Origin of the sequence: Pseudomonas sp. Sample_22 (genome assembly GCF_004307635.1) — a bacterium.
Classification (GTDB): domain Bacteria; phylum Pseudomonadota; class Gammaproteobacteria; order Pseudomonadales; family Pseudomonadaceae; genus Aquipseudomonas.
This window is the reverse complement of sequence record NZ_RCNY01000022.1, coordinates 230687-288357: the sequence shown is the minus strand read 5'-3', so window position 1 is coordinate 288357 and position 57671 is coordinate 230687. Positions and strand designations below refer to the sequence as shown.

General features: G+C 59.1%; 40 protein-coding genes and 2 tRNA genes. 11 read left to right on the top strand and 31 right to left on the bottom strand.

Features of this window, described 5'->3' with window-relative positions:
* Positions 1 to 31: 31 nt before the first annotated feature.
* The gene (locus D8U73_RS06265; RefSeq protein WP_130903982.1) at positions 32 to 1315 is read right to left on the bottom strand and encodes an FAD-binding oxidoreductase; all 1284 of its coding nucleotides are present in this window, start codon (positions 1313 to 1315) and stop codon (positions 32 to 34) included.
* 158 nt (positions 1316 to 1473) lie between these two features.
* Entirely contained in the window at positions 1474 to 2964 is a 1491-nt protein-coding gene (locus D8U73_RS06260; protein WP_130903981.1) for an aldehyde dehydrogenase family protein, read from the bottom strand.
* Positions 2965 to 3140: 176 nt separating this feature from the next.
* Between D8U73_RS06260 and D8U73_RS06255 the strand changes: the two genes are divergently transcribed.
* From D8U73_RS06255 to nadE, 3 genes are all read left to right on the top strand, one after another.
* Positions 3141 to 4052 carry a LysR family transcriptional regulator gene (locus tag D8U73_RS06255; protein WP_056852394.1) on the top strand — a complete coding sequence of 304 codons (912 nt, stop codon included), beginning with the start codon at positions 3141 to 3143 and terminating at the stop codon, positions 4050 to 4052.
* Between the two features lie 233 nt (positions 4053 to 4285).
* The gene (gene pncB, locus D8U73_RS06250) at positions 4286 to 5509 is read left to right on the top strand and encodes a nicotinate phosphoribosyltransferase (protein ID WP_130903980.1); all 1224 of its coding nucleotides are present in this window, start codon (positions 4286 to 4288) and stop codon (positions 5507 to 5509) included.
* Positions 5510 to 5513: 4 nt separating this feature from the next.
* Positions 5514 to 6341 (top strand): ammonia-dependent NAD(+) synthetase, encoded by an 828-nt coding sequence (gene nadE, locus D8U73_RS06245; RefSeq protein ID WP_056852392.1) that lies wholly within the window; start codon positions 5514 to 5516, stop codon positions 6339 to 6341.
* Positions 6342 to 6449: 108 nt separating this feature from the next.
* Here nadE and azu read toward each other — a convergent pair whose 3' ends face one another.
* Positions 6450 to 6896 carry an azurin gene (gene azu / locus D8U73_RS06240; RefSeq protein ID WP_056852390.1) on the bottom strand — a complete coding sequence of 149 codons (447 nt, stop codon included), beginning with the start codon at positions 6894 to 6896 and terminating at the stop codon, positions 6450 to 6452.
* A gap of 344 nt (positions 6897 to 7240) precedes the next feature.
* Here azu and D8U73_RS06235 point away from each other — a divergent pair, with 344 nt between their 5' ends.
* The gene (locus D8U73_RS06235) at positions 7241 to 7828 is read left to right on the top strand and encodes a TIGR00730 family Rossman fold protein (RefSeq protein ID WP_130903979.1); all 588 of its coding nucleotides are present in this window, start codon (positions 7241 to 7243) and stop codon (positions 7826 to 7828) included.
* A gap of 68 nt (positions 7829 to 7896) precedes the next feature.
* Positions 7897 to 8076 carry a hypothetical protein gene (locus tag D8U73_RS06230; RefSeq protein WP_034149642.1) on the top strand — a complete coding sequence of 60 codons (180 nt, stop codon included), beginning with the start codon at positions 7897 to 7899 and terminating at the stop codon, positions 8074 to 8076.
* Between the two features lie 177 nt (positions 8077 to 8253).
* On the opposite strand, the gene D8U73_RS06225 is transcribed toward D8U73_RS06230, so the two are convergent.
* From D8U73_RS06225 to rnr, 11 genes are all read right to left on the bottom strand, one after another.
* Positions 8254 to 9144 carry a transglutaminase family protein gene (locus D8U73_RS06225; protein ID WP_130903978.1) on the bottom strand — a complete coding sequence of 297 codons (891 nt, stop codon included), beginning with the start codon at positions 9142 to 9144 and terminating at the stop codon, positions 8254 to 8256.
* Positions 9144 to 11630, bottom strand: coding sequence for a circularly permuted type 2 ATP-grasp protein (locus D8U73_RS06220; protein ID WP_130903977.1), 2487 nt, complete (start codon positions 11628 to 11630; stop codon positions 9144 to 9146). Before D8U73_RS06220 ends, D8U73_RS06225 begins: the two co-directional genes overlap by 1 nt.
* An 88-nt stretch (positions 11631 to 11718) precedes the next feature.
* Positions 11719 to 14994 (bottom strand): transglutaminase family protein, encoded by a 3276-nt coding sequence (locus tag D8U73_RS06215; protein ID WP_130903976.1) that lies wholly within the window; start codon positions 14992 to 14994, stop codon positions 11719 to 11721.
* Positions 14995 to 15334: 340 nt separating this feature from the next.
* Positions 15335 to 17638: a YgiQ family radical SAM protein gene (locus tag D8U73_RS06205; protein WP_056852385.1), complete on the bottom strand. Its 2304-nt coding sequence runs from the start codon at positions 17636 to 17638 to the stop codon at positions 15335 to 15337.
* A gap of 267 nt (positions 17639 to 17905) precedes the next feature.
* Positions 17906 to 19303, bottom strand: coding sequence for a replicative DNA helicase (dnaB, locus tag D8U73_RS06200; protein ID WP_008058980.1), 1398 nt, complete (start codon positions 19301 to 19303; stop codon positions 17906 to 17908).
* 135 nt (positions 19304 to 19438) lie between these two features.
* Positions 19439 to 19885 (bottom strand): 50S ribosomal protein L9, encoded by a 447-nt coding sequence (gene rplI / locus D8U73_RS06195; RefSeq protein WP_034149636.1) that lies wholly within the window; start codon positions 19883 to 19885, stop codon positions 19439 to 19441.
* A gap of 19 nt (positions 19886 to 19904) precedes the next feature.
* A complete protein-coding gene (locus D8U73_RS06190) occupies positions 19905 to 20798 on the bottom strand; it encodes a hypothetical protein (RefSeq protein ID WP_130903975.1) in 894 nt (297 codons plus the stop codon).
* 36 nt (positions 20799 to 20834) lie between these two features.
* Positions 20835 to 21065, bottom strand: a complete 231-nt coding sequence (gene rpsR, locus D8U73_RS06185) for a 30S ribosomal protein S18 (RefSeq protein ID WP_002551829.1) — start codon at positions 21063 to 21065, stop codon at positions 20835 to 20837.
* Positions 21066 to 21093: 28 nt separating this feature from the next.
* Positions 21094 to 21516, bottom strand: a complete 423-nt coding sequence (rpsF, locus tag D8U73_RS06180; protein ID WP_003217491.1) for a 30S ribosomal protein S6 — start codon at positions 21514 to 21516, stop codon at positions 21094 to 21096.
* Between the two features lie 306 nt (positions 21517 to 21822).
* Positions 21823 to 22590, bottom strand: a complete 768-nt coding sequence (gene rlmB / locus D8U73_RS06175; RefSeq protein WP_056852383.1) for a 23S rRNA (guanosine(2251)-2'-O)-methyltransferase RlmB — start codon at positions 22588 to 22590, stop codon at positions 21823 to 21825.
* The gene (rnr, locus tag D8U73_RS06170; protein WP_056852382.1) at positions 22587 to 25214 is read right to left on the bottom strand and encodes a ribonuclease R; all 2628 of its coding nucleotides are present in this window, start codon (positions 25212 to 25214) and stop codon (positions 22587 to 22589) included. Before rnr ends, rlmB begins: the two co-directional genes overlap by 4 nt.
* A 224-nt stretch (positions 25215 to 25438) precedes the next feature.
* Here rnr and D8U73_RS06165 point away from each other — a divergent pair.
* The 4 genes from D8U73_RS06165 (at position 25439) to D8U73_RS06150 (ending at position 28688) form a co-directional block, all read left to right on the top strand.
* A tRNA-Leu gene (locus D8U73_RS06165) sits at positions 25439 to 25525 on the top strand.
* Positions 25526 to 25691: 166 nt separating this feature from the next.
* A tRNA-Leu gene (locus tag D8U73_RS06160) sits at positions 25692 to 25778 on the top strand.
* Between the two features lie 334 nt (positions 25779 to 26112).
* A complete protein-coding gene (locus tag D8U73_RS06155; protein WP_130903974.1) occupies positions 26113 to 27123 on the top strand; it encodes an extracellular solute-binding protein in 1011 nt (336 codons plus the stop codon).
* The gene (locus tag D8U73_RS06150) at positions 27123 to 28688 is read left to right on the top strand and encodes an iron ABC transporter permease (RefSeq protein ID WP_130903973.1); all 1566 of its coding nucleotides are present in this window, start codon (positions 27123 to 27125) and stop codon (positions 28686 to 28688) included. Before D8U73_RS06155 ends, D8U73_RS06150 begins: the two co-directional genes overlap by 1 nt.
* Positions 28689 to 28784: 96 nt before the next feature.
* Here D8U73_RS06150 and D8U73_RS06145 read toward each other — a convergent pair whose 3' ends face one another.
* The 12 genes from D8U73_RS06145 to D8U73_RS06090 form a co-directional block, all read right to left on the bottom strand.
* Positions 28785 to 30719: a methyl-accepting chemotaxis protein gene (locus D8U73_RS06145; RefSeq protein WP_056852379.1), complete on the bottom strand. Its 1935-nt coding sequence runs from the start codon at positions 30717 to 30719 to the stop codon at positions 28785 to 28787.
* A gap of 150 nt (positions 30720 to 30869) precedes the next feature.
* Positions 30870 to 32159 carry an adenylosuccinate synthase gene (locus tag D8U73_RS06140; protein WP_056852378.1) on the bottom strand — a complete coding sequence of 430 codons (1290 nt, stop codon included), beginning with the start codon at positions 32157 to 32159 and terminating at the stop codon, positions 30870 to 30872.
* A gap of 54 nt (positions 32160 to 32213) precedes the next feature.
* Positions 32214 to 33401: an ATP phosphoribosyltransferase regulatory subunit gene (locus D8U73_RS06135; protein ID WP_130903972.1), complete on the bottom strand. Its 1188-nt coding sequence runs from the start codon at positions 33399 to 33401 to the stop codon at positions 32214 to 32216.
* A 313-nt stretch (positions 33402 to 33714) separates the two neighbouring features.
* Complete coding sequence (gene hflC / locus D8U73_RS06130; protein WP_008064109.1) at positions 33715 to 34584, bottom strand: protease modulator HflC; 870 nt, start codon at positions 34582 to 34584, stop codon at positions 33715 to 33717.
* Complete coding sequence (gene hflK / locus D8U73_RS06125; protein WP_056852376.1) at positions 34584 to 35756, bottom strand: FtsH protease activity modulator HflK; 1173 nt, start codon at positions 35754 to 35756, stop codon at positions 34584 to 34586. Before hflK ends, hflC begins: the two co-directional genes overlap by 1 nt.
* 96 nt (positions 35757 to 35852) lie before the next feature.
* Entirely contained in the window at positions 35853 to 37154 is a 1302-nt protein-coding gene (gene hflX, locus D8U73_RS06120) for a ribosome rescue GTPase HflX (RefSeq protein ID WP_056852375.1), read from the bottom strand.
* 12 nt (positions 37155 to 37166) lie between these two features.
* A complete protein-coding gene (hfq, locus tag D8U73_RS06115) occupies positions 37167 to 37427 on the bottom strand; it encodes an RNA chaperone Hfq (protein ID WP_007902656.1) in 261 nt (86 codons plus the stop codon).
* A gap of 93 nt (positions 37428 to 37520) precedes the next feature.
* Positions 37521 to 38492, bottom strand: coding sequence for a tRNA (adenosine(37)-N6)-dimethylallyltransferase MiaA (miaA, locus tag D8U73_RS06110; RefSeq protein ID WP_130903971.1), 972 nt, complete (start codon positions 38490 to 38492; stop codon positions 37521 to 37523).
* The gene (gene mutL / locus D8U73_RS06105) at positions 38492 to 40390 is read right to left on the bottom strand and encodes a DNA mismatch repair endonuclease MutL (protein WP_177435515.1); all 1899 of its coding nucleotides are present in this window, start codon (positions 40388 to 40390) and stop codon (positions 38492 to 38494) included. The genes miaA and mutL overlap by 1 nt, the downstream gene beginning before the upstream one ends.
* Before the next feature lie 8 nt (positions 40391 to 40398).
* Positions 40399 to 41829 (bottom strand): N-acetylmuramoyl-L-alanine amidase, encoded by a 1431-nt coding sequence (locus tag D8U73_RS06100; protein ID WP_130903969.1) that lies wholly within the window; start codon positions 41827 to 41829, stop codon positions 40399 to 40401.
* On the bottom strand, positions 41830 to 42300 hold the full coding sequence (gene tsaE, locus D8U73_RS06095) for a tRNA (adenosine(37)-N6)-threonylcarbamoyltransferase complex ATPase subunit type 1 TsaE (RefSeq protein WP_056852371.1): 471 nt from the start codon (positions 42298 to 42300) through the stop codon (positions 41830 to 41832).
* Entirely contained in the window at positions 42288 to 43787 is a 1500-nt protein-coding gene (locus D8U73_RS06090; RefSeq protein ID WP_130903968.1) for an NAD(P)H-hydrate dehydratase, read from the bottom strand. The genes tsaE and D8U73_RS06090 overlap by 13 nt, the downstream gene beginning before the upstream one ends.
* A gap of 63 nt (positions 43788 to 43850) precedes the next feature.
* Between D8U73_RS06090 and queG the strand changes: the two genes are divergently transcribed.
* Complete coding sequence (gene queG / locus D8U73_RS06085) at positions 43851 to 44921, top strand: tRNA epoxyqueuosine(34) reductase QueG (protein WP_130903967.1); 1071 nt, start codon at positions 43851 to 43853, stop codon at positions 44919 to 44921.
* A gap of 57 nt (positions 44922 to 44978) precedes the next feature.
* Here the strand turns inward: queG and D8U73_RS06080 are convergent, their stop codons facing one another.
* From D8U73_RS06080 to orn, 5 genes are all read right to left on the bottom strand, one after another.
* A complete protein-coding gene (locus tag D8U73_RS06080; protein WP_130903966.1) occupies positions 44979 to 49733 on the bottom strand; it encodes an RHS repeat-associated core domain-containing protein in 4755 nt (1584 codons plus the stop codon).
* Between the two features lie 4 nt (positions 49734 to 49737).
* Positions 49738 to 50706 (bottom strand): hypothetical protein, encoded by a 969-nt coding sequence (locus tag D8U73_RS06075; RefSeq protein ID WP_130903965.1) that lies wholly within the window; start codon positions 50704 to 50706, stop codon positions 49738 to 49740.
* 191 nt (positions 50707 to 50897) lie between these two features.
* Entirely contained in the window at positions 50898 to 54701 is a 3804-nt protein-coding gene (locus D8U73_RS06070; RefSeq protein ID WP_241668496.1) for a DUF6543 domain-containing protein, read from the bottom strand.
* Between the two features lie 221 nt (positions 54702 to 54922).
* A complete protein-coding gene (locus tag D8U73_RS06065) occupies positions 54923 to 55534 on the bottom strand; it encodes a trimeric intracellular cation channel family protein (protein ID WP_056852365.1) in 612 nt (203 codons plus the stop codon).
* A 219-nt stretch (positions 55535 to 55753) separates the two neighbouring features.
* Positions 55754 to 56296: an oligoribonuclease gene (gene orn / locus D8U73_RS06060; protein ID WP_056852364.1), complete on the bottom strand. Its 543-nt coding sequence runs from the start codon at positions 56294 to 56296 to the stop codon at positions 55754 to 55756.
* A 107-nt stretch (positions 56297 to 56403) separates the two neighbouring features.
* Here orn and rsgA point away from each other — a divergent pair, with 107 nt between their 5' ends.
* Positions 56404 to 57435, top strand: coding sequence for a small ribosomal subunit biogenesis GTPase RsgA (gene rsgA / locus D8U73_RS06055; protein ID WP_056852363.1), 1032 nt, complete (start codon positions 56404 to 56406; stop codon positions 57433 to 57435).
* Positions 57436 to 57671 lie beyond the last annotated feature (236 nt).

The following is a 57671-nucleotide window of genomic DNA, read 5'->3' as shown; positions in this document are numbered from 1 at the left end:
AAGCGCCGCTTTGCCCTGCAAAAATCCACATTCAGATCACGATCCGCAGGCACTGGCCCGCGTGATACAGCGAAAACCCCGCCTCGTAAAGGCAACTGCGCAACCCCACCCCGGCCAATGGCTGCATGGGCGCGAAGGGAATCGGCAGCGCTTGAGGATTTCCGTTACACAGGTAATCGGCAAATGCTTTGCCCACCACCGTTCCGGTGGTCACGCCACGACCGTTGTAACCGGTGACCGCCACTAAACCGGGCGCCGGTTCGAACAGGCGCATCAGATGATCGGGAGTAAAAGCGATGCAACCGGTCCAGGTGCATTCCCATTCGACCGGTTTGAGGTAAGGAAAATAATGCTGCTGCACCCGGTCGGCCCAGGCTTTGAGGAACCAGGTCGGCTTCTGATTGCCATTGCCCAGACTGCCCAGCAGCAGGCGACCGTCCTTGTCACGACGAATGCTGCTGAGCACTTGCCGGGTGTCCCAGGAACCCTGGCCACCGGGCAAGATTTGCTGAGCGGCGTCTTCGGTCAGCGGCACCGAAGCCACCTGATAGTAGTAACCGGGGAAAAAGTTACGCCGCAACTCAGTCCAGTCGCCTTCGGTATAGGCATTGGAGGCGATCACCACTTGCTCGGCCAGCACCGAACCCTGTGCAGTCTGCACCGACCAGCGCTGCCCCTGACGTTCGAGTCGGCTGACGGGTGAATGATCGAACAATTGACCACCCAGACCGATGGCCGCCTTGGCCAGCCCCGTGGTATAGGCCATCGGGTTAAGCGTACCGGCACGCCGATCGAGCAGCGCGGCGGCAATTTTTTTGGTGCCGGTGGCTTGTTCGCACGCTTGACCGGTGAGCAATTCCACCGGTGCACCTCGGCGTTTCCATTGTTCTTCACGACTGCGCAAGTCGGCTTCGCCGCGGGCGTTGTGCGCCATGTGCAGCGTGCCTTCGCGGCGCAACTGGCAATCGATGTTGTATTTATCCACAAGGCTGAACACCAGGGATGGCGCCGCACCGAGCATGCGGTTGAGCTGGCTGCCGACCTCAGTGCCAAACCCGGCTTCAATCTCGTCCGGGGGAATCCACATGCCCGCGTTGACCAGCCCGACGTTGCGCCCCGAGCCGCCATGTCCGGCGCGATGGGCTTCCAGCACGCAAACGGTTTTGCCCTGTTCCAGCAGATGCACCGCCGCCGACAAACCGGTAAACCCGGCGCCGATGACGCAGACATCGACCTTCACTTCCCCCTTGAGCGCCGCGTTGTCGGGCCTTTGCGGCGTCAGTTTTTCCCACAGACACTCTTCGCGTAACGGCATTGCCAGACTCCAACAGAAACCTAACTAACACACCATTTACCTGTGGGAGCGGGCTTGCCCGCGATAGCGTCAGCACCTTCAACATCCAGGTGACTGACCGATTGCCATCGCGGGCAAGCCCGCTCCCACAGTGATCTTCATGGGTTCAAAAGTTGTATTTAATCGAACGTGATGCCCTGGGCCAACGGCAACTCCAGCGAGTAGTTCACGGTGTTGGTTTGACGACGCATGTAGCCGCGCCATGCATCGGAGCCCGACTCACGGCCGCCGCCGGTTTCTTTCTCGCCACCGAACGCGCCGCCGATTTCCGCACCGCTCGGGCCGATGTTGACGTTGGCAATGCCGCAGTCACTGCCTACCGCCGACATGAACTGCTCGGCTTCACGCACATCGGTGGTGAAAATGCACGAGGACAGGCCTTGCGGCACGGCGTTGTTCAGACGCAGGGCTTCGTTGAAGTCGCTGTAACCGACCACGTACAGAATCGGCGCGAAGGTTTCGTGGCAGACCACGTCACTCTGTTCCGGCATTTCGACGATGGCTGGCGATACGTAGTAGGCATTCGGGAACTTGTCTTCCAGTTGACGCTTGCCGCCGAACACCTTGCCGCCTTCGCTCAAGGCCTGCTCAAGCGCGTCCTGCATGTTCTCGAAGCTTTGCTTGTCGATCAGCGGGCCGATCAGGTTGCCTTCCAGCGGATGGCCGATGCGCACTTTGGAGTAAGCGGCTTTCAGGCGAGTGACGATTTCTTCTTTGACTGACTCATGGGCAATCAGGCGACGCAAGGTGGTGCAACGCTGGCCGGCGGTGCCGACGGCGCTGAACAGAATCGCACGAACGGCCATGTCCAGGTCGGCGCTTGGGCCCAGGATCATCGCGTTGTTGCCGCCCAGCTCGAGAATACTGCGGGCGAAGCGTGCGGCGATTTTCGGCGCCACTTCGCGACCCATGCGGGTGCTGCCGGTGGCGCTAACCAGCGCGACACGCGGATCATCAACCAAGGCTTCGCCGGCATCGCGACCGCCGATGATGACCTGGCTCAGGTGCGGCGGTGCGTCGCTGAAGTTCTTCAGCACGCGATCGAACAGCGCCTGGCAGGCCAGGGCGGTCAGCGGGGTTTTCTCCGACGGTTTCCAGATCACCGGGTTACCGCAGACCAGCGCCAGCGTGGCGTTCCAGGCCCAGACCGCGACCGGGAAGTTGAACGCACTGATCACGCCAACCACGCCCAGCGGATGCCAGGTTTCGCGCATGTGGTGGCCAGGACGCTCGGAAGCGATGGTCAAGCCGTACAACTGACGGGACAGACCGACGGCGAAATCGCAGATGTCGATCATCTCCTGAACCTCACCCAGACCTTCCTGGGTGATCTTGCCCGCTTCCCACGACACCAGCTCGCCGAGATCGGCCTTGTACTCACGCAGGATGTCGCCCAGTTGACGCACCAGCTCGCCACGGCGCGGCGCCGGCACCTTGCGCCACAGCTCGAACGCATGATCTGCGCGACTGATGTGCTGCTCGACTTCAGCGGCGCCTTCCCAGTTCACGGCGGCGATGCGACTGCCGTCGATGGGCGAATGCACAGGCACTTTGCCGTTCTGGTACAGGGCCGGGTTTACACCAAGACGATCAAGCAATGCGGCAACCATGGGTCACTCCTCAAGCAAAAAACGGAACGGGTGCAGTCGCAGCAACACGACTGATCAGACCTGTAGTTTTAGCGCCACGCAGGTTACTCAACAAACGACCATTAAGAGAGATATCATTCCGTTTATTCATGCTGTGCATTGCTGGCAATAAAGAAACAAGAACAAAAGGACCGCCCATGCTGAACAAACGCTATTTGCCATCGATCGCTGCCCTGCAGTGTTTCGAAGCCGTGACCCGGCATTTGAGCTTTACCCGGGCTGCCGAAGAATTGAACCTGACCCAGAGCGCCGTCAGCAAGCAGGTGGCACAACTGGAAGAGCTATTGCAGCACCTGTTGTTTCGCCGGGTGCGTCGGCGTCTGCAAATGACCCCGGCGGGCGATCTGTATCTGGTGGAAGTACGGAAAATCCTCACGCAGGTCGAGATGTCGACGCATTACTTGCGTTCCTACGGCGGCGAAACCGAAGTCCTGCGCGTCTCGACACCGTCGACCTTCGGCGCGCGCTGGCTGGTCCCACGCCTCAAAGGCTGGCGGCTGCGTCATCCGTCGATCCATCTGGACCTGTGCAACGAACAGGAAGCCGACGACTTGCTGCAGGGTCGCAGCGATCTGGCGTTCTACTTCGGCCAGGGGTCACGCCCCGGTACCGAATGCCTGAAGCTGTTCAGCGAAGAGTTGGTGCCTGTGTGTGCTCCCGGCAGCCTGCCGGAGGTACCGTTTACCGACCCGACGCAACTCACCGACCTGGTCCTGCTGCAAAACGCCTCCAGGCCTCAGGCGTGGCATGACTGGTTCGACAGTCAGGGCTACCACACCGAACACAGCTACCACGGCCCGCGCTTCGAAACCTTTTATATGTGCATCCGCGCCGCTCAAGTCGGCTGTGGCGTCGCATTGCTGCCGCGCTTTCTGGTGGAAGAGGAACTGGCAGACGGCAAGCTGGTCATTCCATGGCAGCATGCAATGCCCAGCACCGACGCCTATTACCTGGCGTATCCGGAACACTCGGCGGAAGTGCCCAAGGTGCGGGATTTTGTGAAGTGGATGCTGGAGCAGGTTGATAGCCCGGATGCCGCGCAGCTTTAACGTCTTGCACTTCCCTGTGGCGAGGGGGCTTGCCCCCGCTGGGTTACGCAGCAACCCCAAAACTTGCAACTTCGAAGCCGAAGCTATTGCGACTGCTGCGCAGCCGGACGGGGGCAAGCCCCCTCGCCACAAATCCCCATAACTGCCGGGATCCGCTGCGGTTTAAAAAATTGCTGGCAATCCCCACCACCGTTATGCGCCACTAGCTCTATTCAATGCTGGAGATTCCCGTTATGAGCGAGAGCGTGTTTGCCGATCGCATCGTGCAGAACCTGCTCGACACCGACTTCTACAAACTGACGATGATGCAGGCGGTGCTGCACAACTACCCGAACGTCGAAGTCGAATGGGAGTTTCGTTGCCGTAACAGCGAGGATCTACGCCCGTATCTGGCGGAGATTCGCTACCAGATCGAGCGTTTGTCGGAATTGAGCCTGAGCGCCGATCAGCTGAGCTTCCTGGAGCGCATCAGCTTCCTGAAGCCAGACTTCCTGCGCTTTCTCGGGCTGTTTCGGTTCAACCTGCGCTACATCCACACCGGCATCGAAAATGGCGAACTGTTCATCCGCCTGCGCGGCCCGTGGCTGCATGTGATTTTGTTCGAAGTACCTTTGCTGGCGATCGTCAGCGAAGTACGCAATCGCTACCGATACCGTGAAATCGTTCTCGAACAGGCACGCGAGCAGCTGTATCGCAAGTTCGACTGGCTGACGGCCAACGCCGACAGCGACGAACTGTCGGAGCTGCAGGTCGCCGATTTCGGCACGCGTCGACGCTTCTCGTACCGCGTGCAGGAAGAAGTGGTGAATGTACTCAAGCACGACTTTCCCGGCCGTTTCGTCGGCACCAGCAACGTGCACCTGTCGCGGGAACTGGACATGAAACCGCTGGGTACCATGGCCCACGAATGGATCATGGCTCACCAGCAACTCGGCCCACGGCTGATCGACAGCCAGATTGCCGCCCTTGATTGCTGGGTCCGCGAATACCGGGGCCTGTTGGGCATCGCGCTGACCGACTGCATCACCATGGATGCCTTCCTCGGCGATTTCGATCTGTTCTTCGCCAAACTGTTCGACGGGTTGCGCCACGATTCGGGCGACCCGGTGCTGTGGGCGGAAAAGGCCATCGCCCACTATCACAAGCTCGGCATCGACCCCATGAGCAAGACGCTGACCTTCTCCGACAGTCTGACACTGCCCAAGTCCCTGGAGATATTCCGGGCGCTGCGTGGTCGGATCAATGTGAGCTTCGGCATCGGCACCAACCTGACCTGTGACATTCCGGGTGTCGAACCGATGAGCATCGTGCTTAAAATGACCGCCTGCAACGGCCAGCCGGTGGCGAAGATCTCCGACGAGCCAGGCAAGACTCACTGTAAAGACCCGAATTTCGTCGCTTATTTGCGACACGTTTTCCAGGTTCCTGCCTTATCCAGTCTATCTAGCAAGGAGTGAATTCATGCAAGCCGTACAGCGTGAGATTGCTGAGCAGCTCAAGGTTCAACCGCCGTTCGCCGATGACGCCGCCCTCGAGGCAGAAGTCGCCCGACGGATCACCTTCATTCAGGATTGCCTGATCAATTCCGGGCTCAAGACGCTGGTGCTGGGCATCAGTGGCGGGGTCGACTCCCTGACCGCGGGCTTGCTGGCCCAGCGTGCCATGCGAGAACTGCGCCAGCGTACCGGTGACGGCAACTACAAGTTCATCGCCGTGCGCCTGCCATACGAAACCCAGTTCGATGAACACGACGCCCAGGCGTCGGTGGACTTCATCAAGCCGGACGAGCGCCACACCGTGAATATCGGCCCGGCGGTCAAATCCCTGGCCAATGAAGTGGCGGCCTTTGAAGGCAAGCACGCAGTCTCGGTGGATTTCGTGCTGGGCAACACCAAGGCGCGGATGCGCATGGTCGCCCAGTACACCATCGCCGGTGCGGCCCACGGCCTGGTGATCGGCACCGACCACGCAGCGGAAGCTGTGATGGGCTTCTTCACCAAGTTCGGCGATGGCGCTTGCGACCTCGCACCGCTGAGCGGGTTGGTGAAAAACCAGGTCCGGGCGATTGCCCGCAGCTTCGGCGCCCCGGAATCACTGGTGGAAAAAGTCCCGACAGCCGACCTCGAAGACCTGTCACCGGGCAAACCGGACGAAGCCTCCCACGGTGTGACCTATGCCGAGATCGATGCCTTCCTGCATGGCAACCCGGTGCGCGAAGAAGCGTTCAAGATCATCGTCGACACCTTCAACAAGACGCACCACAAACGGGTAATGCCGTTTGCGCCTTGAAGGGTGATTGAATGAAAAAGCCCGCTGAAGTGATGAGCTTCAGCGGGCTTTTTTGCGCTGATCGTTCCCATGCTCTGCGTGGGAACGATCATCACGCGGTGAACCTGCTTACTTCAGGGTCACAGTGCCTTTCATCATCGAGATGTGGCCCGGGAACGAGCAGAAGAAACCGTATTTTTCGTTGGCATCAAGCTTCGACACGTCGAAGGTCACCGAATCGGTTTCCTTGGCGCCGATGATCTTGGTGTGGGCGATAACCCGGGTATCGCCTTCCTTCAGGTACTGCTTGTCGATGCCGGCGCTCAAGCCGTCGGTGGCGATCGGCTGCATGTCGGCTTCTTTACTCAGCACCCAGTTATGGCCCATGACGTTTTTCGGCAAGCTGCCGGAATGGGTCAGTTCGACGGTGAAGGTCTTGCAGCTCTTGTCGATCTCAATGGCCTTGGTGTTGAAGGACATTTGGTCAGTGGAGTCAACGGTGACTTTGCACTCGGCAGCCATCAATTGGCTGCTGGCCAGTGTCAACAGGGATACCGCAACAAGTTTGGCAAACATGGTGAATCTCCAAGGCAGGGTTAACGAAAATGCGAGTGAACAGAAGACTGCCTGAAAACTTCGCAAGTTCATATGACTTGAATCAAAAATTGTATACAACTTTCGGGCTATGAAACCTATCGAAAGAATCTACCAGCCAAGCGTCTGGCCCGGCCCTATGATCAGACCGTCATTCAATCAACGGAGCGTCTGTCATGTCCCTCAATAACCTGTTGTGCAGCCTGCTCGCCGCCTACGCCTGTGGTGCCAGCGGCACCCATGAAACGCCCGAACGGGAAGTTTAGCCCTTGGAGCGCGCAGCGCCTGCCTTTACTCTGTGGCCCTGATCGACCCTGGAGTAAGGCATGTCTTTAGCATCCGTCTGTGTATTTTGTGGTGCCAGCACTGGCACTGACCCCGCTTATCGTGAAGCGGCTGTTGCCTTGGGCCAAGCCCTGGCCGAGCGCAAGTTGACCCTGGTCTATGGCGGCGGCGCCGTGGGCTTGATGGGTATTGTGGCCGACGCCGCGCTGGCGGCCGGTGGCGAAGTCATCGGCATCATTCCGCAAAGCCTCAAGGACAAGGAAATCGGCCATAGCGGCCTGACTCGTCTGGAAGTGGTGGACGGCATGCATGCACGCAAGGCCCGAATGGCGGAACTCAGCGATGCCTTCATCGCCCTGCCCGGCGGTCTTGGCACCCTGGAAGAGCTGTTCGAAGTCTGGACCTGGGGCCAGCTCGGCTACCACGGCAAACCGCTCGGTTTGCTGGAAGTGAACGGTTTCTACAGCAAACTCACCGGTTTTCTTGATCACATCGTCGGCGAAGGCTTCGTTCGAGCGCCACACCGTGACATGCTGCAGGTGAGCGAATCGCCGCAAACGCTGCTCGATGCGCTCGATAGCTGGCAGCCGAGCGTACTGCCGAAGTGGGTCGAGCAAAAACCCGACTAACGACTCGGCACCGATACAGGGCAGAATACGCGCCGCTCAACCTCACCTTCGACCCCAGAGGATCGCCCATGGCTAAACCCAATTATTCCTTCGCTAAACGTCAGCGTGACTTGGCCAAGGAGCAGAAGAAAGAGGAAAAGCTTCAGCGCAAGAAAGCAACAGCTGAAGAAGCTGCACTGAACCCTGATGGTGAAGTGGCAGCAGAAGATGATGTTGATGCACCGAAAGATCAGGCGCCCGACGCCTGAGACCCTCAGGGCCGGATGATCTGATCAGGCCCATCGGATCTGTGTCCAGGGTTGTAGGAGCGAGCCTGCTCGCGATGAACCTGAGAGCGCCGAGGAGTGTCAGGCTTCCCGCGTTATCGTTGACGACCATCGCGACGGTGCGACGATTCGACAGGCTCGCTCCTACAGTGGCTGGCGTTAATTAAGTGGCATCACGGTGACCCGAACTTCCGGGTCATGATTGCCACCGCCCAGAATCACCCCCCGCAACGGCGATACATCAGAAAAGTCCCGCCCCCATGCCAGCATGATGTGCTCCAGCGCCGGTTGCACATTGTTGGTCGGATCGAAATCCACCCAGCCGAGCAACGGACAAAATACCGACACCCAGGCATGGGATGCATCCGCACCGATCAAGCGCGGCTGGCCGGGTGGCGGCTGGGTCAGCAGGTAGCCACTGACGTAACGAGCGGCCAGGCCCCGGGAGCGTACGCACGCAAGCATCAAATGCGCGAAGTCCTGACAGACCCCGCGCCGACGCTCCAGCACTTCCACCAGCGGCGTCGCCACCTGGGTCGCCTCGGCGTCGAAAGTGAACTCGCTGAAAATCTTCTCCATCAAGGCCTGAACGCCGAGCAACAGCGGCCGCCCTGGCGGGAAGCAACTCGCGGAAAACTCGACGAAGTTGCGCTTCAAATGCACATAAGGTGATTCGAAACGGTAACGGCAAGCTTCGAGCACGTCAGACGACAGCGGCTGGCTGCTGTAGGTCAGCGCACTGCGGGTGTCCTCCCATGCGGGTGAAACATTGAAATCCGGCGCGGGCCGGGGCAGCACTTCGATCGTCAGGCTGGCATTGACCAACAGTTCATCATGAGGCCGCTCAAACGCCAGCCGGGTCAGCGGATTGCCGAACACGTCCAGCTCATCACGCCGTGAGGTTGGCTGCGGGCTGATCTGCAATTGCTGATCCGTGCAGCGCTGCCACGCACATGACCTTGGCCACAAATGGGCCAGCTGCTGTGCCAGGGACACCGGGCTGTCATAGTGATAATGGGTGTCGTGGAAAATCTGATAGTGAGCGCTCATCAGACAGACACCGTGCGCTGGCTGATGTCATCCACATGAGCGAAATGGCGCAAGGCCAGACGATCCGACACCTGCCCGCTGGCATCGGCGATCTCTTGCAGCAGATCGGCCAGGCCATCGAGAGCCGCGCGTACGCTGCCCTCGCCAAATAGCGAATTCTCCAGGCAGCCCAGATCAAAACGTGCCAATCGATCGACCAACAATGGCAGCCCCGCTTCGCGCGGTGCGCCAAAGTCATCGTTCAGCCGTTTGAGAGTGCGAGTCACCAGCTTCAACTGGAACAGCACCGCGTGCGGGTTTTGTTCGTCGAGCAGCAACAGGTCGAGCACCGGGATCAATTGCGCCACCGCCAGATACCGCGAGCGGTAGGTAATGCTGCTGTTGCCCAGCTCCAACAGCCACTCCAGACCTGCTTGATCGAATGCCCCGGCGCCGCGCAGAAATGCCGCCAGGCTGCCACTGAGAAATTGCAGGCGCTCGATACGCCGGCCGATCATCAGGAAGCGCCAGCCTTCGTCACGGGTCATGTCATCAAGGGCAAAACCGGACAGTGCCGCCAATGACATCACCAGACGATTGAGAAAATCCAGCAACTCGCCAAAATCCGGCGAATCGGTTTCGAGCTCAATGGCCTCGCGCTGCAGTTCCACCAGGGCCTGCCAGTTCTCCCGTGAAAGTTTGCCCCGCACTTGTGAGGCCGCCCATTGCAAGCGTTGCAGGTTGGAGCGAAGGCTGAACGGCCAATCGTCACCGAGTATCGCCGCCAGCAAGCGCTCCGACAGTTCACCTTCATCGGGCAACAGCATCAGCCTTTCGCCAAGCTCGACCGCCGCTTGCAGGGCCTGCTGGTCATCACCGTCGACGTAACGTGCGAGCATGATCCGCAACAGGCGGGCGCTGTCGTCGCAACGCTCACAGTAACGGCCGAACCAGAACAGGTTCTCCACTACCCGCGATGGCAGATAGGGATCGCGTCGCACCAGATCGTGCACGCCGATGTTGCGCTGGGCCTTCCATTGTTCGCCGCTGGGCGGGCGCTCACCCAGCACCCAGGTGTCTTTGCTGGCACCGCCGCGCTGCATCGACACCACCTCAGCGTCAGCTTCTGCGGCCACGCGGGTCAAACCACCGGGAAGCACCCGGTAGCCTTCGCGGCTGGCCACTGCGTACACACGCATGCCGATGGCCCGGGGTTGCAATTGACCGCCGTCGGCTTGCCAGATCGGTGCCTGGGATAACTGCGCCAGTTCTTGCGCGACATAGGCGTAAGGCCGCGCTTGCATGCGTTCGGCCAGCTCCTGACGCTGGCTTTCACTCAGGTCCCGGCCAAATACCGGGGCAAAGCTCTGCGAAGGAAACGCCGGTTTGATCAGCAGTTCCGGCAGTTTTTCCAGGGCCTGCGCCAGTACCGGCGCTTCACCGCACCACCAGGTAGCGATGGACGGCAGAATCAGTTCTTCGCCAAACAGGAACTGATTGATCTTCGGCAGGAAACCCAACAATCCCGGTGATTCCAGCACGCCGCTGCCGAGGGCGTTGGCCACCAGCACACGCCCCTGGCGCACGGCTTCCAGCAAGCCAGGCACGCCGAGAGCCGAATCAGTGCGCAATTCCAGTGGGTCGCAGAAATCATCGTCGAGCCGACGCATCACCACATGGACCCGACGCAGTCCGCTCAGGGTTTTCAGATAGACCGTGGCATCGCGTACTGTCAGGTCGCCGCCCTCCACCAGCGGATAACCGAGCTGCCGGGCCAGGTACAGGTGTTCGAAATAGCTTTCGTTGAAACGCCCCGGTGTCAGCAACACCACCAATGGCGCGCCATCATCACTCGGCGCCTGGCGTGCCAGGGTTTCCTGAAGCGTGCGGAAGAAGCCGGCCAGATGCTGCACTTTCAGATCGCGGTACAACTCGGGAAAGGCGCGGGACACGATCGTGCGGTTTTCCAGTGCATAACCGGCACCCGACGGCGCTTGAGTGCGGTCCGCCGTGACCCACCAACGGCCATCGGGGGTACGCGCCAGATCCACCGCATACAGATGCAAAAAAGCCCCGTCAGGCGGATGGATACCCTGGCAGGGCCACAGGAAGTTGTTGTGGCCGAATACCAGTTCGGCCGGCAGCAGTCCTTCGGCGATCAGTCGCTGCGGGCCATACAGATCAGCCAGTACGGCGTTGAGCAATCGCGCACGCTGGGCAATACCGGCAGACAATTGCTCCCACTCGTCAGCGGCAATGACGTGGGGTAGCAGGTCGAGTTCCCACGGCCGATCGGCGCCCTTGGGGTCGGCGTAGACGTTGTAGGTGACACCGTTTTCCTGAATCTGCCGGGTCAGCAGGGCCTGACGCTGCACCAGTTGCGCTGCAGAGCTGCGCTGCAATTGGTCGAACAATCGACGCCAATGCGGGCGCACCGCGCCGCTGCCGTCGAGCAGTTCGTGATAGGTGCCCGCCGTGAGCGGGTAGCGGTCTAGCAGGTCAGGCATGGAAAGCTCGGCAGACAGCAATGAACGGTCAGACTAACGCAGGCTCATGACGCCCGGATATACGAAAAATCCGAGCGTCGCGTACGGTTTAGAAACGTCGTAAATCGAGAGTCATCGGTAGCTCGTCGTTAATTTCCAGAATCGGAATAGGAAGTTTCCCAGGCGTGTGTCCGATCCGGAAGAAACGCGCCATGCGTCGGCTCTCGGCTTCATTGGCATTCACCGGCAACGTCTCGTAATTGCGCCCGCCCGGGTGCGCGACGTGATACTGGCAACCGCCCAGTGAACGCCCCATCCACGTATCGAGCAGATCGAATACCAACGGTGCGTGCACCGGGATGGTCGGCTGCAAACAGTTGGCCGGTTGCCATGCGCGAAAACGCACGCCTGCAACGAATTCCCCAACACGCCCGGTCGGCTGCAAAGGCACCGGGATGCCGTTGCACGTCAGCAAATAGCGCTGCGGCGGCAAGCCGCTGAGCTTGACCTGAAGGCGCTCCAGCGACGAGTCCACATAACGCACCGTGCCACCGACCGCACCCTCCTCGCCCAATACGTGCCATGGCTCCAGTGCCTGGCGCAGCTCCAGCGCGATGCCGCTGACGGCGTAGTCGCCGACCTTGGGAAAACGAAACTCCAGATGCGCCGCAAACCACTCGGCCCGCACCGGATAACCGGCCGCGTTGAGGTCGACGATGACGTCGGCGAAATCCTGTTCGATAAAGTGCGGCAACAGGAACCGGTCGTGCAGCTCCGTGCCCCAGCGCGCCAGTTTTGGCGGCGCATAGGGCTCACGCCAGAACCGTGCGACCAGCGCCCGCAGCAACAATTGCTGCGCCAGGCTCATACGCGCATGCGGTGGCATTTCAAAGGCGCGCAGTTCCAGCAACCCGAGCCGCCCCGTCGCGCCGTCCGGCGAGTAGAGCTTGTCGATGCAGAACTCGGCGCGGTGGGTGTTGCCAGTGACATCGATCAGCAGGTTTCTCAGCAACCGGTCGACCAACCACGGCGCACACTCTTCCCCCGGCTTTGGCATTTGCGCAAAGGCAATTTCCAGTTCATACAAGGCATCGTTTCGCGCCTCGTCGACGCGCGGTGCCTGGGACGTCGGCCCGATGAACAGCCCGGAAAACAGGTAGGACAGTGAAGGATGGTTATGCCAGTAACTGATCAGGCTGCGCAGCAAATCCGGACGACGCAGAAACGGTGAGTCAGCCGGTGTCGCGCCACCCAGTACGAAATGGTTACCGCCGCCAGTTCCGGTGTGCCGTCCATCAATCAGGAATTTCTCGGTGGTCAGTCGGGTCTGGCGCGCTTCTTCATAGAGGAACTCGGTGCGCTCGACCAACTCATCCCAGGTCGCGGACGGCTGAACGTTGACCTCGATCACGCCCGGATCCGGGGTGATGCGAAAGTTGCTTAACCGCGGATCGCTCGGTGGCTCATAACCTTCCAGCAGCACCGGACAACGCAGCTCTTCAGCAGTGGCTTCAATAGCAGCCACCAGTTCCAGATAATCCTCGACCCGTTCCAGTGGCGGCATGAACAGATACAACCGGCCTTCCCGCGCCTCGGCGCAGAACGCGGTGCGGGTCAGCCAGTCCGCGGATTCGTCGATTTTCGGGGCACGATCCTCAATCAGCGCCGCCGCGCCCTGATTCTGCGACTGTGCCATGTCGGGTAGCGGTGGGAACGTCTGATTCGGGTCTTGCGGATGAATGAACGGATACTCCGCCGCTTTCACCCACGGCTGCGAACCCAGCGGCAACCGATAGCCCAGTGGCGAGTCTCCCGGCACCAACCGGCAATGCTCGTCGCGCAAATACCAGCGGCCGCTCTGCCACTGATCGCCCTTCGCGGTGCGTGCCAGCGGCAGGACCTGGCCGATGACTTTGTCCAGACCCTGGCTGAAAACTTTGCGCAGTCGTGCACGCTCCAGGGGTTCCTCAAGACGCGAGTCTTCGGCGCTGACGTTTTGCGGCAACGTGCCCTCGCGCCAGAGGTAATAGAAATTGTCTTCGTAGGCTGGAAACACAAAGCGTGTGGGAATCTTCAGGCGCTCTGCAACGCTCGCCAGAAAACGCCCGGCCAGTTCGCCGGTCGCACCGTAGTCTTCGTGCTCGTCGGCAATCAGCGCGCTGTTGTTCCAGATCGGCGCGCCGTCACGGCGCCAGTAGCAATTGAGCGACCAGCGCGGCAGCTGTTCGCCGGGGTACCACTTGCCCTGGCCGAAATGCACCAGTCCCTGCGGCGCGTAGCGTTTTCGCATGCGCTGGAACAGCTCGGCGGACAGACGCCGTTTTTCCGGCCCTAGGGCCGCGGTATTCCATTCCGCGCCATCCGGGTCATCAATCGAGACGAACGTCGGCTCACCGCCCATGGTCAAGCGCACATCGCCTTCCAGCAGGTCGGCGTCGATTTGCCGGCCCAAAGCCTGAATCGCCAGCCATTGATCGTCGGTGTAAGGCTTGGTGACGCGGGGCGCCTCCCAAATTCGCTCAACTGACATCTCGTGGCTGAACGCGCACTCGCACGGTTCCACCAGCCCCGTGATCGGCGCCGCAGAGGACGGATCGGGACTACAGGCCAACGGTATGTGTCCTTCGCCGGCAAACAGCCCGGAGGTGGCATCCAGACCAATCCAGCCAGCGCCGGGCAAGTACACCTCGCACCAGGCGTGCAAGTCGGTGAAGTCGACATCAGTACCCGAGGGGCCGTCGAGGCTTTTCACGTCGGCGGTCAGCTGGATCAGGTAACCGGAAACGAAACGTGCTGCCAGCCCGAGGTTGCGCAGCAACTGCACCAGCAGCCACGCGGAATCGCGGCACGAACCGGAGCTTTGTTCGAGGGTGAACTCAGGCGTTTGCACGCCCGGCTCCATGCGGATCAGGTAGTCGATGTCTTCACTCAGGCGCTGGTTGAGCGCGACGAGGAAATCGACACTGGGCAGCGGCGTGCGATCGATACTTTCCACATACGCCTTGAACTTTGGCGTAAGGGGCAAGGTTTCCAGGTACGGCGCCAGTTCTTTGCGCTCATCGGCGGCGTAAGTGAACGGGATTTTTTCCGCGTAGGGCTCAAGAAAGAAGTCGAAGGGATTGAACACCGCCATTTCGGCGAGCAGATCGACTTCGATCCGCAGCTCATCGGTTTTCTCCGGGAACACCAACCGCGCCAGGTAATTGCCCTGAGGGTCTTGCTGCCAGTTGATGAAATGCTGCTCGGGCGAGATTTTCAGCGCATAGGACAGAATCCGCGTGCGGCTGTGGGCTGCCGGACGCAGGCGAACGATCTGTGGCCCCAGCTCCACAGCACGGTCGTAGCGGTAATGCGTGACGTGGTGCAATGCGACATGTATCGACACGGCGTGCCTCCTGCGAGCCCTAAGCGTTATGGAAAGCGCGCAAGACTTATGCCATCCAGCAGCGCTGGCGCTTTCTTCGATTGCCTGAGGCAGTACAGCACCAAAATCGGGCGAGGCGGGAAAATGCGTTGAATCGATTGCACGTAATTGTGGCACACCCACGATCGTTCCCACGCTCCTGCGTGGGAATGCAGCCCGTGACGCTCCGCGTCACAGGTGGGTTGGAATGGTTACAGTGGCGCGGCTGGAACGCGGAGCGTCCCTAGAGGCACTCCCACGCAGAGCGTGGGAACGATCACGCCAACCCTAAGGTTGGCGTTCTGTTCAGTTCAAGCGCGGCTTAGCGCGGCACGACCGGCTTGCGGGTCGGCTTTGGTCCTTTGCCTTTGGCCGCATCCTTGCGTTCCTTGGCTGCCTGCTGATTGCGGGCAAACGCCGCAGCCTTGGCCTGTTCACGCTTGTCCCACGGGTTGCCGCCATCGCTGGCGCGCGGAGGCAGGCCGGTGTGCTGGGTGAGGATCTTGGTGGTCTTTTCCCCTGCAACCTTGTGGCTGCCGGCCGGCGTCGAGTTCTTGCGACGGGCACTCTGGTAGCTGTCGGTCGACGGCTGGTGCAGCGGGATCAACTGGTTCTTGCCCGGCCCGATGAGGTCGGCGCGGCCCATGCGAGTCAGCGCTTCACGCAACATCGGCCAGCCTTTCGGGTCGTGATAACGCAAGAACGCCTTGTGCAGACGACGCTGCTCTTCGCTCTTGACGATGGTCACCGCGTCAGACTTGTAGGTGACCTTGCGCAGCGGGTTCTTGCCCGAGTGGTACATCGCGGTGGCAGTGGCCATCGGCGACGGGTAGAACGCCTGCACCTGGTCGGCACGGAAACCGTTGCCCTTGAGCCACAGGGCCAGGTTCATCATGTCTTCATCGGTGGTGCCCGGGTGGGCGGCGATGAAATACGGAATCAGGTACTGCTCTTTGCCCGCTTCCTTGGAGTACTTCTCGAACATGCGCTTGAACTTGTCATAGCTGCCGATGCCCGGTTTCATCATCTGGTTGAGCGGACCTTCCTCGGTGTGTTCCGGGGCGATCTTCAGGTAACCGCCGACGTGGTGGGTCACCAACTCTTTGACGTACTCCGGCGACTCGACCGCGAGGTCGTAGCGCAAGCCGGAAGCGATCAGGATCTTCTTCACACCCGGCAACTCACGGGCGCTGCGGTACAACTGGATCAACGCCGAGTGGTCGGTGTTCAGGTTCGGGCAGATGCCGGGGAACACGCACGAGGGCTTGCGGCACGCGGATTCGATTTCCGGGCTCTTGCAGGCGATGCGGTACATGTTCGCGGTCGGGCCACCGAGGTCGGAGATCACGCCGGTAAAGCCCGGGACCTTGTCGCGAATCTCTTCGATTTCGCGAATGATCGACTCATGGGAACGGTTCTGGATAATCCGGCCTTCGTGCTCGGTGATCGAGCAGAAGGTGCAGCCGCCGAAGCAGCCACGCATGATGTTCACCGAGAAGCGAATCATGTCGTAGGCCGGGATTTTCTCCTTGCCGTACGCCGGGTGCGGAACGCGCGCGTAAGGCATGCCGAAGACGTAGTCCATTTCTTCGGTGGTCATCGGAATCGGTGGCGGGTTGAACCAGACATCCACCTCACCGTGCTTCTGCACCAAGGCACGGGCGTTGCCCGGGTTGGTTTCCAGGTGCAGCACGCGGTTGGCGTGGGCGTAGAGCACCGCGTCGTTGCGGACTTTCTCCACCGACGGCAGGCGAATCACGGTCTTGTCGCGAGTCATCTTCGGGCTGGCCAGAATTTGCACGACCTTGGCTTCCTGCGGATCCTCAACCGGGCCTTTTTCCTGCTCGATGGCGCAGGCCTGGGTGTCCTGGGTGTTCACATACGGGTTGATGATCTTGTCGATCTTGCCCGGACGGTCAATGCGCGTGGAATCGACTTCGTACCAGTCTTTGGGCGTGTCGCGACGAATGAACGCGGTACCGCGCACGTCGGTGATATCTTCGATCTTGTGACCGTAGGACAGGCGCTGGGCCACCTCGACAATCGCACGCTCGGCATTGCCGTAAAGCAGGATGTCGGCGCTGGCGTCGATCAGGATCGAGTTGCGCACCCGGTCCTGCCAGTAATCGTAGTGCGCGATGCGGCGCAGGGACGCTTCGATGCCACCGAGCACAATCGGCACGTGCTTGTAGGCTTCCTTGCAGCGCTGGCTGTAGACCAGGCTCGCGCGATCCGGACGCTTGCCCGCCATGCCACCCGGGGTGTAGGCGTCGTCGGAACGGATTTTCTTGTCCGCGGTGTAGCGGTTGATCATCGAGTCCATGTTGCCGGCCGCGACACCGAAGAACAGGTTCGGCTCGCCGAGCTTCATGAAGTCGTCTTTGGACTGCCAGTTCGGCTGGGCAATGATCCCGACGCGAAAGCCTTGAGACTCCAGCAGCCGGCCGATGATTGCCATGCCGAACGACGGGTGGTCGACATACGCATCACCGGTGACGATGATGATGTCGCAGGAATCCCAGCCGAGCTGATCCATCTCCTCCCTGCTCATCGGCAGGAATGGCGCCGGTCCGAAACATTCGGCCCAGTATTTTGGATAGTCAAATAACGGCTTGGCTGCTTGCATGTCGATAACCGGTGTTGGCTTTCATTGAATTTCGCGGGCGCGGAATATAGCACAAATTTTGACCAATTCCGACGGCTATGGTCGGAAATTGGTGAGCGCTTTGGCACACACAACCTATGTGGCGAGGGAGCTTGCTCCCGCTCGACTGCGCAGCAGTCGCAAAACCAGCAATTGCGGTGTGCCTGAATCAATACCATCGCAGGTATTGGGGCTGCTGCGCAGCCCAGCGGGAGCAAGCTCCCTCGCCACAAAAACCTCTATAACGACTTATTCGTCATCGTCGAAGTTGTAGCTACCCGGCGCCAGGTTCTCGAATCGCGTGTATTTGCCGATGAACGCCAGGCGGATAAAGCCGATCGGGCCGTTCCGCTGCTTGCCGATGATGATCTCGGCAATGCCTTTGTGCTCGGTTTCCGGGTGATACACCTCGTCCCGATACACGAACATGATCACGTCGGCGTCCTGCTCGATCGCTCCGGATTCACGCAAGTCGGAGTTCACCGGGCGCTTGTTCGGCCGTTGTTCCAGGGAACGGTTGAGCTGCGACAGCGCCACCACTGGGCAGTTGAATTCTTTGGCCAGCGCTTTCAGGGATCGGGAGATCTCGGAAATCTCGTTGGTCCGGTTGTCGCCGCTGGAACCCGGAATCTGCATCAGCTGCAGGTAGTCGATCATGATCAGGCCGACTTCACCGTGCTCACGCACCAGACGCCGGGTCCGGGCACGCATTTCCGACGGACTGATGCCGGCGGTATCGTCAATGAACAGCTTGCGGTCGTTGAGCAGGTTGACCGCCGAGGTCAGGCGCGGCCAGTCATCGTCTTCGAGCTGACCGGAACGCACCTTGGTCTGGTCGATACGACCGAGGGACGAAAGCATACGCATGATCAGCGATTCGCCTGGCATCTCCAGCGAGTAGACCAGAACCGCTTTTTCACTGCGCAACACGGCGTTTTCCACCAGGTTCATCGCAAAGGTGGTTTTACCCATGGACGGACGGCCGGCGACGATGATCAAGTCGGCCGGTTGCAGGCCGCTGGTCTTCTCATCGAGGTCGGTGTAGCCGGTGGACAGGCCAGTGATGGCGTTGTCGGTGTTGAACAGCGTGTCGATACGGTCGATGGCCTTGGTCAACAGGTCGTTGACGCCCACCGGACCACCGGTTTTTGGCCGGGCCTCGGCGATCTGGAAAATCTGCCGCTCGGCCTCGTCAAGAATTTCCGCGGCGGTGCGGCCTTCCGGGTTGAAAGCGCTGTCGGCAATTTCGGTGCTGATACCGATCAACTGGCGCAATGTCGCCCGCTCGCGAACGATCTGCGCATAGGCCTTGATGTTGGCGACCGAAGGCGTGTTTTTTGCCAGTTCACCGAGGTAACCGAGGCCGCCGACTTGCGAGGTCTGACCTTCCTTGTCCAGTTGTTCGGACAGGGTCACGACGTCGATCGGCATGTTCTGATCGGCCAGCTTGGCGATCGCGCGGAAAATCAGACGGTGGTCATGTCGGTAGAAATCGCCGTCGGAGACTTGATCGAGCACGCGCTCCCAGGCGTTGTTGTCCAGCATCAGACCACCGAGCACAGCCTGTTCGGCTTCGATGGAATGTGGCGGCACCTTCAGCGCGGCGGTTTGCAGATCGTATTGCTCAGGAGCGGAAATTTCGTTCATGGCCACTTGGTTGTTCAGAAAAAAGCAGGGATTGAAAAACAGGAGTTACCAGAAAGACAAAGGGCACGACCTGTAAACAGGATCGTGCCCGATGTTACCGGCAAGCACCCGAGGGTGCCAGCCGACAAGTGCTGCTTAAGCTGCTACCACGACAACGCGTACGGTGGCTTCAACTTCGGCGTGCAGGTGCACGGCTACGTCGAATTCGCCTACGTTGCGGATGGTGCCGTTCGGCAGACGAACTTCGCTCTTCTGCACTTCAACGCCGGAGGCGGTCAGTGCGTCAGCGATGTCGTGAGTACCGATCGAACCGAACAGCTTGCCTTCGTCGCCAGCGGTGGCAGTGATGGTCACTTCCAGCTCGGCCAGTTGGGCAGCGCGGCTTTCAGCCGACGATTTACGATCTGCTGCTGCTTTTTCCAGCTCAGCACGACGCTCTTCGAACGCAGCCAGGTTGGCTGGGGTCGCAGCGGTAGCTTTGCCGTATGGCAGCAGGTAGTTACGACCGTAACCAGCCTTAACGTTCACTTTGTCACCCAGGTTGCCCAGGTTGGTGACTTTTTCCAGAAGGATCAGTTGCATGTGAAAATCCTCTTAACTTTTAACCTTCACCGTTCGCGTTATCGGCATCTTTGGGTGCCGAACGACCGCGAAAATCAATCAGGCTGTCGACGATGGCCAAGACCACCAGCAACGGATAGATCAGCTGCATGAACAGCAACAGCGTGACGTACATCCCCACCAACCAGAATCTGGCCAGTCGCTTTTGCGCCACCAGCCCATGAATCAGGGCCAGCCCGGCGAACACCAGCGGTACGCTGCACAACGGCGTCAACATGGCCATCTGCGAACCGAGATTCGGCCCCAGAAGCATGCACGCCAGCAGCAACATCGCCGGCAACAGCGGGAAGCGGATGGCGCGAAACTCGCGACCAAAACCACCCGGGTTGTACAACAACGCCTGCCAATAGCGCCCGACAAGCAGGCTCAACAAGCTGACGATTTGCAACAAAGCCGCTATCAAGCCGGTCAGGACCGGTGCAATCAGGGACGCGAAACGCGCTTGTTCGTCTACCGACATCTTCTGGTAGACATCACCGAGTAGCGACGGCATGACTTTTATCAAAGCCTGCGCCAGCATCTCGATCTGGGGAGCAAAAGCTGTCCCCAACACCACTGAAAACACCACTCCCATCGCTATGCTGACCAGCAGCACGCGGTTCCAGGACTCGCTTGCGCGCAAAACCAACGCAAGGCTCGCAGACCCCAGCAGCACCAGAAGTGCCCTTGGGTCGTCGGAGTAAAGCCACCAGAGCAATGCCGGCAGCAGTCCCAGAGCAAGAACGCCCAGGGCGTCCTTCAATCCGCGCCGCAGGAGCACGAGGCATCCGGCGGCAGCACCCAACCAATACAACAACGGCATTGCCGCACATCCAGCCACTACCAGAGTGGCCTGCATACGGCCCCGCATGATGAACTCAGCTAAGGCGCGCATACATTCAATCCTTTGCTACGTGTCGACTGCCCGGTCTCAGCGGCCGTGGCTGTCGGTGTAGGCCAGCAGGGCCAGGAAGCGGGCGCGCTTGATAGCGGTGGCCAGCTGACGCTGATAACGAGCTTTGGTACCGGTGATGCGGCTTGGAACGATTTTGCCGGTCTCGGATACGTAGGCTTTCAGAGTGTTGAGATCTTTGTAATCGATCTCTTTCACGTCTTCAGCGGTGAAGCGGCAGAATTTACGACGACGGAAGAAACGTGCCATTTGATAGGCTCCTTAAAAGGTCCGTGGATTACTCGTCAGCGTTATCGCTGTTGTCGCTGTCATCACTGTCAGCGCTTTCAGCGCCTTCGTGCTCAGGACGGTCGCGACGCTCACGGCGCTCACTGCGGTTTTCTTCAGCCTTGAGCATCTCGGATTGGCCGGTAACGGCTTCTTCGCGACGGATGACCAGGTTACGGATCACTGCATCGTTGTAGCGGAAGTTGTCTTCCAGCTCGGCCAGGGCCTTGCCAGTGCACTCAACGTTCAGCATCACGTAGTGAGCCTTGTGAACATTGTTGATTGCGTAGGCCAGTTGACGACGGCCCCAATCTTCCAGACGGTGGATTTTGCCGCCGTCTTCTTCGATCAGCTTGGTGTAACGCTCAACCATGCCGCCGACTTGCTCGCTTTGATCCGGGTGGACCAAAAAGATGATTTCGTAATGACGCATGAATGCTCCTTACGGGTTGTAGCCTGCCGCTCAAAAGCGGTCAGACAAGGAGTGAATGACACTTATGGACTTGAGGACGCTAGACACGTGGGTGCCTGCCATCACAGCAAGGGGCGCAATTGTAGAGAAGGGGCGAAGGAGGCGCAAGGTAATTGGTGATTATTTGAACAGCTCACCTGTTTTCGCTTTGCCACAAACGACTGTAGGAGCAAAGCTTGCTCGCGATAGCGGTGTAACGTTCAACATTGATGCTGAATGCTACACCCCCTATCGCGAGCAAGCTTTGCTCCTACACACAGTAGAGGATCAGGACTTCTTGGCGGCAGCCTTGGCCTTGACACCACGCTGGCGCTGCGCTTCGAACAGGCAGACGCCGGTTGCCACCGAAACGTTAAGGCTGCTGACACTGCCGGCCATCGGCAGATTCACCAGATAGTCGCAATGCTCGCGAGTCAGGCGACGCATGCCTTTGCCTTCAGCGCCCATGATCAGAATGGTCGGGCCGGTCAGGTCCTGGTCATAAATACTGACCTCGGCCTCCCCCGCCGTACCGACAACCCACAAGCCGCGCTGCTGAAGTTTTTCCAGAGTGCGCGCCAGGTTGGTCACGGCCACCAGCGGAATCACTTCTGCAGCACCACAAGCGACTTTTCGTACCACCGGCGTCAGGGTCGCCGACTTGTCCTTCGGCACGATCACCGCCAGCGCGCCTGCCGCATCGGCAGAACGCAGGCAGGCGCCCAGGTTGTGCGGATCGGTCACTCCGTCGAGCACCAGCAACAGCGGTGCGCCTTCGGTGCGATCGAGCAACTCGTCGAGCATCGCCTCGCCCCAGACCTGGCTTGGACTTACCTCCGCAACGACGCCCTGGTGCACGCCTTCAACCCAGGCATCCATTTCACGGCGTTCGGCCTGCCCCACCTGGACACGGTTTTCGTTGGCCAGCTCGATCAACGTCTGTACCCGCGGATCACCGCGACCTTCAGCCAACCAGATCTGCTTGACGCGTTTCGGGTGGTGACGCAGCAACGCTTCTACCGCATGCACGCCGTAGATTTTTTCCAACTGACTCATGGCTTGGCCTTAGGTTTACGCGCCCCGCCGCTTTTGGCTGGAGCCGAGCCCGCTTTTGGCGGGCCTTTACGATGTTTGCTCGGTTTGGCTGGCTTGCCGCCGACGGCCTTTTCAGGCGTCGACCGTCCGGTCTTTCCCCCAGACGGCGCTTTACCGCCGCTTTTCGCACCGGCCAGCAACGCCTGTTTCATTTCACGACTCTTGCGCACTTCGGCGTTTTTCGCCGCGGCATCGCTCGGACGGTAGGCTTCGACAGCCTTTTCCTTGGCAGGACGGCGGCCGGTTTTGGCCGGTGCCGGTTCTGCTGCGGTTTTGCTCGCCGGCTCTGCGGTTTCGGCGCCTCGCTTCTTGCGACCGATCGGTGCGCTGATGGTTTTCTCGGCCATCTCGAAGTCGATCTTGCGCTCATCGAGGTCAACGCGCATGACACGCACCTCAACAGTGTCGCCCAGACGGAAGCTGCGACCGGTACGCTCACCCGCCAGGCGGTGATGCACTGGATCGAAGTGGTAGTAGTCACCCGGCAGCGCGGTGACGTGCACCAGGCCTTCGACGTAGATATCGGTCAGCTCGACGAACAGACCAAAACCGGTCACCGCGGTGATCACGCCTGGGAACGACTCGCCCACGCGATCTTTCATGAACTCGCACTTGAGCCAGTTCACCACATCGCGGGTCGCTTCGTCGGCACGACGCTCGCTCATCGAGCACTGCTCGCCAAGTTGCTCCAGGGCCGCTTCGTCGTACGGATAGATGCGCGCCTTCGGAATAGTCATCGCACCGGCACGGCGAACGTGCGGGGTGTCCTGTTTCGAATGGATCACGCTGCGAATCGCCCGGTGCGTGAGCAGGTCCGGATAGCGGCGAATCGGCGAGGTGAAGTGGGTGTAAGCCTCGTAATTCAGGCCGAAGTGGCCCTGGTTATCGGCGCTGTACACCGCCTGGCTCAAAGAACGCAGCATGACGGTCTGGATCAGGTGGAAATCCGGACGATCCTTGATACCGGCCAGCAAGGCCTGGTAATCCTTCGGCGACGGGCCATCCTTGCCTTTGTGCAGGGACAGACCAAGTTCGCCAAGGAACGCGCGCAGTTTTTCCAGACGCTCCGGCGGCGGGCCATCGTGAACACGGTACAGCGCCGGGATTTCGTGCTTTTTCAGGAATTCGGCGGTAGCCACGTTGGCCGCCAGCATGCATTCCTCGATCAGCTTGTGCGCGTCATTGCGAACGGTCGGACGGATTTCGGCGATCTTGCGCTCGGAGCCGAAGATGATCCGGGTTTCCTGGGTTTCGAAATCGATCGCACCCCGTACGTGACGGGCCGCCAGCAATACCTTGTACAGCGAGTACAGCTGCTTGAGGTGCGGCACCACGTCGGTGTATTCGCCGCGAAGCTTGCGCGCTTCGGTCGCCTTCGGCGTTTCCAGCATCGCGCTCACTTTGTTGTAAGTCAGGCGAGCGTGGGAGTGAATCACCGCTTCGTAGAAGCAGTAGTCGGTCATCTCGCCGGATTTGGAGATGGTCATCTCGCAAACCATGGCCAGGCGATCGACCTGAGGATTGAGCGAGCACAAGCCGTTGGACAACTGCTCGGGCAGCATCGGAATCACGCGCTCGGGGAAGTACACCGAGTTGCCGCGAACCTGGGCTTCGGCATCCAGCGCCGAACCGAGTTTCACGTAGCTGGATACGTCGGCAATCGCCACGTACAACTTCCAGCCGCCAGAGAACAGGCGCAGCTTGCCCGGACGGGCTTCGCAATAGACCGCGTCGTCAAAGTCGCGGGCATCTTCGCCGTCGATGGTGACAAACGGCAGATGGCGCAGGTCGATGCGCTTCTCTTTGTCCTTCTCTTCGACTTCCGGCTTGAGCTTGCCGGCTTCTTTAAGCACAGCATCAGGCCAAACGTGAGGAATGTCGTAGGTACGCAGGGCGACATCGATTTCCATGCCCGGCGCCATGTAGTTGCCCACGACTTCGACCACGTCGCCTTGCGGCTGGAAGCGTGGCGTCGGCCAGTGAGTGATCTTCACTTCGACGAACTGACCGATTTGCGCGTTGGCGTTACGCCCCGGCGTTACCAGCACTTCCTGCTGGATCTTCGGGTTGTCGGCAACCACGAAACCGATGCCGCCCTCTTCGAAGTAGCGACCAACGATGGTTTCGTGAGCGCGGGACACCACTTCGACGATCATGCCTTCGCGGCGGCCGCGACGATCCAGGCCGGAAACACGAGCCAAGGCCCGGTCACCGTCGAACACCAGGCGCATTTGCGCCGGGCTCATGAACAGGTCGTCACTGCCGTCGTCCGGCACCAGGAAACCGAAACCATCACGGTGCCCGCTGATGCGACCGAGGATCAGGTCGAGCTTGTCCACCGGTGCATACGTGCCACGACGGGTGTAAATGAGTTGAGCATCGCGCTCCATGGCGCGCAGACGGCGGCGCAGGGCTTCGATCTGGTCTTCTGTGGTCAGACCAAACTCTTCGACCAGTTGCTCGCGGTTAGCAGGCGAACCCCGATCAGCAAGATGCTGAAGGATCAGTTCGCGGCTAGGAATGGGGTTTTCATATTTTTCCGCTTCACGAGCGGCCTCGGGATCGAGGGACTGCCAATCGGCCATTAGAGAGTTTTCACCTTGTCTATATGCGGGTTAGTTTGGCATAGGCGTAATGAAACGGGAAATTTCAGGCTAAGACGACCCATCTAAAGCCCTGTATCGACACCGTAAAGCTGATTTGAAGACCGCTGGTGAAATTTTCCAGGTTTTTTTGATTGCGGGGGTTTACAGTTAAAAAGACGCTCCGTATAGTGCGCGCCATCGACGACGGCAACGTTGTCGATACTGCCCAGATGGTGAAATTGGTAGACACGCCAGCTTCAGGTGCTGGTGACCGCAAGGTCGTGGAAGTTCGAGTCTTCTTCTGGGCACCAATTTCGAGCTTGAGATTAGATCAATTTCAAGGCTCACACAAAACCCGCGAAAGCGGGTTTTTTGCATTTCGGGTTTCTGATTTATTAAATTTAAATCAGGGGTTTACAGATCAAAATGCTCTCCGTATAGTGCGCCACATCAACAGCGGCATCGCTGAAGATGATTGCCCAGATGGTGAAATTGGTAGACACGCCAGCTTCAGGTGCTGGTGACCTTACGGTCGTGGAAGTTCGAGTCTTCTTCTGGGCACCAATTCAAATTCAAGGTTTCGACCTTGAATTTCATAGAAACCCGCGAAAGCGGGTTTTTGCGTTTCTGGCTTTCGAAAATCCCAAGCCAATACTTCCCTGTGACGAGGGAGCTTGCTCCCGCTGGAGTGCGAAGCGCTCCTCATCATTCCAACAGTTACACCGCACTCTCAGGGTTTACGACTGCTTCGCAGCCGAGCGGGAGCAAACTCCCTCGCCACAAAACTCGCCCCCGCCCTTCTAGCAAACACTCCTCAGACCCGAAAGACGCACATGAGAAACAATATCGTTTATCATTGTTGCAAGTTATTGCAATGCGACAGTGAGGAACCCTGCGAATGATGTTTCGAAATACCCTGCGCCGCGGCCTGAGCATTACCCTCCTCGGCCTGGCTCTCGCCTCCCCCCTCACCCAAGCCGCCGAACCAGTTTCCCTGACGCTCTACAACGGCCAACACAAAGAGGTCGGCGACGCCGTTGCCAAAGCCTTCGAGGCCAAGACCGGGATTCACGTCAATGTACGCAAAGGCAGCAGCAACCAGCTCGCCAGCCAGATCGTCGAAGAAGGCGACCGCTCTCCCGCAGACGTGATCTACACCGAAGAATCGCCGCCACTGAACAAACTCGGCGAGCAAGACCTGCTGGCCAAGGCTGACGATGCCACTTTGGCGGTTTTGCCCAAGGAATACGTGGCCGGCAATGGCACCTGGATCGGCGTCACTGCCCGGGTTCGCGTCGTTGCGTTCAACCCCAAGTTGATCGATGAAAAAGACCTGCCGACATCGGTGATGGAATTCTCCGATCCGAAATGGCAAGGCAAGGTCGGCTTCGTTCCCACCAGCGGTGCCTTCCAGGAGCAAGCGGTAGCGATCATCAAGGTGCACGGCATGGACGCAGCCGAAGAGTGGCTGACCGGTCTGCGCGCCTTCGGCAAGACCTACAGCAATAATATGGTCGCACTCAAAGCGGTGGAGAACGGCGAAGTGGCCACCGTGCTGGTGAACAACTATTACTGGTTCGCCTTGCAACGAGAAAAAGGCCAGCTCGATTCGAAACTGCATTACTTCACCGGCGGCGACGTCGGCGGACTGATCACCGTATCCAGCGCGGCCGTCATCAAATCCAGCAAACATCCAAAAGAAGCCCAACAATTGCTCGCCTACATGGCCAGCGAAGAAGGCCAGCGCGTGATCACTCAGACCACTGCCGAGTACCCGCTGCATAAAGGCATGGAATCGGATCGCGGCCTCAAGCCGTTCAGCGAACTGCAAGCGCCGAAAGTCACCCCTGCCGACCTTGGCAACGCCGAAGAAGCCCTGGATCTGGAACGTGATGTTGGCCTGAACTGATGAGCGCGTCACTATCCGCCCTCACCCTACGCAGCGTTTATGTGCCACGGCGCAAGCGGCCGTCGATCTGGCTGTTGTTGCCGGTTTTGCTGCTGGTTGTGCTCAGCCTGCTGCCATTGGCCTATGTGGGACTCAAGGCTTGGCAAGCAGGCTGGGCCGAGGCGCTGCATCTGCTGTGGCGGCCGTATGTATTCGGTCTGCTGCGCAACACCCTGGCACTGATGGTCGGCGTGACGCTGGCTTGCGGCCTGATCGGTCTGTCGCTGGCATGGTTGCTGGAACGCAGCAATCTGCCAGGGCGACGGCTATGGGGCGTGATCCTGTGCCTGCCGTTCGCCGTTCCGGCCTTTGTCAGCAGCTTCACCTGGGTGTCTCTGAGCGCTCACTTCGAAGGGCTGGGCGGGGCGATTCTGGTGATGACGCTTTCCAAATACCCGCTGATTTTCCTTCCCGTTGCAGCGACCCTGCGCAATCTCGATCCCTCGCTGGAGGAGTCCGCCCGCACGCTGGGGCAGAATCGCTGGGGCGTATTTTTCAAGATCACCCTACCCCTGCTCTGGCCGTCACTGGTCGCTGGCGCCTTATTGATCGCATTGCACATGCTGGTGGAATTCGGCGCGCTGTCGATTATCGGCCTGCAAACCTTCACCACTGCAATCTATCAACAGTTCGAGTTGGAGTTCAGCAATGCCAACGCGGCGATGCTCTCCGCCGTACTACTGATCCTCTGCCTGGCGCTGTTATGGCTGGAGCTGCGTGTGCGCGGCAAAGGTCGACACGTGCGCACCGGCCAGGGTGCGGCGCGACGCGCTGAACAGGTTCGACTGGGGCCTTGGGCTGTGGCAGGCCAGCTTTATTGCCTGCTGCTGGCAATCGTCGGCAGCGGGATTCCGCTGGGCATGTTGGCTTACTGGTTGGCAGTCGGATCGTCGGCGGCCTTTCCAATGGCAGCCATCGGTGAAGCATTGCTGTCATCCCTCGCGCTGTCGCTGGGCGGCGCTGCGTTTTGCCTGGTGCTGGCGGTGCCGGTCGGCCTGCTGGTCGTGCGCCATAAGGGCCAACTGGCGATCTGGGCCGAGCGTTTGCCGTATCTGCTGCACGCCCTGCCGGGACTGGTCATTGCCCTGACCCTGGTGTATTTCGCCCTGCACTATGTGCCGATGCTGTACCAGACTTCGGCATTGCTGTTGATTGCCTATGCGCTGCTGTTTCTACCGTTGGCTCAGGCGCCGATCCGCACCGCCCTGAACAAGGCGGCACCGCAGCTGGAAGAGGCGGCGCGCACGCTTGGAGCTTCGTCATTCAGTGCGTTTTGTCGAGTGACACTGCCGATCATTTTTCCGGCGCTGGGTGCGGCGTTTGCGTTGGTGTTTCTTGATGCGATGAAGGAACTGACGGCGACCTTGCTGTTGAGTCCGACGGGGCTGAATACACTGGCGACGGAAGTCTGGGCGCATACCGCAAATGTGGAATTTGCCGCGGCGGCGCCTTATGCGGCGTTATTGATATTAGTGTCGGGGTTGCCGGTCTATCTGCTGACGACCCGGATGTATCTGAGTCGTTAAAACCGCCATCGCGAGCAGGCTCGCTCCCACAGGGAAACGCATTCCAATGTGGGAGCGAGCCTGCTCGCGATGACGCCAGACCATTCAACACAAACCCTAAGCCCTGAACTGTCCCAGGCTCGCCTTCAATTGTGCAGCCAACCCATCCAGCACCTTGCCGCTGGCGGTGGTTTCCACCACCGCCTGAGCCGCTTTCTCAGCCTGTGCATGAATCGTCTCGACCCGACCGCGCACTGCCTGCGCGCCCTTGGCCTGATGCGCTGCCGCCTGGGTTGCCAGACCGATCGCCGCATGCACCTGTTCCACCGAGGCCTGCACCGATTGCTGCAACCGCGCACTGTCGCGCAATACCAGTAGACCTTCATTGGCCTGACGCCCGGCCTGACCGATTGCCGCCACCGCCTCGCGCGCGCCTTGCTGCAACGCCACGATGTGTGCCTGGATATCGCCGGTGGAGCTTTGCGTCTTGCTCGCCAGCGCCCGCACCTCGTCAGCCACCACCGCAAAACCGCGCCCGGTCTCGCCGGCTCGCGCCGCTTCAATGGCAGCGTTCAATGCCAGCAGATTGGTTTGCTCGGCAATTCCGTGAATCACCGTCAACACCACTTCAATCTGCTCACTCTGCTGCGCCAGCCGTTCGATCACCTGTGCACCGGTATTGACCTGCCCGGCCAACTCCTCGATCAGGCTGCCGACCTTTGCCGACGTCCGAGTGTTTTCGTCGGTTGCCTGACGAATATCCACAACCTGTTTCAATGCCGCTTGCATGGCGTGGCTTTCCGACTGGGCTTCATCAGCCATTTGCGACAAGGCCCGCAGACTTTCCGCAACTTCATCGCGCTGCATGCCCGCCGCCGCGTCGGCTCCGGCGTTGCGCAAGGTCATGGCACCGATTTCCACGCCGGTACGCTGAGCGACATCACCCGCTTCGCGCACGATTGGCTGCAACTTATCCACAAAGCGATTGACCGCCGAGGCCATGTCGCCGATTTCGTCCTTGCTGTTGATCTGCACACGCTTGGTCAGATCTCCTTCGCCCGCCGCCAGGTCATCCATGGCCACAATCAGCATTTTCAGGCGATTGACCACTCGACGCCCCAACACAACGGCCAGCAACAGCAAAACGCCAAACCCGACTACCGCAAGGCTCACCCCGATGCGCCAGCGCAAGGTCGACGCAGCTTCCTGCACAGTACTGGTGGTATTGGCTTTCATTTCCGAGGCCGTGGACTGCGCCGACTGCAAACGCGATCGCATGGCCGTCGCACTGTCGGCCGCCGCGCCTTTGAGGCTGTCGCCTACCAGCTGATCACCGCTGGCAATCAAAGCCGTGAAGCGTTTATCCAGCGCCGCCAGATCGGCTTCCACCGAGGCGGTCGAGACGCCCATCAGGACCTTGCCGATTTCAACGCCGTTAGGATTGATCGAGGCTTCGATGTAGAACACCGAAGGATCGTTCTTTGCCGCATCCAGCACCTTGTCCAGCGCACGCTCGCCCTGGCCCTTTTCCAGCAGCGCCTTGTTGATCGGATTCTCGCGGTTGAGGTAGCGCGTCAGGTGCTGGCCCGTGGCGTCGTCATACACCACGAACAACACGTTGGGATTGCGCTGGGCACGACGGGCGAACTCAGACAGGGTAGGCACATCGTTGTCCCACATCGCACGAGGTGCGACGGAAGCCAGCAACTGCGCCATGTCGCTGGCGGAGTCCTTCAGGTCCTTTTCCAGCGTCGCACGCAACTGCGCCTGTTCGTCCTTCAATCGCGCGGACAAACCAGCGGTGAGGCGTTGACGCGTACTGGTGGAAAGGCTGTCCAGGCTCGACGTGACTTCACGCCCGGCCTGCTCCAGTTCAGCGGACAGTTTTTGACTGTCTGCACCCAATCGCACTCCGAGATCGGCTTCCAGCGCGGTTACCGTGCTCCGGGTAAGAGCAACGGCTACCAGCACCTGCACCAAAAGAGCGATACCAAGGGTAACGAACACAGGCCGCAACAAACGGCTTTGTAACAGTGAGAGAACGGCCGACACTTGAAATCCCTCTGCATAAGCGCCATTAAATTGATGGCACGCCGGAAGTGACGTTTTAAGCAAAGCTAATAGCAAAGGTCATGCCGTCCAACAGGCATAAACGACAAAGGCCCCTATTAAGGGGCCTTTGTGTTTTACATCAACGACTTATCAAGCGAACGGATGGCGCAGAACGATGGTTTCGTTGCGGTCCGGACCCGTCGAAATAATGTCGATCGGCGCGCCGATCAGCTCTTCAACGCGTTTGATGTAAGCGCGGGCGTTAGCTGGCAGCTCTTCCAGGGTTTTGGCACCCACAGTCGATTCGGTCCAGCCCGGCACTTCTTCGTAAACAGGCTGCAGGCCTACGTAGCTGTCAGCATCGGTCGGGGCAACGGCATTACCTTGCGCATCCTTGTAGCCGACGCAGATGTTGATGGTTTCCAGACCGTCGAGCACGTCCAGCTTGGTCAGGCAGATGCCCGAGATGCTGTTCACATCGATAGCGCGACGCAGGATGACAGCGTCGAACCAGCCGCAACGACGGGCACGGCCGGTGGTTGCACCGAACTCGTGACCTTGTTTGGCCAAGTGCGCGCCGACTTCGTCGAACAGCTCAGTCGGGAATGGACCCGAACCTACACGCGTGGTGTAAGCCTTGGTGATGCCCAGGATGTAGTCCAGGAACATCGGGCCAACACCCGAACCGGTAGCAACGCCGCCAGCGGTGGTGTTGGAGCTGGTCACGTACGGGTAGGTACCGTGGTCGATGTCCAGCAGGGAGCCTTGGGCGCCTTCGAACATGATGTCTTTGCCAGCGCGACGCAGGTCGTGCAGCTCGGCAGTCACATCCAGCATCAGCGGCTTGAGCAGCTCAGCGTATTCGTTGCATTCGGCCAGGGTCTTGTCGAAGTCGATGGCCGGCTCTTTGTAGTAACCCACCAGCATGAAGTTGTGGTAATCCACCAGTTCACGCAGCTTGTCTTCAAAGCGCGGCATGTTGAGCAGGTCGCCCACACGCAGGCCGCGACGTGCAACCTTGTCTTCGTAGGCCGGGCCGATGCCGCGACCGGTAGTGCCGATCTTCAGCTCGCCACGGGCCTTTTCACGGGCCTGGTCCAGCGCAACGTGGAAGGACAGGATCAGCGGGCAGGAAGGGCTGATGCGCAGGCGCTCACGCACCGGTACGCCTTTCTCTTCCAGCTTGTTGATTTCCCGCAGCAGGGCGTCAGGTGCAACCACCACGCCATTACCGATCAGGCACTGCACGCCTTCGCGCAGTACGCCCGACGGAATCAGGTGCAAGACAGTTTTTTCACCGTCGATCACCAGCGTGTGGCCAGCGTTGTGGCCACCCTGGTAGCGCACTACGGCGGCAGCATGTTCGGTCAGCAGATCAACGATCTTGCCTTTGCCCTCATCACCCCATTGGGTGCCCAGGACTACGACATTCTTACCCATAACACTTGTCCTCATTCGCGCAAACTTGGTGCCGGCGGCGGCCGGCAGGAAAACTCAAGAAGCCAGTGGCGATACTTGCCAAAGCCCGTTCTGCTGAATCAATTGCCGGTCGCAGTCCGCTTCACGGGCGGCGGCCAAAGGTTGTCCAGGCAAGGCCTGAACGACACGCTGACCCTCACTGCGCAACTGGCAAACCTGCTGCCAGAGTGCCGCATCCGTACTGTCAGGCATCCAGATACCGCCAGACGGTAGCTCGATCTCAGCACGCCCCAGGGTCACCAGGGTTTTCAAATCGGTGGAGAAGCCGGTTGCCGGGCGGGCACGACCGAAGTCGGCGCCGATGTCGTCGTAACGACCACCCTGAGCGATGGATTGACCAACACCCGGTACGAATACAGCGAACACCACACCGGTGTGGTAGTGGTAGCCGCGCAGTTCGCCCAGATCGAAATACAGCGGCAGCTCCGGGAAGCGCGCGGACAGACGCTCGGCGATCGCCAGCAAGTCATCCAGTGCAGCCAGAACCGGGGCCGGGGCCTTGGCCAGACGCTCACGCGCCGCCGCCAGGACTTCACGACCGCCACACAGGTCGACCAACGCCCGCAGCATGCCCGACAGATCGGCAGGCAAGCCTTCGGTCAAGGTAATAACCTCGTCGATGGCCTTGCGTTGCAGCGCATCGAACAACTGCTGCTCAACTTCGCCCGACAAACCGGCGGCGCGCGCCAGGCCGCGGTAAATACCGACATGCCCCAGGTCCATGTGCACATCCGGCACATCCGCCAGTTGCAGCATGGCCAGCATCAAACTGATGACTTCGACATCACTGCTTGGGCTACCGTCGCCGTACAACTCGGCACCCAGTTGAATCGGGCTGCGCGAGGACGACAAGGCGCGCGGCTTCGCATGCAGCACGCTGCCGGCATAGCAGAGACGGTTCGGACCTTCGCGTCGCAGGGTGTGCGCATCGATGCGCGCCACCTGTGGCGTGATGTCGGCCCGGAAACCCATCTGACGACCCGACTGAGGATCGATCACCTTGAAGGTACGCAGGTCCAGATCCTGGCCCGCGCCGGTCAGCAAGGATTCCAGGTACTCGATATGGGGAGTCACGACAAACTCGTAACCCCAGCTCTGGAACAGATCCAACACCTGACGACGCGCGACTTCAATACGCGCAGCTTCCGGTGGCAGTACTTCTTCGATGCCATCTGGCAGCAGCCAGCGGTCTACCGTTGCCATTACGCCAATCCCCTATGATCCGGGCAGCCAGCCTTTGGGCGAGCCTTGAGTGAAGCAGAAAATGACCGGCCCAGCGCAAACCACGCGCATGAGCGACGTGGCGAAAAGCCTGAAACGGGCTTCGCCGACCACTTTCCTCGTAAAACCTTTCGAGCCATAGCGCTCGGGCACCTGCATAAAACAGCAATCAAACATGCAGACGCAAAAAAGCCGGGAATTTCCCGGCTGCCGCATCATACACACGTTTTCCCAAAGGATCACCCCGCCAGAGGTTTTAGCCGCCCGGCGGAGGATGATTCAGGTCAGCGTCGTATCAAGGCTTGGCTTTTTCCAGGTAATGGAAGAAGTCGCTGCTTGGGTCAAGAACCATGACGTCAGATTTGTTCGCGAAGCTTTCACGGTAGGCACGCAGGCTACGGTAGAACGCGTAGAACTCCTGATCCTGACCGTAGGCCTTGGAGTAGATCGAAGCGGCCTGGGCATCGCCATCACCACGAATCTCTTCAGATTCACGATAGGCTTCCGCCAACAACACGCGGCGCTGACGATCGGCATCGGCACGAATGCCTTCAGCCAGCTCGTTACCCTTGGCGCGGTGCTCGCGAGCTTCACGCTCACGCTCGGTGCTCATACGCTCGAACACACTGCGGTTCACTTCTTTCGGCAGGTCGATGGTTTTGACCCGGACATCCACAACTTCGATGCCCAGCTCTTTTTCAGCCATCTTGTTCAACGACGCCGTGATATCCGCCATCAGTGCATCACGCTCACCCGACACGACTTCGTGCAAGGTGCGCTTGCCGAACTGGTCACGCAGCCCGGATTCGAGACGACGGGACAGACGTTCGTCGGCGATCTGCTTGAGGCCGGAAGTCGCGGTGTAGAAACGCTCGGCGTCCTTCACGCGCCACTTGGCGTAGGCATCGACCATCACGGCTTTCTTCTCCAGCGTCAGGAAGCGCTGTGTCGGTGCATCGAGCGTCATCAGGCGTGCGTCGAATTTGCGCACCTGGTTAACGTAAGGCACTTTCACATGCAGGCCTGGCTGAACATCGGTCTGGACCACGCGACCGAACTGCAGCAACACCGCACGCTCGGTCTGAGCCACGATGTAGAAGCAGTTCCAGGCAGCGATCGCCACGACGACGCCGACAATAAGGGCGATCAGCGATTTATTGCTCATCAGCGACTCTCCCTGGTACGTGCTTGCTGTTGCTGCAGATCAGCTGCCGCACGCGCATTCGCTTCATTGCTGCTGGCAGCGGCGCCGGTCACCGGAGTGCTGGTGCTGCGACCACTTTCGACCATCTTGTCCAGAGGCAGGTAAAGCAGGTTGCTCTGGCCATTCTTGTTGCCGGTCACGAGAACCTTGCTGGTATTGCTGAAGACTTCCTGCATGGTGTCCAGATACAGACGCTGGCGGGTAACTTCAGGTGCCTTGCGATACTCGGCGACCAGTTTGGTGAAGCGATCGGCCTCACCCTTGGCACGCGAGACGGTTTCGTCACGGTAGCCATTGGCGTCTTCGAGAATGCGCTGGGCCTGACCACGGGCTTCCGGCACGACGCCGTTGGCATAGGTTTCGGCCTGGTTACGCGAACGCTGCTCGTCTTCACGGGCGCGGATCACGTCATCGAAGGCTTCCTGGACTTCACGCGGTGCCGCTGCGCTCTGTACGTTGACCTGGGTGACCGTGATGCCGGTGCGATACGTATCCATGAAGCGTTGCAGACGCTCCTTGATCTCGCTGGCCATCAATTCACGACCTTCGGTCAGCACCTGGTCCATCGCGGTGGAACCCACCACATGGCGCAGTGCGCTGTCGGTCGCGTGCTGCAGGCTGACTTCCGGCTGATCGACGCTCAGCACGAAGTCCTGCAGGTTGCTGATCTTGTACTGCACGGTCAGCGGCACTTCGACGATGTTCTCGTCTTCAGTCAGCATCTGGCCCTGCTTGGTGTACGCACGCTCACGCGTTACGTTTTCCATGTACTTCTTGTCGATCGGCGGGAAGTAGATGTTCAGACCCGGGCCGACCGTTTCGTAGTACTTGCCGAAGCGCAGCACCACGGCTTGCTCCTGCTCGTCGACGACATAGACCGCGCTGTACAGCCATACGGCCGCCAGAACGACCAGGCCGATGCCGAGCAGGCCGCCGAAGCCGCCACTCTTGCCCGAACCACCACCGTCGTCACCCCGTTTCTTACCACCACCGAACAACCCGTTCAGGCTTTCCTGCAGCTTTCGGAAGGCCTCGTCGAGATCCGGTGGTCCCTTGCGGTCGCCGTTATTGCGACGCTTGCCACCCCAAGGATCCTGATTATTCGAGTTGCCACCCGGCTCATTCCAAGCCATAGCGCTCTCCATCTGATAAAGCAAAGACGCACCCACGGCGCGCCGACCAATGCTACAGAATGCCTGTCACCACGGCACAACCGCTTTCTCAGGCTTTTATTGCAAAGTGTGTTGCTCGATGAACTCCACCGGTTGCAAACCCTCACGACTCACCAGCCGATTCAACTCGGATCGTGGCAAGCGAACGGCCAGCAAACTGATGCCTTCGTCATCGTGTTCTTCCTTTTGTACCGCACCGAGTTCAAAAAACTGCGCACGCAGTCGGGCGAATCGTTGCGGCAAGCGCAAGGTGCCAACAAACAAATCACTGCCAAGCAACTCGGCAATGGCTTGCTCAAGCAATTCCAGGCCAGTGCCATCACGCGCCGACAGCCAGACCCGCTGGGGCTTGCCGTTTTCGTCGCGCTGGATTTGTGGCTCAACGCCTTCAAGCAAATCGAGTTTGTTATAGACCTCGAGGATCGGCAAGTCCTGGGCGCCAATCTCGCCCAGCACCACCATCACCTGCTCGATCTGCAACATGCGATCCGGTTCGGCCGCATCGATCACGTGCAACAACAGATCGGAATTGCTCGACTCTTCGAGGGTAGACCGAAATGCCTCGACCAGCTTGTGGGGCAAGTGGCGAATGAAACCTACGGTGTCCGCCAGGACAATCGGCCCCAGGTCGTCCAGATCCAGACGGCGCAGGGTCGGGTCCAGCGTGGCGAACAATTGGTCAGCCGCGTAAACGTCGGATTTCGTGACGTTATTGAAGAGCGTGGATTTACCGGCGTTGGTATATCCCACCAGCGATACGGTAGGGATATCCGCACGCATGCGACCACGTCGCGACTGTTCGCGCTGGCTGCGCACCTTCTCCAGCCGGCCCTTGATCTGTCGCAGGCGAACCCGCAGCAATCGACGGTCGGTTTCGAGTTGGGTTTCACCCGGCCCACGCATGCCGATACCGCCACCCTGACGCTCAAGGTGCGTCCAGCCACGAACCAGCCGGGTGCTCATGTGGTCAAGCTGGGCCAGTTCGACCTGGAGCTTGCCTTCATGGGTACGGGCGCGCTGGGCGAAAATATCGAGAATCAGACCGGTGCGGTCGATCACGCGACACTCGAAAACACGTTCGAGGTTACGTTCCTGGCTGGGCGTGAGGACGTGATTGAAAATCACCAGATCGGCTTCTTCGGCTTTTACCAGGTCGCGCAATTCCTCGACCTTGCCGCTGCCAATCAGGAATTTGGCGGTTGGCCGATGACGCGGCACGTTAAAAAACGCAACGGTCTCGGCGCCGGCCGAATTAGCCAATTCCTGAAACTCCTGCGGATCTTCGCGCGCCTCAGGGTCCTGTCCATCCAAGTGAACGAGGATGACTCGCTCACCACCACCGTGGCGCTCAAAGAACAAAGGAGACTCCTATCAGGCGTTACCTGGCTCAGCGTCACCTGCTTCGGATTCGGTTGCGCTAGGCAGACGAATTGGACGAACCGGCACCACTGTAGAGATAGCGTGTTTGTAAACCATTTGGCTGACGGTGTTTTTCAGCAGGATGACGAACTGGTCGAACGACTCGATCGTGCCTTGCAGTTTGATACCGTTGACCAGGTAGATGGACACCCCAACTTTCTCTTTACGTAAAGTATTCAAGTAAGGGTCTTGTAGCGAATGCCCTTTTGACATGTGCCGCACTCCTTTAAGGATTCAATATAAAAAATAGGTAAACAGATGGCTTTGGCCGTCACACCCCCAAGGATAGACGGCAATTGCAAGGACTCAGCTCAATATGGAGATGGTCCCCAGGTATTTCAAGGCGCGCGGCAGATTGTCGCAATCCAGGCTGTCCAGCCAGTGTAAATCAGCCCAACTGCGCAGCCATGTGAACTGGCGTTTCGCCAACTGGCGCGTGGCAATGATTCCACGCTCCTGCATCTCGGCTGACGTCAGCTTGCCATCCAGGTAGTCCCAGACCTGGCGGTAGCCTACTGCACGTATAGACGGCAACCCGGCATGCAGGTCACTTCTCTTGCGCAGGGCTACGACCTCGTCAATGAATCCCTGTTCCAACATTAAAGTGAATCTTTGTTTAATTCGCTCGTGCAGTACCTGACGATTTGCCGGAGCAATGGCCAAGTTCGCGACAGTATAGGGCAATTGTTGCCGTCCCGAAGCGGCTGCTTCAGTACTTTGCGCAGATTGTTGCAAGCGTAGTGCAGTCATGCTTTGACCGCTCACGCGATAAACTTCCAGTGCTCGACTCAAGCGTTGCGGATCGTTCGGATGAATTCGCGCCGCGGACACCGGATCAATCACTGCCAACTGGTCGTGCAGGGCTTGCCAGCCAAGGCGTGCAGCCTCTTCCTCGATTTGCGCGCGGACGTCGGGATCAGCCGCCGGCATTTCTGCCAGCCCTTCGAGCAAAGCCTTGTAGTAGAGCATCGTGCCGCCTACCAACAGCGGAATTTTTCCCCGCGCAGTGATATCGGCCATGGCTTCGAGGGCGTCACGGCGAAAATCCGCGGCCGAATAGCTCTCGGCCGGGTCGAGAATATCGATCAAACGGTGCGGAAACTCTGCCAACAGCTCTTTCGACGGCTTGGCGGTGCCGATGTCCATGCCACGATAGACCAGCGCCGAATCGACGCTTATCAGTTCGCAAGGCAGGACCTTGGTGAGTTCGATGGCCAGGTCGGTCTTGCCGGCGGCGGTCGGGCCCATCAGGAAAATCGCAGGTGGGAGCTGGCTCATCAACGACCGCGCAAGAACAGTTTGTCCAGATCGTCCAGGCCCAGTTGGGTCCAGGTCGGTCGGCCATGGTTACATTGACCGCTGCGTTCGGTGTTTTCCATGTCACGCAGCAGACCGTTCATTTCCGGCAGGGCCAGACGCCGATTCGCACGAACCGCGCCATGACAAGCCATGGTCCCCAGCAGTTCGTTGATGTGCGCCTGAATGCGATCGCTGGTGCCGTACTCCATCAGGTCAGCCAATACATCAGCGACCAGGCGGTTGGCTTCCGCCTGCTTGAGCAGTGCCGGAATCTGCCGAATGGCCAGGGTTTCCGGGCCAAGACGCTGCAATTCAAAGCCCAGACGCTGGAACCAGGAGACATGTTCTTCAGCACAATCGGCTTCACGCTGGCTGACTGCCAGCGATTCCGGCACCAGCAGCGGTTGGCCGCTCAGGCCTTCGCTGGCCATCGCAACCTTCAAGCGCTCGTACATGATCCGTTCGTGAGCGGCATGCATGTCCACCAGCACCAGGCCTTGGGCATTTTCCGAAAGAATGTAGATGCCCTTAAGCTGCGCCAGCGCGTAACCCAACGGCGGAATATCATCCTGCCCCGCGGGCAGCGCGACGGCATTGGCCTCGGGCAGCGGAGCGAAAAACTCGCGATAGGCCGCTTGCGCTTCAGCCACGGGTACACCGGACTGCGGACGTGGCGTGTATTGATACTGGTAACCGGCGCCAGCGCCTGAACCGGCAGGCGTATTGAACGAAGGCTGAGCCTGCGGTTGCTCAAGCAGTGCATTGGCGGCCAGGCGCATTTCGCCCTGGGGACCGAATTCTCCGGCATCCAGACCGGTCGGCCGGACGATGGCCGTCGCCACCGGCGCCGCCAGATGGTCGTCCGGCCGCACATCGCCCAAGGCACGGTGCAAAGTACCGTAGAGGAAATCGTGGACCATGCGCCCTTCGCGGAAACGCACTTCGTGTTTGGTCGGGTGCACGTTGACGTCGACACCTGTCGGATCAACCTCGAAAAACAGCACGAATGTCGGATGCCGGCCGTTGAACAGCACGTCGCGATAAGCCTGGCGCACCGCGTGAGCCACCAGTTTGTCGCGCACCGCACGACCGTTGACGAAGAAATACTGCAAATCCGCCTGGCTACGGTTGAAGGTCGGCAAACCGACCCAGCCCCACAGGTGCAGACCATTGCGCTCGATTTCGATCGGCAGCGCCTGCTCCAGGAACCCCGGCCCGCAGATGGCCGCCACGCGCCGGGCACGGGCCGCGTCATCGTGGGCCTCATGCAGGCTGAGAATGGTTTTACCGTTGTGCCGCAAATGGAACGCCACGTCGAAACGCGCCAGCGCCAGACGCCTGATCACTTCTTGCAGGTGATCGAACTCGGTTTTTTCGGTTTTGAGAAACTTGCGCCGCGCCGGGGTGTTGAAAAACAGGTCGCGCACTTCCACTGAGGTGCCCACTGGATGAGCGGCGGGCTGCACGCGAGGCGCCATGTCGCGGCCTTCGGTTTCCACCTGCCAGGCCTGATCGGCATCGCGGGTGCGGGACGTCAGGGTCAGGCGCGCCACAGAGCTGATCGACGCCAGTGCCTCACCACGAAAGCCCAGGCTCATCACCTGCTCGAGGTCTTCCAGGTTGCGAATCTTGCTGGTGGCGTGACGCGCCAGCGCCAGCGGCAGGTCGTCGGCGGAAATCCCGCTGCCGTCGTCGCGCACCCGCAGCAGTTTGACGCCGCCCTGTTCGACATCGACATCGATTCGTTTGGCGCCGGAGTCGAGGCTGTTTTCCAGCAGCTCCTTGATCACCGACGCCGGACGCTCCACCACCTCACCGGCGGCAATCTGGTTCGCCAGCCGCGGGCTGAGCAGCTCGATGCGAGCGCTATTGTTCACGACCTGGTTCATTCTTTGGCCGCCAGGTCATTGCCCGGAATGGTCAGGTGCTGACCGACCTTCAGCTCATCGTTCGACAGATTGTTCGCATTGCGCACAGCAGCAGGCGACACCTGATAGCGCACGGCGATCATCGCCAGCGTTTCGCCCGGGTTTACCCGGTGATCACGCGGACCTTGAGCGATCTTGCCCGAGTCACGCAGCCAGGCAATGTAAGTGCCCGGTGGCGGATTTTGCTGGAAGAACTGGCGCACGCCGCTGCTGATGGAACGTGCCAGCGCTTGCTGGTGGCTCGATGCCGCGAGTTTCGAGGCTTCGTTGGCGTTGGAGATAAACCCGGTTTCCACCAGGATCGACGGAATGTCCGGCGACTTCAACACCATGAACCCGGCTTGTTCCACGCGTTGTTTGTGCAATGGCGTAACCCGGCCGATGTTGCTCAAGACTTTCTGCCCGACGTTCAGGCTGGACGTCAGGGAAGCGGTCATCGACAGATCGAGCAGCACGCCGGCGAGCATGCGGTCCTTGTCATCAAGGCTGACGTTGCCGGCACCGCCGATCAGGTCGGAACGGTTTTCGCTGTCTGCCAGCCAACGTGCGGTCTCGGAGGTCGCTCCGCGATCAGACAAAGCGAATACCGATGCACCGAACGCAGCGGCCGAAGGCGCGGCGTCGGCGTGGATCGAAACGAACAGATCGGCGCCCTTCTTGCGGGCGATTTCAGTACGCCCGCGCAAGGGGATGAAATAGTCGCCAGTGCGGGTCAGTTCGGCGCGGAAGCCTTTTATGCCGTTGACCTGGCGTTGGGTTTCGCGGGCAATCTGCAACACCACGTCTTTTTCACGCTGACCGCGAGAGCCGGAAGCCCCCGGGTCTTCGCCACCGTGACCGGCGTCGATCACTACAATGATGTCGCGTTTGCCGGCCGGGGCTGGCGGCAATTTGATTGCAGGCTCGGTCGGCGTGACCGGCACGGCAGGCACCGTGGCGACCGAAGGCGTTGGCGCTGGCGGCGGCGCGGCATCGGCCGGGTTGTCGAACAGGTCGACCACCAGTCGGTTGCCGTACTGGGCATTCGGGGCCAGGGAGAAGCTTTTTGGCGTGACGGCCTTTTTCAGATCGATGACCACCCGCAGGTCGGTCGGCGTACGCTGGGCCGAGCGCATGGCAGTGATCGGCGTATTCGAGGTGTTGACGTTCAGCGGCGCGCCAAGGCTGGCGCCATTGATGTCGATGACCAGGCGATCGGGAGCAGACAGGGTGAAGACGCTGTGCTGTACGGGACCCGTCAGGTCAAACACCAGCCGCGTGTTGTCCGGCGCCCGCCACAGGCGAACACTGTTGACCTTCGATTCGGCCACAGCGTCGACGGTCACCGCCAAAAACAACATCCCTACGGCAGCAACCAACGCGCGAAAGCGCATACCTAACCCCATCATCTATTTGGATTCCAATGCCAAAGCGGCACACCAGGCTTCGCCACGCGAACCCTGGGATAAAATTGTCAGCGAACGTCCGCTGTCTTGCGGGCTAATGGTAATGGTCAGGTCGGGCTTTGGCAAAAAGCCTGCACCTTTATCGGGCCATTCGATCAGACACAGGGCGTCATCTTCGAAGTAGTCGCGGATACCAAGGAATTCCAGCTCTTCGGGGTCGACCAGTCGATACAGGTCGAAATGGAAGGCGCGAATGTCACCGATCTCGTAAGGCTCGACCAGGGTGAACGTCGGACTTTTCACCGCCCCGACATGGCCCAGGCCACGGATGATGCCCCGCGACAGCGTGGTTTTACCCATGCCGAGATTACCCTCGAGAAAAATCAGACCGTGCCCTTGAGTCGTCTGAGCGATACGCGCGCCAAACGCGGTCATCGCTTCTTCATCAGCCAGGTACAGGGTTACTTCAGACACGGTGCTTGCTCCTCCAACAACTGACGAATGGCTGGTATCAGATCACTGGCCGCCAGCCCACGGCCGAATTTACCCTGTTGCGCACCGGCATTGGCGTGCAGCCAGACCGCCAGGCAAGCTGCGTCGAACGCTGCCATGCCCTGAGCCAGCAACGCGCCGACCAGCCCGGCCAACACATCGCCCAAACCGGCGGTGGCCATTGCCGGGTGCCCCTGATGGCACACGGCCAACCGCCCGTCGGGGCTGGCGATCAAACTGCCGGCGCCTTTGAGCACAACCACGGCTGTATATTTTTTGCTCAATGCATGGGCTGCTGCAGGACGATCCGCCTGAACCTGCGCCGTGCTGATCCCCAACAAGCGTGCCGCCTCACCCGGATGCGGGGTGATGACGCAATCCTTGGGCAACACCACACGCGCCTCGGCCAGCAGGTTCAGCGCATCGGCGTCCCAGACTTGCGGTAACGGCGCGTTGGCGGCGGCGGACAACAAGCTGCGCCCCCAGCCAGCCTGCCCAAGTCCCGGCCCGACAACCAGCACGGAAACTTTTTGAAGCAAACCCATTAACTGATTGGCTGATGAGGCGCCCAAAACCATCGCTTCGGGGATTCTGGCCAGCGCGGCGGGTACATGTTCGCTGCGGGTCGCCACCGAAACCATGCCGGCGCCGCTGCGCAGTGCACTTTGCGCACTCAGCAGGATCGCGCCGCCGAAACCGCGATCACCACCGATCAGCAGTACATGGCCGAACTTGCCTTTATGGGAAGCCGGTGCGCGGGAGGCCAGACGCGGAAGATTGTTGGCTAACAAGCGACGGGCACTGATCGGTGCCCCCTCAAGCAACTGCGGGTCGGCGTGCAGATCATTGAAAACCAGCTCGCCCACCACGTCCGCCGCATCGCCCGTGAACAATCCCAGTTTCAAACCAATGAACGTGACCGTCAGGTCGGCTCGCACTGCATCCCCCAGAATGCGACCGGTATCCGCGCACAACCCGGATGGAATATCCACCGCCACCACGGGCAGCTCGACGGCATTGATCGCACCGATAGCGCTGCGGTATGGCTCGCGCACTTCGCCGGTCAAACCCGTGCCCAGCAAGGCGTCCAGTACAATGCCGCGCAACTCGGACCCGGCTGCCCAGTGTTCAATGAAGACTTTTTCAGATACAGCCTCGGCATGTGCCAATGCCGCATCGCCCTGCAAACGCTGCGGATCGCCCACCGCCAGCACCCGCACGGTCCATCCGGCACGTCGAGCCAGAACCGCCACCAGATAGCCGTCGCCAGCATTATTGCCATGGCCAGCCAATACGCTTAACTCGCTTGCTGCCGGCCATTGGCGGACCATTGCACGCCAGGTGGCCCGGGCCGCGCGCTGCATCAATTCGAAGCCCCTGGTGCCGGCCGCGATCAGGCTCGCATCGAGTGCTCGCACCTGGGCGGCGCTGTACAGCGCGTCGGGTAATTCATCTTTAGTGTGCGGCATGCGTCTTCGGGCTCCGATGTCTGGCAGAATTATACGCACCTCAGCTCCGGTTTCTCTCGCCTCATGCCCGCTATTACTACAGATCTGCCCGCCCTCGCCCAATCCATCAAGGATTGGGGTCGTGAGCTGGGCTTTCAGCAAGTCGGCATCAGTGGCCTCGACCTGGCCGAGCATGAGCAACATCTGCAGCGCTGGCTCGAAGCCGGCTATCACGGCGAAATGGACTACATGGGTGCCCACGGCAGCAAACGTTCGCACCCGGAAGAACTGGTGCCGGGCACTTTGCGCGTGGTGTCGCTGCGCATGGACTACCTGGCCGGCGACACGCAAATGGCGAAAGTGCTGGCCCAACCGGAAAAAGCTTATGTCTCGCGTTATGCCTTGGGCCGCGATTACCACAAATTAATTCGCAAGCGCGTGCAACAACTGGCAGAAAAGATTCAAGCCGTCATCGGCCCCTTCGGCTACCGCGCCTTTGTCGACAGCGCCCCGGTGCTGGAAAAAGCCATCGCGGAGCAAGCCGGCCTGGGCTGGATCGGCAAAAACACCCTGGTCCTGAATCGCAAGGCCGGCAGCTATTTTTTCCTCGCGGAACTGTTCGTCGACTTGCCGCTGCCGGTGGACTCGCCCCACGCCACCGAACACTGCGGCCGCTGCACCGCGTGCCTCGACATCTGCCCGACCAATGCCTTCGTCGGCCCCTATGTGCTGGATGCCCGGCGCTGTATTTCCTACCTGACCATTGAACTCAAGGGTGCGATTGCCGAAGAACTGCGGCCGTTGATCGGCAACCGGGTGTTCGGTTGCGACGACTGCCAGATCGTTTGCCCGTGGAACCGCTTCGCCCGTCCGTCCGGGGAAAGCGACTTCAAGCCACGGCACAACCTGGACAACACTGAACTGGCCGAATTGTTCATGTGGGACGAGGACAAGTTTCTCAGCAGCACCGAAGGCTCGCCGTTGCGGCGCGCCGGTTACGAAAGTTGGCTGCGCAATCTGGCAGTGGGGCTGGGGAATGCGCCTTCAACGATTCCGGTGCTGGAAGCGTTGAAGGCGCGACGGGAGTATCCGTCGGAAATGGTCAGGGAGCATGTGGAGTGGGCGTTGCGTCAGCACCTCTCTCGCAGCGCTTAGCGTAAACAGAAACCTGCCGGGGCTGTGGCACATCAATCTCCTGCCCTATCCGACGCTTTAAGCACCCTTTATTGTATGGCTGATCTTGTGAAGCGTCACAACTCGTGTGTCCCTGTTGGCGGTGAACAACAGTCGCAGTCCTGCATTGAGTCTGATTTCGGTATACCCTGAATTGTTGATTTTCGTTTTAGGATCAGCCTTTCTTACGTCGAACTTGATCATCTCGTTGAACTTGGTGTGTTTGCCGACTTCCATAGCGGCATCTTCCGGCGACAACCCTTTATCCCTGATTAGGTTTTTGAACTGGAAGAAACGAGCGAGAGACGAACCCTCCAACTTTTCAAAACCCGGAAGATTGCGCGGCGTCGTGTATGTCCACCTTGCAGCAGCCGCCTCTGTGGCCTGGGTGGTTGACCCAGCCCTCTCGATCCCGGCGGATGATCCTGCCTTCGCTCTGCCGCTCATCCCGTTTTTCATCGCCCGTGCGGCCCGTGCGGGGTCACCACTCAACGGTGCCCTGAGCTTTCCAGCGACCTTGCTGGCCCCCTGAAGCGTAGCCCCGGCACCCGCTACAGCAGATGCCACACCCAGCCCCAGACTCACATAGCCAAGGATGTCACCCAACTCCGATTGCGGCGCTACTTCGTGTGCAACTGCACTCGCGATGCCCGTGACTCCCGAAGCCAACGCTAATGTCAGGCTGGCGATCGCCAGCGGTGTGGTGGCGCCAAAGGTCAGGATGCTTGCCGCGATGCTAACTATCGAAAGACCAATCCCCAAACCAGACTGCCAGGAAACGTGTCCGGTCGGATCAACCCGATTGATCGGGTCGCCGAGGCAGTAGGCGTAAGGATTCAGTCCTCCGGCACCAAACGGGCTCAGGTTGTCCGGACTGAGAAAGCGCATCAATGTCGGGCTGTAGGCTCGATACCCGTTGCCCAACAGGTACAGGCCGGTCAGCGGATCGAGTTGCTCACCATTGAACCCTGCCAGGCTGAACACCCCGCCCTCCGCAGGACGAAATCCGTAGGGACTGTAGGCAATTTCGCTACGCTGCGTATCCGATACGATGGTCAATACGCTTTGTTGCAGGTCTGTAACGACCTGCTGAACGCCAACGTCCGATCGCCGCTCACCCAGCAGCAGGCCGGACTGACGCCAACAGGTACGCAAGTCGCTGCCATTGATCTCATTGATGACGCGCCCTTCGTGATAGAAGCGCTGTGCAAGAGTGCCCGCCGGTCCAGACAGCTCAACCAGGCGATCGCGCGCGTCGTAGTGATAATCGCGGATCACAGCGCCTGTCGCGGTGGCGATTCGCGTTAACCGGCCAAGCGGGTCGTAGCTGAGCGAACGCGCCAGGTCATCCTTGATCATTTGGCCGTCGGCGTCATATTCCAGTGTGACGAGGGCGGGATAATCGGTGTGGGAATGGCGCACCTCGATCAGTTGGCTCGGATCAACAGCGCTATAGGTAAACGTCGCCAGGTTGTCGCCACCGGGAAACTCGGTACGTACAGTGACAATGTTGTCCAGCGCATCGAACACATAGTGCTGACTGACGATCTCTTTGCCATAAGGATCGCGTGGTCGCTGCGATCCGTCACAGGTGTAGCCACTGAGCCGGCCGCGCTGATCGTAAGTGAAGTGCTCGTCGCGCAACACCGTTTCACCGCTGCTGAGCACCTTCTGCGCCAGCTTTCCATCCAGGGAGTAACTCAATGCCTGGGTTTGCGCGGCGATCCCGTCGATCACAAACGTGCGCGATGTTTCTCGCCCCAAATCGTCGTAAGTCAAACGAGTCTCCAGGGAGCGTCCGGTTTGCCTGTCCTGTGAATCTATGCGCTCCAACAAGCCCAATGCGCCATAGACCAAGTCTGCTTTGAGCGCCCCCTGCTCAAATGATACGGCTCTCCCCCAATCGTCGTAGCCGGTTTTGTGTTGATTGCCCAGCACATCGGTATAGGTCAGGGGTCGCCCGCCGAATGAGTAGGTATAAGAGGCCGTCTGGAGTTGGGCGCCGACAGTGATCTCATTCTTGAGTCGGCCGGAAGGGTAATACTCGAAACGGGTTTCACGCCCCTGCTCTATGCAGCTCGTAGGCTGTCCGTGCGACGGGCTGTAGGTGTAATTGGCGACTGAACCGGTCGCCTTGCGTTGCAGCAATCGCCCACCGAAATCGCGTGCGTAATCAAACTCGACTCGCTCACCACTGGCGCTTTTCTGCCACGTCGGCTGCCCGGAGCCTCCCTCGTAGCCGGCACTGCACGTGCGCCCACCGATGGTGCTTGCAGTCAAACGGCCCAGCCCATCGAACGTTTGCTGCCCAAGGCTTTGACCAGACATTTTCATCCGGGTGGGCAGCGTCTCGGGGCTGTGGATTGCGAACTCGGTTTCCACGACATGTCCGTCCGGCAACTCGCTTCGGCACAGTCTATTGAACACGTCGTAACCAAACGTCGTTCTGTTGCCAACCGCATCCGTCTGACTGACCGCTCGGCCCCATCCGTCATAACCATGAACGATCTTGCCCAGGCTTTGCTCTTTGCGGTCGAAAGCCTCGACAGTGTCCGGTTTTCCGAAATCATTGAAGCGGGTGATGGATTTGCCCATGCCCTCGAACCAATATGTCTCGGTACGTGTAACCGGATCGTAAGTGCGATGCTCTTTGCGCCCGTCAGGATGGATCGTGGTTTTGACCTGCCCCCAGTCATCGTACTCAAAAGTGGTTGTCATCGGCCGGGCGACCTCCTCCCACCAATCGGTGTGCGTTTGCTCTATCAGTCGTCCGAGACCGTCGTGGCGCGCGGCGAAGATAACGCGCGCATGGGCTATGGCTGCTTTGTCAGGGCTATCGCAATCCTGCTCTTCAATCCCGATGATGCGACCGAGTCCGTCGTAGGCAGTCGTTTGTAAAACGCCTGCCAGATCGGTTGAATGCATCGTCGCCGGCGCTTCGTGGCTGGCTGCCTGGTAAACCGTATGGCTCGTCGCTGCATTTGGCGTACCTGCCGATACGGTCGTGCTGAGGATCCGTCCAATGCTGTCGTATTTGAAACGGGTAACGCCATCGTCTTCGCTTCGTTCGGAGCGTTTCATTCCGTTCAGCGCGGAAAATGTCTGCAATGAAGTCGTGCTGGCACCATCAAATCCGACGGTGGTGATACCCAGCGTCAAAATATCCTGAGCAATGCTGTACTGATGTTCGGAACAAGTCTTGAGGCCGTTCATTTCAAGCGTGCGGTGACTCAAGAGTCCATGACGCGTCGAGTCTTGCGGCGTGTCGAAATAAGTCAGAATGCAGCTTGAACGCAACGTTTCACTCTTATCGGCCAGCTCATAAAGCTTTTCCTCAACAGGCAGGATCATGGAGCATTGCGAACCATTGAGGCCCTTGTGGAGCGCGTAGCGAAAACGCGTGACCGTCGTGCTGGCCGCAACATCGCTCGATGCCGGAATAACTGTCCGCTGTTTAACATAACGAATGAAACCTGAAGTGTCGGCTGGGCACCCATCCGCCCCTGTGACCGGATAAAACTCGGAAACAGTGGTCACACCGCTGGGCTCGACCTGCTTGATCAAATTACCGAAACTGTCGAACTCCGTAAGGGTGACTTCGTCGCGAGAATGACCAGTCTTCGAGTTCTTGTAACGTCGCGTCATCGCGCGCGGCAAGCGGAATTGCGGTGGCTGCCCGGCGATGCTCTTTCCGGGCTCCAGAGGGTATTCCATCAGATCTGACGTCACTGCATCAGCGCACGTTGTGGTCTGGGACTGCAGTAGGTGAAATCTGTTGTAGGTCCGTAATGTCGAATGATGAATCTGACCGTCCAGCATCAGGTTTTCAGTCGATGTATAAACATAGTCGGAGGCGGCGGCATCCAGATTGTCACCCTCCTCGGACCAACTGAACTCGCCCCCAAAACCCAAAAAGTTGGCGTCCGAGAACGCATACTCAGTCAGGATGGCTGGCTGACCGTACTGCGGGTATACCTTATGCGAGCTGACGCAGGGCATCGAATGCATAGGCGCCAAGGGTGGAAGCAAATGCCCATCCTCGGTATAGCCGATGACCTCCCGCGCACCCCGCGGTGAATCGACTTGAGTGAGACAACCGAGACCACCAATGATTTCGTATTGCAGCGTCCATTCTTCGCCTGTCGGCAAGCGAATGGTTGAAATGCGTTCGTCTGTCAGAAACAAGGTAATGCGTGTTTCGGCTACTGTACCCGGGTACTGAGTGAGCGTGACCTGATTGTCACTGGCGGCAACTTTCAATAATAAACGTTGCTCGTCTCTCACCTCGCTCAGGACTGGCTGTTCGTTATAAGTGACATATCGGAGGAAGATACTTGCGCCGTTGGCTGCCATGATCTGCACGGGTATGGCACTGCCGCTTTCCTCATGAATTTTCAGGGTTTCCCGTGTCCCGTTTATATTGAGTAAATGAAAGTGATCGACATCGGGCCTGGTCACTTTTACAGTATTAAGTTTTTGCTCTGCGAATATCAAGCTCGACTCGAGTTCTGTTGCCTTATAGCGTTCCCCTGTTGACAACGTCATGATTTTGTTCAATGTGTCATAACGAGACAACGCGATTGACCACCCTGTTCCAAAACCGACATTAACCACATTCAACGGATTAAACTGAAGTACGACATCCAACGACAGCCCCATTGCGCTTACAGAGGTTATTTCTCCCAAAGATAATGAAAAGGTGTAAATCCCGGTTCTGGGGTCAACGCCCCCCTGGAGAAAACTGTTGAAATTAAATGCATTGGAGTACAAGGAATTCATTTGCTGAGCTTGCATTAAATTAACCCCGCTCCAAAATGAAGTCAGCCGGCCGCTTATCAAAATCCGGCCGTACTCGCAACTTATGCGCCGTCCCATACACGTCATAAGCGGTAAAATTGAAAGTCTCCTTTCTCACGTAAGTATCGGAAGAAAAAGACTCGCCCACGCCACGAACGATGGACAGTTCACCGTCTCTGTCATTAACCTTTACATAGTAAACTTCGTCGATTCGTTCACCCTTTTCGGGTGGAAGCACCAGGAAGACTTCCTTATCTTTCACCGCCGCCAGTTTACAACTCACATACCAGCGATAGTCATTGTCAATAAACCCGCCATAGGCCTCAAACACACTCCTGGTCAGCCTGTGATGATGACCATCGTCAGCTGCCGACCAGTCCACCAGCCTGAGTTGACGACCTCCTGGATACAAACCCAGATAGCAATGAAAAATTTCGTGGCTCCATCGGCCTTCGCTTCGCACCCGTTCCAACTTGAAATCTTCAATGGCGTACGTGACAGGCGCCTCAGCGACCAGCATGACACTGCTGTCGTGTTTGTCGCCCACCGTTGTGTTATTGGTCCGAATTATTCTGTCGTTCAAAATAACCGCCGCACCTATGTGCACCGTATCCACCACCGATGAAGAGACCCAATACTCAAGCACCGTAATGTCAGGTTCGACACTTTCCAGCGGTGCTGGGGCTGCATCTGAACCCGACATCGCGTACCAAAACTGATTAGGTCGATCGCTGACTTGCCAATTTCCCTGCAACACCTCGCCCGTACGGTAATTGATGAGCCGAACGGTGTGGTAAATCGAGGGAGTCAAGGGCACCGACTTTCCGTCTTTGTCTTTACCCCTGAGCGTAACCAATATTCGGACCTGCATATTTCCATTGGCGTACAGACTCTTTGATTGCGTCGATGACGGCGCATCAAAACTTACATTGAAACGTGTGAAACCTGTTACTTCGGCTACAGAACTCATGCGACTCACTCTACTATTGATTACAGTCACAGCCTCGAACATTGCCTCCAATGTTGCGCGACCTGCCTGACTCAACAAATAACAAGAATCAGAAGCCCATCCCATTCAAAAAAACATTCAAAATATGTATAACGCAAAACAATTTAATTCTCGACATACCACTCACGCATAATTGCCCAACCGAAAACGACTCAATCATCATCTCCAGCGCTCTCCACTCCGCTGTCCTCCGCTTCGGACTCTGTGTCTTCAGCCTGTTCAGCGCCAAACTCATCATCCACTTGAATCAGTAATTTTCTGTCGGCACCGGCATTTTCCATATAGTCGGCAACCTGCTGCTTACTCAAATCACTCAAAGGATTATTTCGAAAGTTGTAGTTTGCATCGCGCGTATCAGAAACTTCGAACAACTCGTCAGGCAGCATTGTTATTTCATTGAACGTCAGGTCGACGAAAGCCAGGCTCTCAAGTGAGAACATTCCGTAAGGGACCGTGGTCAACCCCGTATTCTTCAAGTAGAGACTGTCCAATTGCTTCATGTAGCCAACATGGGGCGCCCATTCCAGTGGGTTGTTTTCCAGATCCAGAAGCGTCAAGCCTTCGATGTGCGCCAAACCTTCGACAGTGGCTTCGGTGAGCCGGATATCACAATCATCGAGCGTCAACGAAACAAGCTCGCGCATCTGATAAAGCTCGACGGGAAAAGCCTCAAGGGCCAAGCCAGACAATGTCAGGTACCGAACTCCCGGGAAGCTGGCGAAAAATGCATGGCCTCCCGTTCGGGAGGAACTGCTCAGCGACAACTCTCGAACATGACTGAAATCGGCCGACAATTCGGGCAGTACACCCAGAAAGTCCAATTCAAACTCAAGCGTCGTGATGTAACGGGTCGCCGTGTCCAGCAATGCCTGCATGAAACCCTGTCTGTGCTGACGTTGAATGGCAATTTCAGCATCTGTCAGTAGCGCTCCGGTGCCAGGATGAATGGACGGCACATCAGCACTCCACACCTCCAGCTCATTGACCAGCGTAATGTGTTCGTTTTCCAGCCTGGCAACAGCCAGCAGTGGGTCCCCGGTCAATCGCTCACTACGCAAGGCCGCCATCTGCTCTTCAGAAAGCGTTGGATACAGGGCTCGAAGCCGTTGTTCGATGGATTGCGTCTGCGCGGGATCGAGATCCCCGCCACCCAACAAGTAACCAGAACGCCCCACGGCAAGCCCCATGGGCGATCGGACGGCAGGCCCCAGCGCTGGCTGCTTGAACAATGCGCGCACCAGAGCACGATCCAGCAGTGGTTGTCGTCTGAGCATTTGTTTCAGTTCGGCCCACTGCCCCACATGGGGCAACCCCAACGAAAGACGTTGCGTGTCGGGAAGCGCGTGCATCACCGCGCCATACAGCGTGTCGAACCCATGCAATTGCTCACCGACATTATCGTGTGCCTGGTAGCGCCCGCCCTGCCTGACCAGCACTTTACGCAGCGGAGCTTCAGGGCGACCGATGCTGTCCAGCAACGCCCCATCAAAACGTTTATCACGCATCTCGATGCGGACATCGGCGGACCACCCGTTCAATGTTTCGAGCATGTGCAGCGCCAGCCGGTCGCTGTCCAAGCTGCTGACAGAATCCAGGTAAAGTCCTTCGCAAGCCCGGCTGAGTCGCACCTCTCGCAAATAGAAAAGCGCTTCGTGCGCCATTCGTTGAGTTATTCCAGGATGATTGCGCATGTGCAGGCGATCAGTTGCACTGGCATTACGCGACAGCTCTTGAGCGATCGTTTTCGGCAGATCGGGGAAGATCCGCCGTAGTTGCTGCGTGTCTGCGTCAGCGCGCTGTTCGAAGGCGTCTTCGCGCGCCTGGAACAAGGCGCCACGATGCTCCTCGGCCCAATCGGCCATCCTCGAACGCAACCGCGCTTTTCGAACGTCGATCGCCGGTAATGAATCACCAAACGCCGTACTTTCACCCAGCAGTTTTTTCAGCGTCGCCTCGTCCAGTGACTCAACGATGCCTTGAATTCCATTGGCGTTGCGCAGGCTCTCAGGTACACGGACACCTTGCGCTTGCAGCAGTAGTGACTGCATCTGGGGATCAGCTTTGGTGTACACCGCCGGATCCGGGCTTTGCAGTTGCGCACGGAATACTTTGATTTGCTCATCAAGCCCGAAGCGCCGAATGCTTTCTTCAAGCAAGGCCGGTGGGCGCCGGGCGTGTACGTGCATGTCACGCAGCACGGCTTCATCGACGCCGCTGACGTCCAGGATGCGCCGGGCGGTGACGTCAGAGAAGTCAGCGACTGAATGACCCAAACGACGAAACAACTGTGCGCCTTGCCATTCCATCGGACGCTCGACTTCATGCGCCCAGGCCCCGGCGCCGTTGTGAGTCAGTCGTGGCCGGTAGGCGTTCGCCCGCTGCGGGTGACGGACGCGCCAGGCACTTTCGCCCGGCTCGGTGCGAACCTCGTACAGGCTGCCCTCAAGCGGCAGGAACATCGCTGCGCCGTGGTGATGCAAACCCAGTTCGTCCGGCATCGAATCGGCAGGCAACGAGGCAGCGAACTCATAAGGCGTCAGATCAGGGTTCCACAAGCGCGTGCGTCCATCTTCCAGCACGACGGGCTTGAGACTGTCGACAAAGGTCGAAGGCTTGATAGCCAGCACTTTCCCGGCCACCGCGCCGCCCACCGCGAATGCGCCCAGTTGCGCGAGATTTTCAGCGATGGCCATCAAGTGATCAGCCGCCTCGACCACCTGACCTTCGGTCCAATCCAGAATGCCGGTACAGGTCTCGTCCAACAATTGGTAGGCGGTGTACGCCAACATCAATTCGCCCAGAAACGGCACAAAGGGGACCGCCACCAGGGCCGCGACCTGCAATACGATCGAGGCGACCTTTTCCAGGCTGTCCCAGGTTTCCCAGCGAGAGTTGCGGTCGGTGTCTGCGCAAGGCACGGCAATGGCGCGGGCATCATTGAGAATCTTGTTGAGCTTATCCTGGTACAACTCTGTCCATGGATCACCCTGTACCCGGCGCGAACTCCACTTCATTACGGTAGAAGGATCATTGAGCGCGGCAAAAAAATAGCCTCGCCGTTCATGAGCGACGAACCGGGCAAAAAAACGCTGGTAGTGCGCAGAACGCAACCGCTGTGCCAAATCTGCCCTGAAAGCAGCCGTCGACGGGTACTCTTTGAGCGGATGCTGCGGATCGTCGGGGATGTACACGAGCACCGGTTCCACTCTGGTAGCACGGTCCAGATCACCGGCCAGCAGCATGATCCCGGTCAGCTTCGCCTCCATGACCTGCAATTGGTAGCACTGCAAAACCCGGGCACCCAGGGCAGGCCTGGCGCCGCCATCGAGCAGATGCAACAAGGACGCGTGAGAGTGCAGGCCGATATCCCCTTTCATGCGGGCCAGGAGTATCGCAGCCCTGAACGCATCTTTCTGGCTGGTCTTTACATTGAGTTCCAGCACTGCCCTGGCCAGAGCATCCTTGGGCAATAACAACGTTTCCAGTTGCTGGGTGTACTGGCCGCCGATGTCCAGTTCACGACACATCGAAACAAAAGCGCTGACACTCATGCGTTGATTAATGGCGAGCACATCAAATTGCCCGGACATGCTGGGCTCGCTGATAAAACAGGAAGCTGAATCAAAGTAGCGGATGCCTGCTTCCTTTGCCTCAAAGTTGCGCAACGCTGCATCCAGCAAGGAAACGGTCCTGACTTGATAGCCCACTAAAATGCCGGTCGGCAGATAGAGCCTCAAGTAGGTGCGGGTGACATCCACTTCAATGGCGAAGCGTTCTTTCAGTGCCTGTCGAAGCAGGGGTTCAGCAAACTGACGGACATTTGCCAGCGACTCGAACAGCCGATCAACCTTGTTTTGCGATACCCAACTGGCCTTGATGGCTAGCGCCAGCGCCGCGTGAGAAGCCGCCGAGGCGGTCTTGTACCATTGAGGAATCGCCACCGGGGTGCGCTTCAACGCCAGGCGCCTGTCTGGCGAAGCGCGAGTCAGCCAGTCGGGAATTCTTTCTTCAATGAATTGTTGGTGAGGGTTGTAAGGGCGTTGCTGTGCGGAAGTTTCAAACATACGGGTAGCCTATAAGCCGACGTAAAACCGTAGCTTATTGAACTGCCCACTCACAAAAGGCTACATAGTTACCGCACTCACCCTTTTACAGCGTGCTCACGTTTCACTGAAACTTACTGTTCGTCGTTATAAACGAACTTGGGCATTTCCCAGTGAAAACGTATCGCCAGCAAGCGCAGCAAAAAGCCGCCAAACAACGTGATCAGAATCGCCTGCTCTCCCGGCAAGTTCAGGTAAAGACAGAACATGTAGCACCACGCCGCCGCGAAAGAGACGCTGGCGTACAGTTCGCGACGGAAGATCAGCGGGATGTCGTTGCAGAAAATGTCCCGCAGGATGCCGCCGAAAACCCCGGTGATCACGCCACTGACCGAGGCCACCAGCATGCCGTGGCCCATTTCCAGGGCGGTCATGCAGCCGATCAGGGTGAACGCCACCAGCCCCACGGCATCGAGCACCAGAAACAGCGAGCGCAGGTGGCGCATCCAGCGGGCGGCAAACACGGTGAACATCGCCGCGATGGACGTCAGCACCAGGTATTCCGGGTGCTTGACCCAGGTCAGCGGGTAGTGGCCGAGCAGCACGTCACGTACCGAACCGCCACCCAGCGCCGTGACGCAGGCGATCAGGACCACGCCAAACCAATCCATGCCACGACGCCCCGCGGACAATGCACCAGTCATGGCTTCGGCGGTGATGGCGATCAGGTAGAGCATCAGCAACATGGTGGCGGTCCTTGCAAAAAGGCGCGCAGTCTACGCACTTCGCCGAGGCATCAAAAGAGGGCGCACGAAAGCAATGCGGTGAGGGAGCTTGCTTCCGCTGGAGTGCGAAGCGCTCCCTTGCCTTCTTCCGGTCAGAGCGCATTTGCCGTCCTTACGACTGCTACGCAGCCGAGCGGGCGCAAGCTCCCTCGCCACAAAAAACCCGCGCCAGCCAACGGATCAAAACTTGATGAAATGCTTGCGATAGTGCTGCAGCTCGGCGATCGATTCGCGGATGTCGTCCAGCGCCAGGTGGGTGCTGCCCTTCTTGAAGCTGTCGCGAACGTCCGGCGCCCAGCGTGCGGCCAACTCTTTAAGCGTGGACACGTCGAGGTTGCGGTAATGGAAATAGCTTTCCAGGGATTTCATGTGCGTATAAAGGAAGCGACGGTCCTGGCAGATGCTGTTGCCACAGATCGGCGACTTGCCCTTCGGTACCCACTTCTCCAGGAACGCAATGGTCTCGGCTTCGGCTTCGGCCATGCTGATGCGGCTGTCGCGCACGCGTTGGGTCAGGCCGGAATTGCCGTGGGTGCGGGTATTCCATTCGTCCATGCGGGCGAGGACTTCGTCGCTGTGGTGGATAGCGATCACCGGGCCTTCGGCCAAGGTGTTCAGATCACTGTCAGTAACGATGGTGGCCATTTCGATGATGACGTCGTTTTCCGGATCCAGACCGGTCATTTCCAGGTCGATCCAGATCAGGTTCTGCGAATTTTGCATGTGTCGGCTCCTAGGCAATGCTGCGCAGTTTAGCCTAGGCCGGTGGCCGGGCGTGCTAAACTCGCGGCCGTTTTACCTAATCGCTGCATTCTTTATACGGAACACCCATGGCCAAACGCCAACTCAATCGTCGTCAAAACTGGCGCATCGAAAAGATTCAGGGCGAGCGCGCTGCCCGCGCCGCCAAACGCGAGTCCTCGGCTGTCGAGGCACTTGAGGGTGGCGACCTGGGTCCGGAACAGCACGGCCTGGTGATCGCGCACTTCGGTGTGCAGGTCGAGGTCGAGGCCTGCGAAGGTGCATTGGCCGGCCAAGTGTTCCGCTGCCACCTGCGGGCCAACCTGCCTGCCCTGGTGACCGGTGACCAGGTTGTCTGGCGCGCTGGCAACCAGGGCATCGGCGTGATCGTGGCGCAACTGCCGCGCAACACCGAACTGTGCCGCCCGGACAGCCGTGGCCAGCTCAAGCCGGTAGCCGCCAACGTCGACATGATCGTCATCGTTTTTGCACCGCTTCCCGAGCCCCACGCCAACCTGATCGACCGTTATCTTGTCGCTGCCGAACATGCGGGCATCAAGCCGCTGTTACTGCTGAACAAGTTCGACCTGATCGACGAAAATAACGCGCCGGCGCTGAACGCCCTGCTCGCGGTTTACCGCACGCTGGGTTACCCGGTGCTGGAAGTCTCGGCGCACCACGGCAACGGCATGGAACAGTTGCAGAAACAGCTGGACGGTCGCATCAGCGTGTTCGTCGGCCAGTCCGGTGTCGGCAAGTCGTCGCTGGTCAACAGCCTGTTGCCGGAAGTCGAGACCCGCGTCGGTCCGTTGTCCGAGCTGTCCGGCCAGGGCACTCACACCACCACCACCGCGCGGTTGTTCCACTTCCCTGGCGGCGGCGAGTTGATCGACTCACCGGGCATCCGCGAGTTCGGCCTGGGACACGTCAGCCGTGCCGATGTCGAGGCCGGCTTCATCGAGTTCAACGATTTGCTCGGCACCTGTCGCTTCCGCGACTGCAAGCACGACCGTGAACCCGGTTGTGCATTGCTCAAGGCTCTCGAAGACGGCCGCGTGCAACAGCAACGAATGAACAGCTACCGCTCGATCATCGCCAGTTTGCCGGAAAACGGCTACTAAACAGGCACCTGCCCCGCCCTGATCCAACGGGGCGGCGGGCTGCCGGCTCTACTGTTTAAATCACCCACCAACTTAAACGTCAGACATTTCTGTAAGGCGTCTGCACGCACCCCTGTAGGGCATTTCTCTTTCGCGATCGGCACCTTGTGGCGGCCAGCCAATGACCTAAGTTCAAACCCTCTTCGCACTCCTGCGACATCGAGGGACAGCCATTGCAAACCTATCATTTGTTCATC

What these genes read in the sequence shown, in the direction of transcription:
- D8U73_RS06265 (WP_130903982.1), bottom strand. Translation starts at nt 1,315, where the DNA reads ATGCCGTTACGCGAAGAGTGTCTGTGGGAAAAACTGACGCCGCAAAGG.
- D8U73_RS06260 (WP_130903981.1), bottom strand. Translation starts at nt 2,964, where the DNA reads ATGGTTGCCGCATTGCTTGATCGTCTTGGTGTAAACCCGGCCCTGTAC.
- D8U73_RS06255 (WP_056852394.1), top strand. Translation starts at nt 3,141, where the DNA reads ATGCTGAACAAACGCTATTTGCCATCGATCGCTGCCCTGCAGTGTTTC.
- pncB (WP_130903980.1), top strand. Translation starts at nt 4,286, where the DNA reads ATGAGCGAGAGCGTGTTTGCCGATCGCATCGTGCAGAACCTGCTCGAC.
- nadE (WP_056852392.1), top strand. Translation starts at nt 5,514, where the DNA reads ATGCAAGCCGTACAGCGTGAGATTGCTGAGCAGCTCAAGGTTCAACCG.
- azu (WP_056852390.1), bottom strand. Translation starts at nt 6,896, where the DNA reads ATGTTTGCCAAACTTGTTGCGGTATCCCTGTTGACACTGGCCAGCAGC.
- D8U73_RS06235 (WP_130903979.1), top strand. Translation starts at nt 7,241, where the DNA reads ATGTCTTTAGCATCCGTCTGTGTATTTTGTGGTGCCAGCACTGGCACT.
- D8U73_RS06230 (WP_034149642.1), top strand. Translation starts at nt 7,897, where the DNA reads ATGGCTAAACCCAATTATTCCTTCGCTAAACGTCAGCGTGACTTGGCC.
- D8U73_RS06225 (WP_130903978.1), bottom strand. Translation starts at nt 9,144, where the DNA reads ATGAGCGCTCACTATCAGATTTTCCACGACACCCATTATCACTATGAC.
- D8U73_RS06220 (WP_130903977.1), bottom strand. Translation starts at nt 11,630, where the DNA reads ATGCCTGACCTGCTAGACCGCTACCCGCTCACGGCGGGCACCTATCAC.
- D8U73_RS06205 (WP_056852385.1), bottom strand. Translation starts at nt 17,638, where the DNA reads ATGCAAGCAGCCAAGCCGTTATTTGACTATCCAAAATACTGGGCCGAA.
- dnaB (WP_008058980.1), bottom strand. Translation starts at nt 19,303, where the DNA reads ATGAACGAAATTTCCGCTCCTGAGCAATACGATCTGCAAACCGCCGCG.
- rplI (WP_034149636.1), bottom strand. Translation starts at nt 19,885, where the DNA reads ATGCAACTGATCCTTCTGGAAAAAGTCACCAACCTGGGCAACCTGGGT.
- D8U73_RS06190 (WP_130903975.1), bottom strand. Translation starts at nt 20,798, where the DNA reads ATGCGCGCCTTAGCTGAGTTCATCATGCGGGGCCGTATGCAGGCCACT.
- rpsR (WP_002551829.1), bottom strand. Translation starts at nt 21,065, where the DNA reads ATGGCACGTTTCTTCCGTCGTCGTAAATTCTGCCGCTTCACCGCTGAA.
- rpsF (WP_003217491.1), bottom strand. Translation starts at nt 21,516, where the DNA reads ATGCGTCATTACGAAATCATCTTTTTGGTCCACCCGGATCAAAGCGAG.
- rlmB (WP_056852383.1), bottom strand. Translation starts at nt 22,590, where the DNA reads ATGAGTCAGTTGGAAAAAATCTACGGCGTGCATGCGGTAGAAGCGTTG.
- rnr (WP_056852382.1), bottom strand. Translation starts at nt 25,214, where the DNA reads ATGGCCGATTGGCAGTCCCTCGATCCCGAGGCCGCTCGTGAAGCGGAA.
- D8U73_RS06155 (WP_130903974.1), top strand. Translation starts at nt 26,113, where the DNA reads ATGATGTTTCGAAATACCCTGCGCCGCGGCCTGAGCATTACCCTCCTC.
- D8U73_RS06150 (WP_130903973.1), top strand. Translation starts at nt 27,123, where the DNA reads ATGAGCGCGTCACTATCCGCCCTCACCCTACGCAGCGTTTATGTGCCA.
- D8U73_RS06140 (WP_056852378.1), bottom strand. Translation starts at nt 32,159, where the DNA reads ATGGGTAAGAATGTCGTAGTCCTGGGCACCCAATGGGGTGATGAGGGC.
- D8U73_RS06135 (WP_130903972.1), bottom strand. Translation starts at nt 33,401, where the DNA reads ATGGCAACGGTAGACCGCTGGCTGCTGCCAGATGGCATCGAAGAAGTA.
- hflC (WP_008064109.1), bottom strand. Translation starts at nt 34,584, where the DNA reads ATGAGCAATAAATCGCTGATCGCCCTTATTGTCGGCGTCGTCGTGGCG.
- hflK (WP_056852376.1), bottom strand. Translation starts at nt 35,756, where the DNA reads ATGGCTTGGAATGAGCCGGGTGGCAACTCGAATAATCAGGATCCTTGG.
- hfq (WP_007902656.1), bottom strand. Translation starts at nt 37,427, where the DNA reads ATGTCAAAAGGGCATTCGCTACAAGACCCTTACTTGAATACTTTACGT.
- miaA (WP_130903971.1), bottom strand. Translation starts at nt 38,492, where the DNA reads ATGAGCCAGCTCCCACCTGCGATTTTCCTGATGGGCCCGACCGCCGCC.
- D8U73_RS06100 (WP_130903969.1), bottom strand. Translation starts at nt 41,829, where the DNA reads ATGATGGGGTTAGGTATGCGCTTTCGCGCGTTGGTTGCTGCCGTAGGG.
- D8U73_RS06090 (WP_130903968.1), bottom strand. Translation starts at nt 43,787, where the DNA reads ATGCCGCACACTAAAGATGAATTACCCGACGCGCTGTACAGCGCCGCC.
- queG (WP_130903967.1), top strand. Translation starts at nt 43,851, where the DNA reads ATGCCCGCTATTACTACAGATCTGCCCGCCCTCGCCCAATCCATCAAG.
- D8U73_RS06080 (WP_130903966.1), bottom strand. Translation starts at nt 49,733, where the DNA reads ATGCAAGCTCAGCAAATGAATTCCTTGTACTCCAATGCATTTAATTTC.
- D8U73_RS06075 (WP_130903965.1), bottom strand. Translation starts at nt 50,706, where the DNA reads ATGAGTTCTGTAGCCGAAGTAACAGGTTTCACACGTTTCAATGTAAGT.
- D8U73_RS06065 (WP_056852365.1), bottom strand. Translation starts at nt 55,534, where the DNA reads ATGTTGCTGATGCTCTACCTGATCGCCATCACCGCCGAAGCCATGACT.
- orn (WP_056852364.1), bottom strand. Translation starts at nt 56,296, where the DNA reads ATGCAAAATTCGCAGAACCTGATCTGGATCGACCTGGAAATGACCGGT.
- rsgA (WP_056852363.1), top strand. Translation starts at nt 56,404, where the DNA reads ATGGCCAAACGCCAACTCAATCGTCGTCAAAACTGGCGCATCGAAAAG.